This window comes from Enterococcus phoeniculicola ATCC BAA-412 (genome assembly GCF_000407505.1).
Taxonomy (GTDB): domain Bacteria; phylum Bacillota; class Bacilli; order Lactobacillales; family Enterococcaceae; genus Enterococcus_K; species Enterococcus_K phoeniculicola.
This window is the reverse complement of record NZ_ASWE01000002.1, coordinates 749,728-807,398: the sequence shown is the minus strand read 5'-3', so window position 1 is coordinate 807,398 and position 57,671 is coordinate 749,728. Positions and strand designations below refer to the sequence as shown.

46 protein-coding genes (2 of these 46 only partly in view) are annotated in these 57,671 nt (G+C 35.3%); 38 read left to right on the top strand and 8 right to left on the bottom strand.

Annotated elements, in window-relative coordinates:
- The 6 genes from sppA to yihA form a co-directional block, all read left to right on the top strand.
- Positions 1-675: the 3' portion of a signal peptide peptidase SppA gene (sppA, locus tag I589_RS10465; RefSeq protein ID WP_010767465.1), read on the top strand. Its footprint begins 354 nt before the window's first position; only the last 675 of its 1,029 coding nucleotides appear in the window; the start codon falls outside the window, past its left edge; its stop codon occupies positions 673-675.
- A 1-nt stretch (position 676) separates the two neighbouring features.
- On the top strand, positions 677-1,399 hold the full coding sequence (locus I589_RS10460; RefSeq protein WP_010767466.1) for an RDD family protein: 723 nt from the start codon (positions 677-679) through the stop codon (positions 1,397-1,399).
- 22 nt (positions 1,400-1,421) lie between these two features.
- Entirely contained in the window at positions 1,422-2,387 is a 966-nt protein-coding gene (locus I589_RS10455) for a hypothetical protein (protein ID WP_010767467.1), read from the top strand.
- A gap of 137 nt (positions 2,388-2,524) precedes the next feature.
- Positions 2,525-3,808 (top strand): trigger factor, encoded by a 1,284-nt coding sequence (gene tig / locus I589_RS10450; RefSeq protein ID WP_010767468.1) that lies wholly within the window; start codon positions 2,525-2,527, stop codon positions 3,806-3,808.
- A 234-nt stretch (positions 3,809-4,042) separates the two neighbouring features.
- Complete coding sequence (gene clpX / locus I589_RS10445; RefSeq protein ID WP_010767469.1) at positions 4,043-5,290, top strand: ATP-dependent Clp protease ATP-binding subunit ClpX; 1,248 nt, start codon at positions 4,043-4,045, stop codon at positions 5,288-5,290.
- 78 nt (positions 5,291-5,368) lie between these two features.
- Complete coding sequence (gene yihA / locus I589_RS10440; RefSeq protein WP_010767470.1) at positions 5,369-5,956, top strand: ribosome biogenesis GTP-binding protein YihA/YsxC; 588 nt, start codon at positions 5,369-5,371, stop codon at positions 5,954-5,956.
- Positions 5,957-6,120: 164 nt separating this feature from the next.
- Here the strand turns inward: yihA and I589_RS18490 are convergent, their stop codons facing one another.
- Complete coding sequence (locus tag I589_RS18490; RefSeq protein WP_010767471.1) at positions 6,121-6,276, bottom strand: SPJ_0845 family protein; 156 nt, start codon at positions 6,274-6,276, stop codon at positions 6,121-6,123.
- Positions 6,277-6,410: 134 nt separating this feature from the next.
- Between I589_RS18490 and I589_RS10435 the strand changes: the two genes are divergently transcribed.
- Positions 6,411-7,745, top strand: a complete 1,335-nt coding sequence (locus I589_RS10435; RefSeq protein ID WP_010767472.1) for a hypothetical protein — start codon at positions 6,411-6,413, stop codon at positions 7,743-7,745.
- A 349-nt stretch (positions 7,746-8,094) separates the two neighbouring features.
- Here I589_RS10435 and I589_RS10430 read toward each other — a convergent pair whose 3' ends face one another.
- The 3 genes from I589_RS10430 to I589_RS10420 are packed head-to-tail and all read right to left on the bottom strand — an operon-like array spanning position 8,095 to position 11,705.
- Positions 8,095-10,023: a PTS fructose transporter subunit IIABC gene (locus I589_RS10430; RefSeq protein ID WP_010767473.1), complete on the bottom strand. Its 1,929-nt coding sequence runs from the start codon at positions 10,021-10,023 to the stop codon at positions 8,095-8,097.
- Positions 10,024-10,034: 11 nt separating this feature from the next.
- Positions 10,035-10,955, bottom strand: coding sequence for a 1-phosphofructokinase (gene pfkB / locus I589_RS10425; protein WP_010767474.1), 921 nt, complete (start codon positions 10,953-10,955; stop codon positions 10,035-10,037).
- Positions 10,956-11,705 carry a DeoR/GlpR family DNA-binding transcription regulator gene (locus I589_RS10420; protein WP_010767475.1) on the bottom strand — a complete coding sequence of 250 codons (750 nt, stop codon included), beginning with the start codon at positions 11,703-11,705 and terminating at the stop codon, positions 10,956-10,958.
- A 286-nt stretch (positions 11,706-11,991) separates the two neighbouring features.
- Here I589_RS10420 and pcrA point away from each other — a divergent pair, with 286 nt between their 5' ends.
- The 8 genes from pcrA (at position 11,992) to I589_RS18705 (ending at position 22,632) form a co-directional block, all read left to right on the top strand.
- Positions 11,992-14,232: a DNA helicase PcrA gene (pcrA, locus tag I589_RS10415; RefSeq protein WP_010767476.1), complete on the top strand. Its 2,241-nt coding sequence runs from the start codon at positions 11,992-11,994 to the stop codon at positions 14,230-14,232.
- Positions 14,233-14,247: 15 nt separating this feature from the next.
- On the top strand, positions 14,248-16,278 hold the full coding sequence (gene ligA / locus I589_RS10410) for an NAD-dependent DNA ligase LigA (RefSeq protein WP_010767477.1): 2,031 nt from the start codon (positions 14,248-14,250) through the stop codon (positions 16,276-16,278).
- A gap of 144 nt (positions 16,279-16,422) precedes the next feature.
- Entirely contained in the window at positions 16,423-16,728 is a 306-nt protein-coding gene (gene gatC, locus I589_RS10405; protein WP_010767478.1) for an Asp-tRNA(Asn)/Glu-tRNA(Gln) amidotransferase subunit GatC, read from the top strand.
- Positions 16,728-18,197, top strand: coding sequence for an Asp-tRNA(Asn)/Glu-tRNA(Gln) amidotransferase subunit GatA (gene gatA / locus I589_RS10400; RefSeq protein WP_010767479.1), 1,470 nt, complete (start codon positions 16,728-16,730; stop codon positions 18,195-18,197). Before gatC ends, gatA begins: the two co-directional genes overlap by 1 nt.
- A complete protein-coding gene (gene gatB, locus I589_RS10395; RefSeq protein WP_010767480.1) occupies positions 18,197-19,627 on the top strand; it encodes an Asp-tRNA(Asn)/Glu-tRNA(Gln) amidotransferase subunit GatB in 1,431 nt (476 codons plus the stop codon). Before gatA ends, gatB begins: the two co-directional genes overlap by 1 nt.
- A gap of 11 nt (positions 19,628-19,638) precedes the next feature.
- On the top strand, positions 19,639-20,673 hold the full coding sequence (locus tag I589_RS10390; protein WP_010767481.1) for a diacylglycerol kinase: 1,035 nt from the start codon (positions 19,639-19,641) through the stop codon (positions 20,671-20,673).
- 165 nt (positions 20,674-20,838) lie between these two features.
- Positions 20,839-22,215: a 23S rRNA (uracil(1939)-C(5))-methyltransferase RlmD gene (gene rlmD / locus I589_RS10385; RefSeq protein ID WP_010767482.1), complete on the top strand. Its 1,377-nt coding sequence runs from the start codon at positions 20,839-20,841 to the stop codon at positions 22,213-22,215.
- Positions 22,216-22,503: 288 nt separating this feature from the next.
- Positions 22,504-22,632, top strand: a complete 129-nt coding sequence (locus tag I589_RS18705; RefSeq protein ID WP_010767483.1) for a hypothetical protein — start codon at positions 22,504-22,506, stop codon at positions 22,630-22,632.
- 147 nt (positions 22,633-22,779) lie between these two features.
- Here the strand turns inward: I589_RS18705 and I589_RS10375 are convergent, their stop codons facing one another.
- From I589_RS10375 to I589_RS10365, 3 genes are read right to left on the bottom strand one after another with little or no spacing between them, the layout of a single operon-like run.
- Positions 22,780-24,306, bottom strand: a complete 1,527-nt coding sequence (locus tag I589_RS10375) for a response regulator (protein ID WP_010767484.1) — start codon at positions 24,304-24,306, stop codon at positions 22,780-22,782.
- A 14-nt stretch (positions 24,307-24,320) separates the two neighbouring features.
- On the bottom strand, positions 24,321-26,051 hold the full coding sequence (locus I589_RS17880) for a sensor histidine kinase (protein ID WP_010767485.1): 1,731 nt from the start codon (positions 26,049-26,051) through the stop codon (positions 24,321-24,323).
- A gap of 19 nt (positions 26,052-26,070) precedes the next feature.
- Complete coding sequence (locus I589_RS10365) at positions 26,071-26,739, bottom strand: DUF624 domain-containing protein (RefSeq protein ID WP_010767486.1); 669 nt, start codon at positions 26,737-26,739, stop codon at positions 26,071-26,073.
- Between the two features lie 187 nt (positions 26,740-26,926).
- On the opposite strand from I589_RS10365, the gene I589_RS10360 reads away from it, so the two are divergent.
- The 12 genes from I589_RS10360 to I589_RS10305 all read left to right on the top strand — a co-directional run bounded on the left by I589_RS10360 (position 26,927) and on the right by I589_RS10305 (position 45,648).
- Positions 26,927-27,898, top strand: coding sequence for an ABC transporter permease (locus I589_RS10360; RefSeq protein WP_010767487.1), 972 nt, complete (start codon positions 26,927-26,929; stop codon positions 27,896-27,898).
- Positions 27,899-27,915: 17 nt separating this feature from the next.
- The gene (locus I589_RS10355) at positions 27,916-28,839 is read left to right on the top strand and encodes a carbohydrate ABC transporter permease (protein ID WP_010767488.1); all 924 of its coding nucleotides are present in this window, start codon (positions 27,916-27,918) and stop codon (positions 28,837-28,839) included.
- A 57-nt stretch (positions 28,840-28,896) separates the two neighbouring features.
- Positions 28,897-30,333, top strand: a complete 1,437-nt coding sequence (locus I589_RS10350) for an ABC transporter substrate-binding protein (RefSeq protein ID WP_010767489.1) — start codon at positions 28,897-28,899, stop codon at positions 30,331-30,333.
- A gap of 92 nt (positions 30,334-30,425) precedes the next feature.
- The gene (locus tag I589_RS10345; protein WP_010767490.1) at positions 30,426-31,766 is read left to right on the top strand and encodes an alpha-L-fucosidase; all 1,341 of its coding nucleotides are present in this window, start codon (positions 30,426-30,428) and stop codon (positions 31,764-31,766) included.
- Positions 31,767-31,785: 19 nt separating this feature from the next.
- Complete coding sequence (locus I589_RS10340) at positions 31,786-33,090, top strand: family 20 glycosylhydrolase (protein WP_010767491.1); 1,305 nt, start codon at positions 31,786-31,788, stop codon at positions 33,088-33,090.
- A gap of 5 nt (positions 33,091-33,095) precedes the next feature.
- On the top strand, positions 33,096-36,173 hold the full coding sequence (locus I589_RS10335) for an alpha-mannosidase (protein WP_010767492.1): 3,078 nt from the start codon (positions 33,096-33,098) through the stop codon (positions 36,171-36,173).
- Positions 36,174-36,192: 19 nt separating this feature from the next.
- Positions 36,193-38,415, top strand: coding sequence for a glycoside hydrolase family 3 N-terminal domain-containing protein (locus I589_RS10330; RefSeq protein WP_010767493.1), 2,223 nt, complete (start codon positions 36,193-36,195; stop codon positions 38,413-38,415).
- A 304-nt stretch (positions 38,416-38,719) separates the two neighbouring features.
- Entirely contained in the window at positions 38,720-41,290 is a 2,571-nt protein-coding gene (locus I589_RS17875) for a hypothetical protein (RefSeq protein WP_016250108.1), read from the top strand.
- A 341-nt stretch (positions 41,291-41,631) separates the two neighbouring features.
- On the top strand, positions 41,632-43,110 hold the full coding sequence (locus I589_RS17870) for an adhesive domain-containing protein (protein WP_010767496.1): 1,479 nt from the start codon (positions 41,632-41,634) through the stop codon (positions 43,108-43,110).
- A 16-nt stretch (positions 43,111-43,126) separates the two neighbouring features.
- Positions 43,127-43,447 carry an LPXTG cell wall anchor domain-containing protein gene (locus tag I589_RS10315; RefSeq protein WP_034684974.1) on the top strand — a complete coding sequence of 107 codons (321 nt, stop codon included), beginning with the start codon at positions 43,127-43,129 and terminating at the stop codon, positions 43,445-43,447.
- Complete coding sequence (locus tag I589_RS10310; RefSeq protein WP_010767497.1) at positions 43,444-44,046, top strand: WxL domain-containing protein; 603 nt, start codon at positions 43,444-43,446, stop codon at positions 44,044-44,046. Before I589_RS10315 ends, I589_RS10310 begins: the two co-directional genes overlap by 4 nt.
- A gap of 597 nt (positions 44,047-44,643) precedes the next feature.
- Entirely contained in the window at positions 44,644-45,648 is a 1,005-nt protein-coding gene (locus tag I589_RS10305) for a WxLIP family cell surface protein (protein WP_010767498.1), read from the top strand.
- 186 nt (positions 45,649-45,834) lie between these two features.
- Here the strand turns inward: I589_RS10305 and I589_RS10300 are convergent, their stop codons facing one another.
- Positions 45,835-47,607: an oleate hydratase gene (locus I589_RS10300; protein WP_010767499.1), complete on the bottom strand. Its 1,773-nt coding sequence runs from the start codon at positions 47,605-47,607 to the stop codon at positions 45,835-45,837.
- 198 nt (positions 47,608-47,805) lie between these two features.
- Here I589_RS10300 and I589_RS10295 point away from each other — a divergent pair, with 198 nt between their 5' ends.
- The 11 genes from I589_RS10295 to I589_RS10245 form a co-directional block, all read left to right on the top strand.
- Positions 47,806-49,422 (top strand): glycoside hydrolase family 13 protein, encoded by a 1,617-nt coding sequence (locus I589_RS10295; RefSeq protein WP_010767500.1) that lies wholly within the window; start codon positions 47,806-47,808, stop codon positions 49,420-49,422.
- Positions 49,423-49,494: 72 nt separating this feature from the next.
- Positions 49,495-50,148, top strand: a complete 654-nt coding sequence (locus tag I589_RS10290; protein ID WP_010767501.1) for an LCP family protein — start codon at positions 49,495-49,497, stop codon at positions 50,146-50,148.
- 40 nt (positions 50,149-50,188) lie between these two features.
- Positions 50,189-50,620 carry a zinc ribbon domain-containing protein gene (locus tag I589_RS10285; protein WP_010767502.1) on the top strand — a complete coding sequence of 144 codons (432 nt, stop codon included), beginning with the start codon at positions 50,189-50,191 and terminating at the stop codon, positions 50,618-50,620.
- 526 nt (positions 50,621-51,146) lie between these two features.
- Positions 51,147-51,971 carry a hypothetical protein gene (locus I589_RS10280; protein WP_010767503.1) on the top strand — a complete coding sequence of 275 codons (825 nt, stop codon included), beginning with the start codon at positions 51,147-51,149 and terminating at the stop codon, positions 51,969-51,971.
- Between the two features lie 15 nt (positions 51,972-51,986).
- On the top strand, positions 51,987-52,505 hold the full coding sequence (locus tag I589_RS10275) for a hypothetical protein (RefSeq protein WP_010767504.1): 519 nt from the start codon (positions 51,987-51,989) through the stop codon (positions 52,503-52,505).
- Positions 52,506-52,522: 17 nt separating this feature from the next.
- Positions 52,523-53,125 (top strand): ATP-binding cassette domain-containing protein, encoded by a 603-nt coding sequence (locus tag I589_RS10270; RefSeq protein WP_010767505.1) that lies wholly within the window; start codon positions 52,523-52,525, stop codon positions 53,123-53,125.
- A gap of 581 nt (positions 53,126-53,706) precedes the next feature.
- Entirely contained in the window at positions 53,707-53,976 is a 270-nt protein-coding gene (locus I589_RS10265; protein ID WP_010767506.1) for an ACT domain-containing protein, read from the top strand.
- Positions 53,977-53,991: 15 nt separating this feature from the next.
- Positions 53,992-55,335: a PFL family protein gene (locus I589_RS10260; protein WP_010767507.1), complete on the top strand. Its 1,344-nt coding sequence runs from the start codon at positions 53,992-53,994 to the stop codon at positions 55,333-55,335.
- A gap of 10 nt (positions 55,336-55,345) precedes the next feature.
- Positions 55,346-55,960: an HAD-IA family hydrolase gene (locus I589_RS10255; RefSeq protein WP_010767508.1), complete on the top strand. Its 615-nt coding sequence runs from the start codon at positions 55,346-55,348 to the stop codon at positions 55,958-55,960.
- Positions 55,961-56,202: 242 nt separating this feature from the next.
- A complete protein-coding gene (locus I589_RS10250) occupies positions 56,203-56,592 on the top strand; it encodes a DUF1149 family protein (RefSeq protein ID WP_010767509.1) in 390 nt (129 codons plus the stop codon).
- Between the two features lie 372 nt (positions 56,593-56,964).
- Positions 56,965-57,671, top strand: partial view of an L-cystine transporter gene (locus tag I589_RS10245; RefSeq protein ID WP_010767510.1) — the 5' portion only. Its footprint extends 685 nt past the window's final position; the window shows 707 of its 1,392 coding nt (coding positions 1-707); it begins with the start codon at positions 56,965-56,967; its stop codon lies beyond the right edge, outside the window.

The following is a 57,671-nucleotide window of genomic DNA, read 5'->3' as shown; positions in this document are numbered from 1 at the left end:
GAAAGTGCCGAATTAGCACGTGCTTTGCAAGAGCTACAGCAGGACAATAAAATTCCTATCTACGTCAGTATGAAGAATATGGCTGCCAGTGGCGGTTATTATATTTCAGCACACGCAGATAAAATTTTTGCAACGCAAGAGACTGTAACAGGATCAATCGGTGTAATTATGTCTAGCTTGAATTATTCTGGTCTGCTTGAAAAATTAGGTGTCGAGGATGCAACGGTGAAAAGTGGCGCATTAAAAGATATGGGCTCTGGAACAAGACCTGAAACAAAAGAAGAAGAAGAAGTACTTCAAGCCTACATTGATAGTGCATATAATCGTTTTGTAGGTGTTGTTTCAGAAGGCAGAAAAATGAGCGAAGAGGAAGTAAAAAAAATTGCTGATGGTCGAATTTATGACGGACAACAAGCATTAGATGCAGGGCTTATTGATGAAATCGGCTTTCCTGATGAAGCGCTTAAAGCGTTAAGAAAAGATTATGGATTAGAAGATGCTCAATATGTACAATACAGCGTGAAGAGCTCTGGGTTTGCCAGCACGTGGTTAGGTGCAAAGCTTGCTCAAATTCAAGGACTGCAGCCTTCTGAAAGTAGTCAGGTTCAAGCGTTACTTAAAAGTATAGGTACCTCTGAGGCACCGAAAGCTATGTACTATTACGGAGGTGAATAAGATGAGTGATGAAAATCAAAAAGAGCCGTCTGTTCAACTAACCTCAACTGATGAGAAAAACAATACACTAACTGGTACAACAAAAAAAGAAACGACTCCACAAGCTGAGAAACCGTTAGAGCCTCAAGTCGGTCCAAATCAAGCGTTCTATAATCAGCTTATTGAAGAGCGAAATAAAACAACTTATTCAGAAGAAGAAGTGAAGCAAAAGCAAGAAGCTTGGCACTCATTTGAAGAAGAAAAGAGGATACCTAAGGTTCATGATTTCCCCGCTTACTTTTTTGCAGGATTTTGGATTAGAGGATTTGCTTTTATCATCGATATTTTGTGCATTCAGGCGATTACTTCTATTTCAATAGGTTCCATTTTTTCAGTTGCCGGATGGACAAAAGATAGCTACTTTTGGAGTATCTATGCATTAGTGAGTTTACTGATTTATCTAGCCTATTTTATTTTAGTTACAAAATTAACTAATGGACAGACTATCGGAAAAATGATTTTTGGCATTCAAGTCATTAGTTTTGACGAAGAGAAGCTTAGTTGGCAAACGGTGCTCATTCGCGAGGGAGCCTGCAGATTTATATTGAAATATCCATTGTTAATGATAGGCTACCTACCCACTATTTTTAGTGGGAAAAAGCAACATATTGGTGATTTTCTTTCAAACACGAGTGTTGTAACCATTAATACTGTCTTAGCCTTTAACAAACAAGTGAAAGGATAGTCTATTAAGAAAGAGGACGAACATGAATCAAATAGAATTTCCAAAAGAATTTCAACGCCTTGTCCGACTGGGAAAACATGCTTTAGATGAAGGAGAACTGCTTAAGGCAACTGAATATTTTTCTTCTGCTTATGATTTAGAGCAGGATTTTTCTGTGAATCTTTTATTAGTTTCAACTTTATTGGAATTAGGAGAGGCAGATAAAGCGTTTGAGTACGCTAAAGAAATGTGGCATGATTATTTCAAGTCTATTGATTACTTAGGCTTATATTTACAAGTCTTACTTCAAAAGCGTTTGTTCATACAGGCAACGAGTTTAATCGGATCAAAGAGAGAAACGGCCAACACGGATGAGCAACATTTATTAGATGACTATCAGGAACAAATTACGCAAACTGAGCACGCTTACCAGCAATTGGAATATAGAAAGGTGAAGGAAGGAATAAAAAACCTTCAATCCCTTTCAACAGCCGATTATCTTACTCAGATGGGTGAAATAAAAAAAATTGAAACCCTTCCTACAGAAGTCTTTGAATCTCTGGCAGCAACATTTTTAAAGGATGAGCTTCTACATCAGCTTGTTCGATCAAAAGTGTTAGAAGAGCTCGTAAAAATACAAAGTGAACAAACGTATGATTTTCTTTGGTTGGATGAAAAACTGTATACAGTAGTCCCTAAAAACCTCTTGTTGCCTGCATCAGCAAAGACCTACCAACAGGTTTCTAATCTGCTAGAAGAAAAGCTGGTAAATGATAATCCTTCTTTATTATTGAATATGATGAATGAAGTTCGTTTACATTTTGCTCTTCTTTTTCCATATGCAGACGAAAAAATAAAGAATCCATATTTGTGGGCAGTTAGCTATCTTGTTGATTACGCTGAATATAATCTTCAAGCAGATGCCCGACTGGAGGAAAATGAGTGGGAAGCAATCCAGCAGTTGAAAGAACAATTACAAGAACAAATACAAAAACTGTATTTTCAGTAGGGAATAATGAAAAATAGGTAAAAAAATTATTTGTTGCTATGCTAAATGTTTACAATTTACAAGGGTTAGTGTACTATTTAAAAGTATGCATAACACAAAATCGTGTATAAATTTTTTATTTATTCGGAGGGAAACAAATGACTGCAAAATGGGAAAAAAAAGGCACTAATGATGGTGTATTAACATTTACAATCGAACAAGAGGTAATCCAAAAAGGATTAACAACTGCGTTCAACAAAGTAAAAGGAAACCTAAACGTTCCTGGATTCCGTAAAGGAAAAGTATCTCGTCAAATGTTTAACAGCATGTACGGTGAAGAAGCCTTATATGAAGACGCACTTAACGCTGTATTACCAGAAGCTTATGAAGCTGCTGTAAAAGAAGCCGGAATTGACCCAGTATCACAACCAAAAATTGATGTTGAAAGCATGAATAAAGGCGAAGACTGGACAATTACTGCTGAAGTAACAGTAAAACCTGAAGTAAAATTAGGTGAATATAAAAACTTAACAGTTGAAAAACAAGATCGCGAAGTAACTGATGAAGACGTAGATGCACGCATCAAACGCGAACAAGAAGCTCAAGCTGAATTAGTAATCAAAGAAGATGAAGCAGCAGCTGATGGCGACACAACAGTAATTGACTTTGAAGGATTCGTCGGCGAAGAAGCCTTTGAAGGTGGAAAAGGAGAAAACTATTCTCTAGAATTAGGTTCTGGTTCATTTATCCCTGGATTCGAAGAGCAAGTAGTTGGTCATAAAGCTGGCGAAAGCTTTGATGTGACAGTTACTTTCCCAGAAGACTACCAAGCAGAAGAACTAGCTGGAAAAGAAGCAGTCTTTAAAGTAACTCTTCATGAAGTCAAAGCAAAAGAATTGCCTGAATTAGATGATGAATTTGCAAAAGATGTTGATGAAGAAGTTGAAACGTTAGCTGAATTGAAAGAAAAATATCGTAAAGAATTAACAGAAACGAAAGAAAAAGCAGCTGATGAAGCAAAAGATGAAGCAGCTATTCGCCAAGCAGTAGAAAATGCTGAAATTCTTGACTTACCACACGTTATGGTTCACGATGAAGTTCACCGTTCAATGGATGAATTCTTAAACAATATGCAGCGTCAAGGAATTGCTCCAGAGATGTACTATCAATTAACTGGTACAACAGAAGCAGACTTGCATACGCAATTTGAAGGCGAAGCAGAAATTCGCACAAAAACAAATCTTGTGATTGAAGCAATTGCTGCAGCTGAAAATATTGATGCGACAGAAGAAGAAATTGCCGCTGAAATCAAAGAATTATCTGAAACATACAACATGCCTGAAGATCAAATTAAAAATGTTCTTACTGAAGACATGTTAAAACATGATATTGCAATGAAAAAAGCAGTAGAAACAATTACTTCAACTGCTACTGAAAAATAATCTGTTATATAGGGCTTTTGAAAATGAGGAAACTCATTTTCAAAAGCTTTTTTCTATGCAACTTCATCTCTGTGTTAAAGAAAAGTTAAGAACTATTTAGTTGAGGGTCGTAACTACTTTTTCTTTCTAGGAAACTATGATATGATAGTGAAAGGCTGTAATAGGATAAACGAGAAATAACTCTTTTCCTAGTCTGTCAAGAATGAGAACGGATAGAATCAAGGGGTGAAAACCATGTACGATAATACAAATGGAAATGAAGCGGTTCGTTGTTCTTTTTGTGGGAAAACACAAGAAGAAGTGAAAAAAATCGTTGCCGGACCAGGTGTCTATATTTGTAACGAATGCATCGATTTATGTAAAGAAATTATTGATGAAGAATTTTATGATGAAGCAGTTCGTGAATTCATGGAAATTCCTAAACCAAAAGAAATATTAGAAATATTAAATGAATATGTAATCGGCCAAGAACGCGCGAAGAAAACGTTAGCGGTAGCTGTTTATAATCACTACAAACGTGTAAACGAATCTGAAGGAACAAATGAAGAGGTTGAACTTCAAAAAAGTAATATTTGTTTAATTGGTCCTACGGGTTCAGGGAAAACTTTCTTAGCACAAACCTTAGCGAAGTCATTAAATGTACCGTTTGCTATTGCAGACGCAACAAGCCTAACCGAAGCTGGTTATGTTGGTGAAGATGTTGAAAATATTCTTTTGAAGCTGCTACAATCTGCTGATTATAACGTTGAACGTGCAGAAAAAGGGATTATTTATATTGACGAAATTGATAAAATTGCTCGCAAAAGCGAAAATGTCTCAATTACAAGAGATGTTTCAGGTGAAGGGGTTCAGCAAGCTTTATTAAAAATTCTTGAGGGCACTGTTGCAAGTGTTCCCCCTCAAGGTGGAAGAAAGCATCCCCAGCAAGAATTCATTCAAATTGATACAACTAACGTTTTATTCATTGTTGGTGGTGCATTTGATGGAATTGAAACAATTGCTAAGAACCGTTTGGGCGAAAAAACAATCGGATTTGGGACAAATAACACAAAATTTTCAGAAGATGAAAGTGTCATGAAACATATTATCCCTGAAGATTTATTGAAGTTTGGCTTAATTCCAGAATTTATCGGTCGTTTACCTGTAACTGCGGCACTTGATAAGTTAACAAATGATGATCTCGTTCAAATTTTAACAGAACCTAAAAATGCGTTAGTGAAACAATATAAAAAATTATTGTCACTAGACGATACAGAGCTAGAATTTCAACCAGGTGCTTTGAAAGCAATTGCTAACAAAGCAATTGAGCGAAATACTGGAGCCCGTGGGTTACGTTCGATTATTGAAGATATCATGATGAATATCATGTTTGAGATTCCATCAGATGAACGAATCAAAAAAGTTATCATCACACAAGAAGCTGCTGAAGGTGAAGGAGAACCTATCATCCTTTACAATGAAAAAGAACAAAAAGCAGGTTAGGAAACAATTTATAGAGAGGCTGGATCAAAACGAAGGGTTTTGTTCCAACCTCTTTTTTAAGGGAAGGAGAGGTATTTATTGAAAGTCAACCAAGCAGATATTGTCATTAGTGCAGTTGCACCTAAACAATATCCAGACACTGAGCTGCCTGAAATTGCATTAGCTGGGCGTTCAAACGTCGGAAAATCTTCATTTATCAATACTTTAATTGATAGAAAAAACTTAGCGCGCACATCAGGAAAGCCGGGAAAAACGCAAACATTAAATTTTTATCTGATCGAAAATGCATTACATTTCGTGGATGTACCAGGCTATGGGTATGCAAAAGTATCAAAAACAGAGCGAGTGAAGTGGGGGAAAATGATTGAGACATATCTAACCACCCGCCCACAACTAAAAGCGGTTGTTTCTCTTGTGGATTTGCGACATGCACCTAGCCAAGAAGATATTCAAATGTATCAGTTTTTGAAGTATTATGACATTCCAGTGATTGTGGTAGCAACAAAAGCGGATAAAATTCCTCGTGGAAAATGGAATAAGCATGAAAGTATCATCAAAAAAGCCTTAGATTTTGATCGGAATGACGATTTTATCCTTTTTTCTTCTGTCACAAAACAAGGAAAAGAAGAAGCCTGGGCTGCCATCGAAGAAGCAATGACTTTTTAAAAAGAATGAGAGTTGATTGATTTGAAGAGCACTGTGATTCTTAGTGGATGTTAAAAACATGTATTTATGTGAACGGTTATGTATCTGTTGACATGCTAAAGTCTTAATCAATAAAAGAGCTAGTGCCTGAATGGCTACTAGCTCTAACTTTGGAAATCCTAGTTTTAGGATTTCTTTTTTTTCTTTTTTTCAGGTTCTTTTATTTCGGGCTTTAAGAATCGGTTAATGTCTTCTTTTGGCGCTACTTTATTTTCAGGGTCAACGACAAAATCAGCAAACATTTTATCCAAATTGTCAGTACGTTCAAATTTTAATCCCATGAAAATCCACCTCCATGTGTATTTAGTTTACCACGTTTTTCAAAAAAATGTGAAACAAAGAATTTAAATAACGCTTATTTTTAGTGGAACATGAAACTATTCGGTATAATAGAAATAGAGAAGGGGTGAGGCAAATGATAGAGAAAAAACAAATGTACGGCATGCTGCGTGTAGATGCTGCAACATCTAAAGAAATTGTTCAAGCATCAGAAGACTGGCTGTCTCTTGTTAGAATTCTAATCCAACCTAGCTTTATTAGAATAGAAAATGAGCAGCCTCAGCCTTTTGATTTACATAAGATAAAAAATGCAATCAGTCTACTTGGTGAGGACTCGGAAGTCACCTGGCTAGTTGGCAATGAAATAGATGAATTCAGCTTTAGTCTTTTTAAAGGTCGTATATTAGAAAAATACTTAATTTCAGATAACCTCTTTTGGGGAAATCATGAACTCATAAAGGATTACTTACTAAATAAAATGACTTTTTATACTGGAATAATTTCCTATCTTCGATCTTATAGTGAGTATCAATATAGTAACGTAGCAAATATTAAGGAACGTCAAAATTTTGAAACAGAAGAAGAAATTAAGGAGCTTCCTAAATTAAAGACGATGTCTGGAGAGCAAAAAATAGATTGTAATCAATTTGCAGGATATGATATTTTTTTCAAAGGTCTATGTCTCACCTCTTGTTGGCACATTTATTTTGGAAGTGTCTATTATTCTATGATTCCAAAGCAAATCTTTAAAGAAATTCAACAAGTTGAGTTTGTAAAGGAACATGAAAATGAAGTTATAGAAATTCAATTATTTAAAAATCCTTATAATTGGAAGCATGAGCGAAATTTGGGCTTTCAGCGGTTGTTTAGAGACCAGTTAGGTATTGATCAACTGGTTTGGGACAACGGTACAGGCTTATTGAGAGAAGCGTATATTGAATATGTTTATCCAAAAAATTTTATTCATACTGTTCAATATCAAAATGACTCTCTTCAACCAACCAGAAAAAAAGAAGCCAGCCATTTTATTACACGAACTTATGATTTGGTTCATGAAACATATCAAGAAAAAAGGGTAAAAGGGGCATTGAATGCACAAGCTTTTTTTCCTTGGATAGATGAATCCCAGCTAAAAATGGTTGCCTACAAAGTGATTGATCCAGAGCTTACACTAGATAGCGGCTTGGAGGCTTACAGTTACTATATCAGAGATTATCTGGAAATCGATGTAATTGATGATAAATATCCAGAATACGAAGCAACTTTACGGTTTTATATTCCTCAGAATCAACTGACACAAATTCCTTTTGACCAGATTTTTGAACGATTTCCTGATGTGAAAATTGGACCTGTTAAACAAAAAAAAGATGCGATTTCAGTAGAATTAAAAAAAGAAAAAAATCACTTACGTGTGCTGTTTCTGGCATATGAGAAGTTAGAGGAGTTATTAGGGATTCAAGGAAGAGGATAGTAGTTCTCCTGTAAATTGAAGTGCTATCTGACCAGTGATAAAAAAGCTGGAAAAGCACGGATGAAGGTGAAAGACTAGTATACTTATTCATGGTAAAAAATGGGGTTGGGACAGACGTGCTCAGTTTATTTGCGGACTCTTCAACTCAAGGATGAAATTAGATTTGCATTAATAGCAGTAAATTTAAGGAAATGTAGGCGAGCTAGGAAAATAAAAAATATTCTCCCAATAATCTTAAAAATAGAAGACCGAAAATCGTAAAAAAATGATTTTCGGTCTTCTGTTTTAGAATTCTTTGGACTTATGCCCGAAGCTCCTCGTAATTATAGAGTTTACCTGTTTATTTAAATTATACTGCTTGCGGGGTGTTGATTGGCTTTTTCATTAAGCCAAAGATGACACCTGAAATAATTGATCCGACAGCAATAAATAATAGATAAAGCAGTGGATGACTTAGTAAAAAGACAACAAAGATTCCACCATGTGGCGCTAATAGCTTGATACCAAATCCGCCAACTAATGCGCCGGTAAAAGCAGAGCCTATAACGAAGCTTGGAATCGCGCGCAATGGATCAGCTGCGGCAAATGGAATTGAACCTTCTGTAACAAATGAGAGGCCCATAACGATATTCGTTAAACCAGCATCTTGTTGTTCTTGTGTAAATTTGTTTTTAAATAAACGAGTGGCAACAAAAATTGCTAATGGCGGCACCATACCACCCGCCATTACAGAGGCCATTACAACGCTTCCGCCATCTGCAACAGTGGTTGCTAAAGTTGCTGTACCAAATACATAAGCCGCTTTATTGATTGGTCCACCCAAATCAACAGCCATCATTCCAGCTAACAAGGCACCTAAAAGAGCCGCGTTTGTTCCATCTAAGCTATCTAAAAATCCATTAAGTGAAACATTAATAAATGCCATGGGAATATTTAAAAGTAGCATCAGCATTCCTGTAATCAATAATCCAAAAACTGGATAGAAAAGGATTGTTTTAATTCCTTCGAGTGATTTAGGAAGACCCCTAAATATTTTTTTCAAGAAAATCATGACATATCCGGCCATAAATCCACCAAGTAGTGCACCGAGGAATCCTGCATTTCCAGCTAAGGCAAGAGAACCAGCTGCAAAACCAGCGATTAGTCCAGGACGATCTGCAATACTTGAAGCAATGAAGCCCGCCAATACAGGTAGCATAAAACCGAATGCAGCATCACCAATCTGTTTAAACCAGCTAGCGACTTCGTTATAGCTCCCTAATTGATTTAATGCATCTTGAGGGACGCCAATAAATTGGTCAATCATAAAGGACAAGGCAATCGCAATCCCTCCACCAATAACGAAAGGAAGCATATGGGAAATTCCGTTCATTAAATCTTTATAGACTCTTGACAGAACCGTTCCGTCAGCTGAGTCATCAGAAGATGAGGAAGCTGATGTATCTCCATGAAAGACTGGCGCTTTACCGCTTAATGCAAATTGAATCAATTCATTTGTTTTACGAATACCATCACTTACTGGACGATTCACTAATTTTTTTCCGTCAAATCGGTCCATTTCAACCTTTTTATCGGCTGCAACGATAACTGCATCTGCACGTGCAATATCTTCTGCGGTTAATTTATTTTTAACACCTTCAGAGCCGTTAGTTTCAACTTTCATTTCAATTCCAAGCTCTTTTGCTTTTTTCTTTAAAGCATCCTCAGCCATATACGTGTGTGCAATTCCTGTTGGACAGGCTGTTACTGCAACGATAAATGGTTTTTCTGTATTTACTTGACTGTTTTCAGAAGTTTTCTCTGCTTTTTCCTCTGCTTCTTTTGCTTCTTCAGCTGTTTGAAATAGAGTTTGCACTTCGTCTGGTGTAGAGGTTTTCTTTAATTCACCAACAAATTCAGGATTAATGAGTAAACGAGATAAAGCAGCAAGCGCTTGAAGATGTGTATCATTTGCACCTTCTGGAGCAGCAATCATAAAGAAAAGATAAGTAGGTTGTCCGTCTAAGGATTCATAATCAACACCTTGTGTACTTTTTGCAAATAACACAGTGGCTTCTTTTACTGCGCTGTTTTTTGCATGGGGCATGGCAATTCCGTCACCTAAACCAGTGGATGTTTGTGCTTCTCGAGCAAGAATCCCAGATTTGTAGGTGTCTATATCCGTAATCCGCCCAGTATCGTACATTTTTTGTACCATTTCATCAATCGCACTTTTTTTATCTGTTGCTTTAAGATCCATTATCATGGCTTCTTTAATTAATAAGTCTTTAATATTCATCATAAAACCTCCTAAAATGATTGTAGTTGGGTAATTGTGACTTCCGACAGCAATTCATCAATTCGTTCTTTTGAAGCTAAATCATCTGAAAAAGCAGTAGCACTTCCACATGCAACCCCCCATTTAAACGCTTCAATAGGATTTTTAGTCTCTTCGTATATACCGATAAATCCTGCAATCATGGAATCACCAGCACCAACAGAATTTTTCAAGGGACGTTTTAACACATTGGATTGATAAACACCCTGAGGAGTGAACAAGAGGGCACCATCGCCAGCCATTGAAATAATTGCATGTTGTGCACCTGACTCAAGAAGCTTTCTGCCATATGGAATAATTTCTTCAATTGAAGAAAATTTCGTATGATAGAGTTCTGCTAACTCATGGTTATTTGGTTTTACTAAAAGTGGATGATGACAGAGGGCATGAAGTAAATCCTCTCCGGTTGTATCTATCACAAATTCTGCCTCTTTGACGTCAATTTGATGAATCAGCTCTTGATAAAATCCTTTAGGTAAACTAGCGGGCGTGCTTCCTGAAAGAATTACGATGTCTCCTTTTTTTATTTCAGAAAGAGTCGCTTTTAATGAAGCAATTTCTTCTTCGGAAATAACTGGACCTAACCCGTTGATTTCAGTTTCTGTGTCTGACTTTAACTTGATGTTAATTCGTGTATCACCGTTTGTTTGTGTAAATTGACTCCGTATTTCTTCATTGCTTAACCAGTTAGAAATATAGGTACCAGTAAAACCGCCTAGAAAACCAAGTGCCACTGATTGTTTGTCGATTCGTTTTAATATGCGAGACACATTAATTCCTTTTCCGCCAGGTAACTTTAAATCCTCATCCATTCGATTTAACGCCCCAAGTGTTAAATCTGTTACACGGACAATATAATCAATAGAGGGGTTTAACGTCATTGTATAAATCATTTATAATGCCTCCTTCACTGTTGTGATTGATTGAAAATCTTCTAAATAAGCTGCATCACAGTTATCTGTAATAATTGTTGCCTCTTTAAGTGAAGCAACTTTAGTAAATGTCACTTTATTAAATTTTGTATGGTCAATTAGAACGAATGCTTCTTCTGCATTCGCAATAGCTAGTTTCTTTAGCGCTGCTTCTTCAAGGTCAGGAGTGGAGTAGCCAAATTCTAAGTGAGCGCCATTCATTCCCATAAATACCTTATTAAACCTAAGCTGAGAGAGCTGTTGAATACTTGTTGAACCTAAAACTGCTTCTGTTGCTAATTTAATTGCACCCCCTAAAATAACTGTAGGGAGTTGAAGCTCTACAAGTTTTGATGCGTGTTGAACAGAATTGGTGACAACGGTAATTGATTTATTTTTTAAAAGGGGAATCATTTCAAGAGTAGTAGAACCTGCATCTAAATAAATAATATCTCCGTCATCAATTTCATTGACGGCTAATGTGGCAATTTGTTTTTTCTCTTGAATGTTTTTGAATGTTTTTTCGCTCATTGTTTGTTCATATGAAAGTTTTTGACTTTTTTTTGCACCGCCGTGAATTCTTTCAAGTAACCCTTCATCCTCTAATTCCTGTAAATCTCTTCGGATTGTTGATTCAGAAACATCGAATGAGAGCATTAATTCTTGAGACTTAACAATTGAATGTTGCTCTAAAAGTTGTAATATTCGTTGTTTTCGTTCGTCTGTAAGCATTTTCTACGCCTCCTCACAAGAATAGTAGCATAGTCTGAATTTCTACGCAATCAAAAACATCCAAAAACGTTCATAAATGAATATAAAACGTCAAATACATTCAAAAAGTAAGAATTGAGTAAATAATTGAAAGAAAATTCTCCTCACAAAAAATAAGGAAGAATATTTCTACTGTGAGAAAAAAATTGAGAAAAAGTATTTTAAAAAGTTTTAAAGGATAGTAGTTTTATGCCTCTGCCTAAAATGGTATAATTGAACAGATTGATTGAAAGAAAGGATGTTGTTGATGTCATCCAGAGATGATTTACTAAAAGGGATGAATCCTCGTCAAAAAGAGGCTGTCCTCCATACAGAAGGCCCGTTGTTATTAATGGCTGGAGCAGGAAGTGGAAAAACACGTGTATTGACTCATAGAATTGCTTATTTAATAGAAGAAAAAGAGGTCAATCCGTGGAATATTCTTGCCATTACATTTACCAATAAAGCCGCTAGAGAAATGAAGGAGCGTGTAACCAATATCCTTGGAATTGGCGGACAAGATGTCTGGGTTTCAACATTTCACTCAATGTGTGTGAGAATTTTACGAAGAGATGTGGATTTCATTGGCTATAACAAGAATTTTACTATTTTAGATTCTTCAGAGCAGCTTTCTTTAATGAAGAGAGTTTTGAAAGAATTAAATTTAGATCCAAAGAAATATGATCCTAGAGGCATGTTGAGTATTGTCTCTCAAGCAAAGAATAATTTGCAAACACCAAAGCAATATGCACAGCTTCAAGGTAATTATTTTGAAGAGGTTGCTGGAAAATGTTACGACCTTTATCAAAAAGAGCTTCGAAGAAATCAGTGTATGGACTTTGATGATTTAATCATGAATACAATTCGTCTGTTTGAAGAACATCCGGATTCATTAACCTATTATCAAAATAAGTTCCACTACATTCATGTAGATGAATATCAAGATACGAACCATGCACAATATACACTTGTTAATTTACTGGCAGAACGCTTCAAAAATCTTTGTGTTGTCGGAGATGCTGATCAAAGTATTTACGGTTGGCGTGGGGCTGACATGCAAAATATTCTCGACTTTGAAAAAGATTACCCAGATGCTGCAGTAATCTTGCTTGAGCAAAATTATCGTTCGACAAAAAATATTCTTTCTGCAGCGAATCAAGTGATCGAAAACAATGGTAATCGTCGAAAGAAAAAACTTTGGACGGATAATGAGGAGGGTGAAAAAATCACCTATTTTCGTGCGGATAATGAACGAGGGGAAACAAATTTTGTTGTTTCAGAAATGCAAAAATTAATTCAAGAAGAGAAGTTGAAATATGGTGATTTTGCTGTTCTCTACAGAACTAATGCTCAATCTCGTGTAATGGAAGATACCTTACTAAAATCCAACATTCCTTATAAAATGATTGGCGGTCACAAGTTCTATGACCGAAAAGAAATTAAAGATATTTTGGCGTATTTAAATGTGATAGCTAATCCTAGCGACTCCATCAGTTTTGAGCGTGTTATTAATTCACCAAAGAGAGGGATTGGACCTGGTTCTGTTGAGAAGCTTAGAAACTTTTCTCAAATGCATGACTGGTCTCTTTTAGAAGCTTCACAAAATATTGAACTAGCAAATATTTCTGGAAAAGCAGGAAAAGAAATTGGAAACTTTGGGGTGATGATTGATCAATTAAGTCAGATGGTGCCTTATCTTACAATCACAGAATTAACAAAAGAGCTGATTGATAAAAGCGGGTATGAAGATGACTTGAAAGTTCAGAACACCTTAGAATCCCAAGCAAGATTAGAAAACTTAGAAGAATTTTTGACGGTGACGCAAGAATTTGATAAGCGCTATGCAAAACAGACTGAGGATGAAGCAGATGCACCGGAAGAAAAACTGACCGTCTTTCTAAACGATTTAGCTTTGGTATCTGACATTGATAATCTAGAAGAAGATGCTTCACAGGTGACCTTGATGACCCTTCATGCTGCAAAAGGATTAGAGTTTCCAGTCGTTTTCCTCATCGGTCTGGAAGAAGGCGTGTTCCCTCTGTCTAGAGCGTTGATGGAAGAAAATGAATTAGAGGAAGAACGTCGCTTAGCTTATGTAGGAATTACAAGGGCAGAACAAATTCTTTATCTGTCTAATGCATTTTCCCGTACTCTTTATGGTCGAACACAGTATAATCGACCTTCTCGATTTGTGGAAGAAATTCAAGAAAACTTACTTGAAACAAGAGGGATGGCAGCACCACAAAAGAAACCTACGCAGACCTTTGATCCAAAGGTGTTCAAGCCAGCCTATAAGCAGCCTTCTGTAAAATCTGTTTCCAGTAAGGTTTCTACTGGTGGAGAAACTGGTGGCTGGCAAGCAGGAGATAAAGTGAAGCATAAAAAATGGGGAACGGGAACCGTTGTTCGTGTAGGTGGTACCGCTCAAGATATGGAGTTAGATATTGCGTTTCCTGAACAAGGAGTGAAACGTTTATTAGCTGCGTTTGCGCCGATTGAGAAACTATAACTAGGAGGAAATCAAATGAGTCATTTATTGACACAAGAAGAAGCAACTGCTCGAGCACAAGAGCTTAGAAAAACGCTAAACCGTTATGCTTTTGAATATTATGTCAAAGATCAGCCTTCTGTAGAAGATTATATATATGACAAACTTTATACAGAGCTTGTCCAAATTGAAGAACAATACCCTGAGTTAATTATGAGCGATTCTCCTACCCAGCGTGTGGGTGGAAAAGTTATCGAAGGATTTGAAAAAGCCGTACATGATATTCCTTTATATAGTTTAAATGATGTTTTTAGTAAAGAAGAGTTGATTCAATTTGACCAGCGTGTTCAAAAAACGGTTGGACATCCAGTTAGTTACTGTTGTGAATTGAAAATTGACGGTTTATCTATTTCTTTACGATATGAAAATGGTTTGTTTGTTAGAGGAGCAACACGTGGAGATGGAAGTGTTGGAGAAAATATTACGGAAAATCTAAAAACAGTTAATTCGATTCCCTTACGTTTAAATGAAGATATTTCTGTAGAAGTTCGTGGGGAATGCTATATGCCAAAAGCTTCATTCGTAAAACTCAATCAAGAGCGGGAAGAAGCTGGCCAGGATGTATTTGCAAACCCAAGAAATGCAGCTGCTGGTAGTTTACGACAGCTAGATACAAAAGTAACTGCACAACGAAAATTAGATACGTTTTTATATACTGTAGCCGATTTTGGTCCAATGACCTCAAAAACGCAGTATGATGCTTTAAACGAGTTATCAGAAATTGGCTTTCGAACAAATCCTGAAAAACGATTATGTAACACTGTTGATGAGGTTTGGGCATTTATCCAAGAGTATCATGATAAACGTGCAGAACTTCCTTACGAAATTGATGGAATTGTTATCAAAGTGAACGATTTTGATATTCAGGAGTCACTAGGATTCACGGTAAAAGCGCCTCGATGGGCTGCTGCCTATAAGTTTCCTCCTGAAGAAGCACAGACTGTGATAGAGGATATTGAGTGGACAATTGGTCGAACAGGGGTGATTACCCCCACTGCAGTAATGACCCCTGTGAGAGTTGCAGGAACAACTGTTAGTCGAGCAAGTCTTCACAATGCAGATTATATTCGCATGAAAGACATTCGTTTGAATGACACAGTGACTATTTATAAAGCAGGAGACATTATTCCAGAGGTTGCACAGGTTATTTTAGAGAAGCGGGCAAAAGAAAGCGAAGCTTATCAGATGCCAACCCACTGTCCTGTTTGCGACAGTGAACTTGTTCATTTAGATGAAGAAGTTGCTCTGCGATGCATTAATCCAAAATGTCCTGCGCAGATAAAAGAAGGGCTGAACCATTTTGTTTCTAGAAATGCTATGAATATTGATGGTCTTGGACCACGTGTACTTGCTCAAATGTATGATAAACACTTGGTTAGCGATGTAGCAGATTTATATAAGCTGACTGAAGAGCAGCTGTTGACACTAGACAAAATTAAAGAAAAAGCTGCAGGCAATATATTGACAGCTATTTCTGCCAGTAAAGATAATTCAGTCGAACGTTTGATCTTCGGCTTGGGCATTCGTCATGTAGGAGCAAAAGCTGCAAAAATTTTAGCAGAGCATTTTGGGGATTTATATGCAATAAGTCAAGCTGATTTTGAAACAATTGTCTCTTTGGATACGCTTGGTGATATTATTGCTAATAGTGTAGTGACCTATTTTGAGAATGAAGAAGTTCATCAGCTGATGGCAGAGTTACAATCAGCTGGGGTAAATCTTACTTATAAAGGCGTGCGGACTTCTGATTTGGAAAAAATTGATTCACCATTTAAAGATAAAACAATTGTACTTACTGGTAAACTTACTCAGTTTAATCGTGAAGAAGCCAAAGAAACGATCGAGTCTCTAGGCGGAAAAGTTACAGGAAGTGTCTCTAAAAAAACTGATATTGTTGTTGCAGGAGAAGAAGCGGGAAGTAAATTAACAAAAGCACAATCTCTTGGTATTACGATTTGGAACGAACAGCAAATGGCTGATGCATTAAAAGACAGTCATAAAAATTAAAGCAAAAAAGAAGGAATCATCCATATGTTTGCTGTTTTTGTCTATTTTTATGAGAAGTTTCATGAAAGTATTTTAAAATTTATCTGAACCTATGGTAAAATAAGAACAAAATGTCTATTAAGTGAGAAGAAAGAAGGGGTATGAATGGCGATTAGTGAAGAAGAAGTAAAGCACGTTGCCAAGCTATCAAAGCTTGATTTTAAACAAGAAGAGCTTGAAAGCTTTACAGATCAATTAGGAAAAATTATTGATATGGTTGAATTATTAGAGGAAGTTGATACTGAAGGTGTTGATTTCACTTCAAATGTGATAGAAACAATTAATGTGATGCGCCAAGATCGTGCACAACCAGGATGGAATCGCGATGAGCTGATGCGAAATGTTCCTGAAACAGAAGACGGCTTTATCAAAGTGCCTGCAATTATCGATGAAGGAGAGGCTGGTGCATAATGGAAAAATTATATGATAAATCACTTGTTGACTTGCATGATTTACTTGTTTCAAAAGAAATCACAGCACAAGATTTAACTCGTTCTACCTTTGAACGCATTAAAGAAACTGAGCCAAAAGTTGATGCATTTTTACAACTAAACGAAGAAAAAGCAATGAGCTTAGCAAAAGCAATTGATGAAAAAGGAATCACAGAAGAAAATGTTTTAGCTGGAATTCCAATTGGGATTAAAGACAACATTGTGACCAAAGATTTACGGACGACTGCTGCATCAAAAATTTTATATAATTTTGATCCTATTTATGATGCAACCGTTATGGACAAGGTTTATCAGTCAGATTTAATTCCTGTTGGAAAGCTAAACATGGATGAATTTGCAATGGGTGGAAGTACTGAGAACTCTGCATTTAAAAAGACCAAAAATGCTTGGGATCATACCAAAGTTCCTGGAGGATCGTCTGGAGGGTCAGCAGCAGCTGTTGCCGCAGGACAAGTGCCTGTTTCTTTGGGAAGCGATACAGGCGGAAGTATCCGTCAGCCGGCTTCATTTAATGGAATCGTTGGAATGAAGCCAACTTATGGTCGTGTTTCACGATTTGGCTTGATTGCATTTGCCTCTTCATTAGATCAAATTGGTCCAATGACAAGAACGGTAAAAGACAATGCTTTAGCTCTAACAGCTATCAGCGGCTATGACGAAAAAGATGGTACTTCAGCAGGTGTTTCTGTTCCTAATTTTGCAGAAGGACTTACAGGAGACATCAAAGGGATGAAAATTGCTTTGCCAAAAGAATATTTAGGTGAAGGAATTGCTCCAGGTGTACAAGAAGCTATCCTTAAAGCAGCAGAAATATTCCGTGCATTAGGTGCAACGGTAGAGGAAGTCAGCTTACCACATTCAAAATATGGTGTAGCTGTTTATTACATTATTGCCTCTTCAGAAGCAAGTTCAAACTTGCAGCGATTTGATGGTATTCGTTACGGCTATCGTTCAGAAAATGCCAAAAATTTAGATGATATTTATGTTCAATCAAGAACAGAAGGATTTGGTATGGAAGTAAAACGCCGAATCATGTTAGGAACATTTTCTCTAAGTTCAGGCTACTATGATGCGTATTTCAAAAAAGCTGGTCAAGTTCGTACGTTAATTAAACAAGACTTTGACAAAGTATTTAATCAGTATGATTTAATCATAGGTCCATCTTCACCAACAGTTGCTTTTGGAATCGGTGAAAATATTAATGATCCAATTACTATGTACAAGAGTGATATTCTGACGATTCCTGTGAATTTAGCAGGGCTTCCAGGTATGTCTATTCCTGGCGGATTTTCAGAAGGGTTACCGGTAGGCTTGCAGCTAATTGGAAATCATTTTGATGAATCAACAATGTACAAAGCCGCTTATGCATTTGAACAAGCGACAGATTTCCACGAGAAAAAACCAGTGATTTTAGGAGGGAATGCCTAATGAACTTCGAAACAGTAATCGGACTTGAAGTCCACGTGGAGTTAAAGACAAACTCAAAAATCTTTTCTCCTGCGCCGGCTCATTTTGGTGCAGAGCCCAATAGTAATACAAACATCATCGACTGGGGCTATCCGGGTGTATTACCTGTCATGAATAAGACTGCGTTAGAATTTGGAATGAAGGCAGCACTTGCTTTGAATTGCGAAATCTCTAAAGACACACATTTTGACAGAAAAAACTATTTTTATCCGGATAATCCAAAAGCTTATCAAATCTCTCAATTTGATCAACCCATTGGACATGATGGCTGGATTGAAATTGAAGTAGAAGGTAAAAAGAAGAAAATTAGAATCGAACGCGTTCATTTAGAAGAAGATGCAGGAAAAAATATGCATGGGATTGGCGGCTATTCTTACGTGGATTTAAACCGTCAAGGGACACCTTTAATTGAAATTGTTTCTGAGGCAGACATGCGTTCACCAGAAGAAGCGTATGCTTATCTAGAAGCGTTACGTTCAATTATCCAATTTACTGAAGTCAGCGATGTTAAAATGGAAGAAGGCTCTATGCGTTGTGATGCCAATATTTCATTACGTCCTTATGGTCAAGAAGAATTTGGAACAAAAGCAGAACTGAAAAATCTTAACTCAATGAGCTTTGTAAAAAAAGGATTAGCGTATGAAGAAAAACGTCAAGCGAAAGTTCTTCTTTCTGGTGGAGAAATTCAACAAGAAACACGTCGATTTGACGAAACAACTAATCAAACATTGTTAATGCGTGTAAAAGAAGGCTCAAGTGATTATCGTTATTTCCCAGAGCCTGATATTCCAAAATTTGTAATTGATGATGAATGGATTGAAAAAATCCGTGAAACATTGCCGGAAATGCCAAAATCTCGTCGTGAACGTTATGTAAAAGAATTTGGCTTACCTGAATATGATGCAATGGTACTAACGCTAACTAAAGAAATGTCTGATTTCTTTGAAGAGACCCTTGAAAATGATGCTGATCCCAAACAAGTATCTAACTGGTTGATGGGTGAGGTTTCAGCTTATCTAAACAGTGAAAAACTTGAACTTGGAGAAACGAAGCTTACTCCAAGCAATCTGTCAGGGATGATTCATTTAATTGCTGATGGAACGATTAGTTCAAAAATTGCGAAAAAAGTTTTCCGTGAATTAATCATTAATGGTGGAGATGCTAAACAAGTAGTAGAAGAAAAAGGACTTGTTCAATTATCTGATCCAGCGCAATTATTGCCAATCATTAATGAAGTGTTGGATAACAATCAGCAATCTGTTGACGACTTCAAGAATGGGAAAGATCGTGCGGTAGGATTTTTGGTAGGACAACTCATGAAAGCGACAAAAGGGCAAGCGAATCCTGGTGTTGTGAATAAACTGTTGCAAGAAGAATTGGCAAAACGTTAAGAGGGCATAACATGAAAAAAGCACGTGTCATATATAATCCTACTTCAGGAAAAGAAGTAGTCAAAAAAAGCTTAGCAGATATACTTTCTGTTTTAGAAGAAGCTGGTTATGAAACGAGTACCTACGCTACGACACCAGAACCAAACTCTGCACGAAACGAAGCAAGACGTGTGGGAGAATTAGGATTTGATTTAGTTGTTGCCGCGGGTGGTGATGGAACGATTAATGAGGTGGTTAATGGAATTGCTTCATTAGAAAAACGACCAAAGATGGCTATTATCCCCGCAGGGACAACAAATGATTATGCTCGGGCATTAAAAATTCCTAGAGATAATATTAAAGCCGCCGCTGAAGTAATCAAAAAAAATCAGTCAGTAAAAATGGATATTGGTAAAACTGGTGAAAATTATTTTATCAATATTGCTGCAGGTGGTTATTTAACTGAATTAACTTATGATGTTCCTTCAGAATTAAAAAGTATTTTTGGTTACTTGGCTTATTTAGCTAAGGGAGCAGAGATGCTGCCTCGAGTTAAACCAATTAAAATGCATTTGAAATATGATGATGGAGAATATGATGGCAATGCCTCTATGTTTTTCCTTGGGTTAACCAACTCTGTTGGAGGCTTTGAACAAATTGTTCCTGATGCAAAACTTGATGATGGAAAATTTTCATTAATTATTGTAAAAACAGCAAACTTGTTTGAAATCCTGCATATTGCTGCATTAATGTTAAATGGGGGCAAACATATTGACGATCCTCGATTAATTTATACAAAAACGAGCAAGCTTTATGCTGAAACAACAGATAGTGATAAACGAATGATGATTAATCTTGATGGGGAATATGGTGGTGATGCACCAATGACTTTTGAGAATCTTCATCAGCATATTGAATTTTTTGCAAACACAGATAAAATTCCTGATGATGCAATTACTGGTGAAACAGAAGAAGAAGTGGAATTAGAATATGTTGGGAAAGAATTTGTCAAACAAGTGGAGAAACTAACCGACCAAGATATTAATGGTGATGGTGAAAATGGCTAGTTTTTCCAATTAGTATAAGATAGAGAGAATCTGAGCGTAGAATTAGGAGAACACGTATAGAGGGATCCTACGGGCGTTCAGATTTTCTTTTTCATGAGTTTTCCTTGCTTTTTAAGGAAACATTCATTAGAATAATGAGAGCAAATTTGCTTAAAGGAGTACAAAATGAAAGATTATCCAGTAAAAAAGAATCAGCGCATTATCGTTTCAATTATTGATTTAACTCATGAAGGAATGGGTGTAGCAAAAGTAGATGGGTACCCATTATTTATTGAAAACAGTCTTCCTGGCGAAGAAGTAGAGGTCTTAGTGGTGAAAGTTGGCAATAAATTTGGCTTTGCTAAAGTTGAAAAATGGTTAACAGAAAGTCCTGACCGCCAGCCAATCGAACATATTGATTTATTACGTACAGGAATCGCGCCATTAAGTCATCTAAGTTATGAAAAACAATTAGAGTTTAAGCAAGAGCAAGTTCAAAATGTCATGAAGAAAATTGCAAAGATGCCAGAGGTTCCTGTTTATGAGACACTAGGAATGGATGAACCCTCAGGCTATAGAAATAAAGCGCAAATTCCTGTTAGACGAGTCGCTGGAGAATTGACTACTGGATTTTATCGTAAAAACAGTCATCAAATTATTCCTATTGAAGACTTCTATATTCAAGACCCTGACATTGATAAAGCGATTGTGACTATCCGAAATATTTTACGTCGATTTGATGTTCGTGCGTATGATGAAGAAAGCCATAAGGGAATGCTCAGACATATCATCGTTCGTAGAGGACACTATACTCATGAAATAATGGTTATTCTAGTGACTAGAAAAGAAAAGTTCTTTAAAGGAGAACTAATCGCAGAAACTATCAATAAAGAAATTCCAGAGGTTGTTTCTGTTATCCAAAATATCAATGAAGAAAAAACTAATGTGATTCTCGGCAAGGAAAATCGAGTGCTCTTTGGTAAAGATCACATGGTTGATCAACTTCTAGGACATACATTTAGAATTTCTCCTCAATCATTCTACCAAGTAAATACGCCTCAAGCAGAAGTTCTTTATCAAACTGCGATTGATTTTGCAGATTTAAAGAAATCAGATGTTGTTATTGATGCCTACTCTGGGATTGGAACCATTGGTATTTCATTAGCAGATAAGGTGAAGGATGTATACGGTGTTGAAGTAACTCCTGAAGCGATTATCGATGCCCAAATTAATGCAGAAAAAAATCATGTTGAAAATGCTCATTATCAAACAGGCAAAGCGGAAGTAGTCATGAAAAAATGGCATGAACGTGGGATAAAACCAACTGTTATTATTGTTGACCCTCCACGTAAGGGATTGGCAGAAAGCTTTATACAATCAGCAGCGGAAATGTCTCCTGAGAAAGTCGTTTATATTTCTTGTAACCCAGCTACTCTTGCCCGCGATGTAAAACTGTTTCAAGAGTTAGGGTACAAAACTGAGAAGGTTCAGCCAGTCGATTTGTTCCCACAAAGCTATCATGTTGAGACCGTAACATTGTTGACAAAAATAGAAAATAACTAATATAGCTGAACTATTTGAAGATTTTTCGGGCCAAAATGCTGAGAGGTCTTTAATCAAAAAATGACGGTGCTATCGATTGTCTTATTGGGAATTAGCAATTAGATAATTCTTCATCCATACTATGACAAGCAAATTTGGTTCGTCTACTTATTCGCTTTACCCTAGAACAATTTATGTGAAAAATAATGCTGTCTTTTTGACCATAAAAAGTATGGCAAAATGAACAGTCGCATTTCCTTAGTGCTTACAGATTCTGGTGTGAGATTAATGGGGAGTAAAGGAGAACAAATGAATTCAAAAGAAAAAATGTTAGAAATTATTAAGAAAAAACAAGGTGGCGGAAGAGTCAAACAAATGGAAACACCTAAAAATGACCGCAAAAATATGAGAAAAGGTCCTAAAATTTATATAAAATAGTGAGCAGGAGATGAGTTTCCCCTCACTCAACACGTAGTGTAGATGGGTTACTTCTGTTCCAACCTTTATCAAGAGTTTACGAGGGTGGGGTATAACTTAATTAGTTATATCCCCCTTCATTTTTTTTGCCAATTAATATAAAAAATTTCAGTTTTTATAGATAAATTTATTGGAACGAATTTTATTAGGAGTTATGCCATAATCTTTTTTATAGAGACGATAAAAATAACTAACATCATCATAACCAAAAGATTTTGCAATATCACTAATTTTATTTGTTGAATGGATAATCAATTCATTCGCTTGTTTCATTCGTTGGTGATGGCAATATTGGTTGAATCCCATGCCAATCTCTTTTTGAAATAATTGTCCTAGATATGCCGAGTTCATATTGAATTTATCTGCTAAAATTTTTAGTGAATGATGAATACTCAAATCACTATTTACTAATTTTAGAATTTGCTGAATAACAGGAGAATAATTTTGTTCATTATTTTTTAGTTTATCCATTAGCTCTTGTATACGTTCGTATAAAAAAGTAAAGATTCGACTAGTTGTCTTTTGTTCTGTTATACAGGTCATCAGATAGCGAAGAGCACTAATCTCATCTGTATCTGCTAATCCAAACTCTGCAGAGATTCGATGTATCATTAAACCAATTCCTATGGTAATATTTTGAATCGCTAATGGTTCCAGAGAAGCCTCCATGAGTTCATTTTGTAGATGCTGAAATTTTTCATAGATCGTTTGATTATCTCCTTCTATAATTAGTTTTGATAAAGTGTCTTGAGTAATCATTTCTTCAGAAAAAATATGATTTTTATTCACATCAGCTTCACTGATACACTGACCAAAGCCAAATACAAGGCTATAGGACTGCAATGTTTTTGCTTGTAAGAACGAAGTATGAATTTCTTCTATCTTATGAACAGTATGGCCGAAAGTAACAAATAAATCTGAAAAATAAATAAAGCTGTGTAGTTGTTGTTTAATTTCATCTTCAGAAATACATGAGGAATCATAAATTAAGACAATCTCATCAGCGGTTAACTTGATTAATTCAAACGCAGAAAATTTAAAGTTTAATTGACGAATAAGCGCATTTTTTTCTTCAATAGTTGGCGGATCACTGAATGTTAAATAAACAACGGACACTTGATTCCAAGACTGATAGGGTAAGAGTAATTCTCCCCATTTTTGATAATCATCAGAGGATAAATTTTGTAGTAATAATCTGCGCAAAAAATTATCTTTAAATATTTCACGTTCATTTTCAGTCCATAATTGATTTTTCGTTCTTTCATTTTTAATCTTAGAAATCGTTACTAAAACAGTCTCTACTAATTCATTTCGACTAATAGGTTTTATCAAATAATTTTCGATGCCTAATAAAATTCCTTCTTTGGCATACTCAAAATCATCATAACTACTTATAATAATGGATTTAAATGGAATATTTGTTTCCTTTAACTTTCCAATTAGCTCTAAACCACTCACTTCAGGCATACGAATATCAGAAAGAACAATAGAAGGACGTAAATCATAAAATAGACGAGTTGCTTCTTTTGCAGAGGTAGCCGTCACAATCGACTCTATTTCTTTTATTTCCTGCAACAGAATCTGTTTTATTCCTTTAAGAATTAATTTTTCATCATCTACAATTAATATATCCACTTAATTTTCCCCCTTTATTTTTTTGGAATTCTTAGAAAGACAGTTACTCCACCCCAGTCATTTCTACTTATTTCTACTCCATACTCCTCTCCAAAAAGTTCCTTAATTCGATAATTAACATTCAATAGGCCCATTGAATCACTTGATTCAATCGCGTTATTCATTAATTGTTGTTGAATAAAAACGAGCTGCTTTTTGGGAATTCCTTTCCCATTATCTTTAATTGAAATAAGGATGTCATCATTTTTTTGTTCGCAGGTGATTTCTATAAAATTATTGTCTGAAGTCGAATCAATTCCATGAACCACATAGTTTTCGATTAAAGGTTGGATGGAAAGTTTTTCAATCATAGCTTCTTCCAAGCCTTCTTCAATCGAAATATCGTAAAAAAGAGTATCTTCAAAACGTAGCTCGAAAAGACGCAGATAAGAGTCGCAAAAGCTTAATTCCTCACTCAATGAAATCAGCTCTTTTCCTTTAATCATATTTTTGTATAAACGAGAAGTATTGTAGAGCATTTCTGCTACAGAATCATCGCCATTAATAATTGCCTTCATACGAATCGACTCAAGAGTGTTATAGAGAAAGTGAGGATTTATTTGCGAGCGCAATGTTTTCATTTGATAGTTTTTTTGTTTAATTTCACTTACATATACATCGTCTATGTATCGTTTCAACTGATTGGCCATCTCATCTAATCCATTTTGAATTAACCCAAATTCATCTGTTCTGTTAGGCTCATTTTCTTTAGCTGTAAAAGAAAAGTTTCCTTGTTGAATCGCCGTCATTTTTTGTGAAATCAAAAAAATTTTTCCTTCTAAATTTCTCAAGTGGTGAACAATTACTGGAAAAGAAACAAGAATAATTAAAATAGCGATAAGCATGAAATAAAAATAGAGGTGAATAATAGACCTCCAGATTTTTTTTGCATTATATTTACTTGTTACTTGATAAGTTGAGGAGAGATTCTCATGTTGTACTTCAGTTAACGATGTTTTTGCGTGCTGAAAATCGTTTAATGTGTGATATAGAGGATGATTCTCTTCAGTTAAGAAAAGCTCTCCAGCAGAATCTACATTTTTTTTCGTTAGTTCATCATAGATAGGTTGATTATCGAAAACATAATATATATCTGCCACATTATCTAGTGTTGTAGGATTATTCAGTGTTTTATGAAAAGATAACAATGCATCTTCATTTTTCTGTAAAACCAGTGAAGTAATTTCTTTTGTAGTTAAAATTTTATCTGGAAGTTTCTTTTCATATCGTGTTAGAAAATCAGAACCTTTATTTGAGAAAATAGTGAGTGTCTCAGTCTTTTTATCATAGAGTATAATATCAGAAAAATTAGGATAGGAATAAAATATTTTTTTTATAAAGCTAAGCGTTCCAAAGTAATTAGAAGACTCACTATTCATGTAGCGATCCGTTTTATATTCAAAGTACTCTGTATAATTTAGCTTAAGAAAATTGTTTAAATCATCTAAATCTGGTTGTTGAATAAAAAGTTCATTCGTAAGTGTATCTACAATATTTTGTTCTTTTATTATCTCTGTTTTGAGAGTTACATAATTATTTGCTAAAATATTCTTTTTTTCTTGTTTGATATTTAAGACATAAGAATGGAAAACAAAAAAAAGAATGGTGACAACACCGATAATAATGAATAAATATTGCTGGAAAATTCGTCGAAATGCATTAATTTTAAAAATATTTAATTTCTCAAGAGTTTGTTGAAACGTCATTTTTGTCAGTCCTTCACGGTCATTTGCTCTTTGCTATTCTATCAGTTAATGCCGAATAATTAAAACTACTATACAAATAAGCAAACAAGCTAAATGAAAAGAATACAAGAGAAGCGGGCAGCTCATTTAGCATAAGTAGCATAAATAAAAAATAACCAATTGTTAAGAGAATTAACAGCGGTTTTGAAAAATAAAGAATGAAGCCATTTTGAACAACCGCACGAATTGGGTTTTTAAATAAAGAAATCTCCATACAAAAAATGGGATACAGCCCCATCCCAACAAATCGAATAATAAAATAAAAGGGGGAAAGAAGACTCAATTTTGGAAATAGAGCATAAATCGTCGTATCAAAGCTTAGTAAGAAAAAAAGACTGTGAATAAAAAATAAAGGAATCAGCTCCTTAGAATAAGCTTGTTTGTAAGAATGAAGAAACAGCTTGTATACAGATTCTTCAGGCGTATCAATAAGTGAAAATGTACAGCGAAATAAAGCAACTGAAGCAGGAGCAACAGGCAAGCTAAATAAAAAAAATAATAGAGAATAAGAATGGATCCGTTCAATCCCCGCAAATAAAAGGAGGCAGACTACTGGGAAACTTGCCAGTAAAAAAATGACATTTAAAAGAATTAAACGAATAATTAATTGAGTCACTGAATGGAAACTAGTAGGAACTATTTTTTTCATTGTATAGAAATCCTTTCTTTTAGATAGCGCTTACTTACAATATAAATGACTTCAAATTAATTGTCTATGCATTCCATACAGAAGACGAATGTAACTATAATTCATACAATAAATGTGAAATTTTACCAATTGAGGAAGCGTTTTCTATTCTGTATGCTTATTACATGAAGACGAGGAGGCAGAGATTATGGAGATAAGTTCTGAAGAAAAAAAAGGAAGAAATGAAGGGAAAATAAAAAGGAAATGGCGCCGCTTTCTTAAAAACAAAGAGCTGTTTATTTTATCAGCCCCGGGAATTATTTGGTTTGCACTATTCTCTTATTTGCCTATGTTTGCAATTTTTGTTGCATTTAAACGATTCCGCTTACATGGAAATTTTTTTGAAAGCTTTATGCAGAGCGAATGGGTTGGATTAGATAATTTTAATTTTTTATTTAAAAGTGGAGATGCTTCGTTAATCATTCGAAACACAGTGGGTTATAATGTGATTTTTATTTTAATGGGTATTATTATTCCTCTGGCAATGGCTCTTATGTTAAATGAAATATTCAGCAAGCAATTATCCAAACTTTATCAAAGTGTATTATTTATTCCCTATTTTTTATCAATGGTTGTAGTCAGCTATATTGTTTTTGCTTTCTTAGATCCGACAGGTGGGTATGTAAATGGACTATTAAAAACGATTGGAGTAAAACCTATCCAATTTTACATGGAGCCAAAATATTGGCCGTTTATTTTAACATTAGTCTCAATCTGGAAAACAATGGGATACAATATGATTATTTATTTAGCAGCTATTTGCGGATTTGACAAGTCGTATTATGAAGCTGCAATGTTGGATGGTGCATCAAAATGGCAGCAAATTAAGCACATTACTTTACCAATGCTGCGACCTGTTATCGTGATTCTTTTAATTTTAGCAGTGGGGGGCATTTTCCGATCAGATTTTGGACTTTTTTATCAAGTGCCAAAAGATTCTGGTGCTCTTATTCCTGTTACTCAAACGGTTGACACGTATATTTATCGAGGACTAGCAACGATGGGAGATATCGGGTTATCTGCAGCAGGAGGGCTACTTCAGTCTGTTGTCGGGTTTATCCTAGTACTCATTACAAATGGTATCGTGAAGAAGATTGATAAAGGGCAAAGTCTATTTTAGATAGGAGGAATGTTATTTTGGAAGAAAAAAAACAAGTCACATTAGGTGAATCATTAAATAGATTTGGTCGAGTAAGCAAGGGCTCAAATGTATTTTTAACGATTTTGTTAGGGATTGTTGCTTTATTAAGTGTCATTCCTTTTATCTTAGTCATCATTATTTCGTTTACAGATTCAGAAACAATTCAAAAAACTGGATATCAATTTATTCCAGATAAGTGGAGCCTGGATGCTTACAAAATGATTTTTGAAGATGGGGCAGTCTTTAAATCTTTTGGGACAACGATTTTCGTTACTGTTGTCGGGACAATTATCGGTGTTTTTCTAATGTCTACATTTGCCTATACGCTTTCACGTAAAAAATATGCTTACCGTGGATTTTTGTCCAAGTATTCTATTATTCCAATGCTTTTTAGCGGTGGGATAATAGGAAACTATATTGTTATTGTAAATATACTTGGACTTAGAAACTCCGTATGGTCGCTAATTTTACCTCTATGTATGAGTACTTTTTCCATTATGATTCTTCGAACATTTTATCAGATGTCAGTTCCAGAAGCATTAATTGAATCTGCTTACATGGATGGGGCAAGTGAATGGACAATCTATTTCAAAATTATCCTTCCATTGTCGCTACCAGGGCTTGCGACTATTGCCTTGTTCTTAACATTAGGATACTGGAATGACTGGTTTAGCGCACTTTTATATATCGATAGTAATAAAATTGTTCCTTTGCAGTATCTTCTTATGAAAATGGAAACAAATATCGAATTTATTGCAAATAATGCTGGAAAAATGGGGATGACTGCGAATAATTCTCTTCCGACAGAAACCATAAAAATGGCAGTAGTTGTCTTATCTACTGCACCTATCCTTATTGCTTATCCTTTTTTCCAAAAATATTTTATTGGTGGATTAACGATTGGCGCAGTAAAAGAATAGTTTAGGGTAAAATAGATGAGAAAAACTCATCTAATAAAAATATAGGAGGATTTATTTATGTTTAAAGGTAAAAAAATGTTAGGAATTGCCATTCTTGCTTTATTAACTATTTTTGTTTCAGGATGTGGAAATAAAAAAGAGGACACGAAAGATTCTGACACAGTTAATTTGACCTGGTATATGACCGGGATCCCTCAAAAAGATATTGAAAAAGTGAATGATGCAGTGAATGAGTATACAAAGGAGAAATATGGACTTACAGTAACGCTGAATCAAATTGATTGGGGAGAGTACGATCAAAAGATGAGCGCCCTTGTAAATGCAGGTGAATCTTTTGACCTAGCCTTTACAGCATCATGGCTAGGTGGCTTTAACTACCTGACAAATGCAAGAAAAGGTGGATTTTTAGACATTACAGAATATTTAAATGGTGACAATAAAAGCTTAAAAAGCTCCTTAGATGAGAAATTTTGGCAAGGTGCAGAAATAGATGGAAAGATTTATGTTGTTCCAACGCAAAAAGAAATTGCCGCAACCGAATTTTTTGTATTTAATAAAGAATTAGTCGATAAATATAAGGTACCGTATGAAGACATAAAAACGTATGATGATTTAGAACCTTGGTTGAAAAAAATCAAAGAGGAAGAAGGAATCTTCCCTTGGTATATGTCAGAAGGCTATAAAAATCCTTATGAATTTGATGAATTAAACACGTCTGTTGGTATAAATTTAGAGGGAGATCAAGACAAGATTACCGACTATTATTTTGAAAAACCTTATGAAGAACGAGTTACTAAAGTACGTGAATTCATGAAAGAGGGCTATATCAATGAAAATGCCGCTTTAGCAAAACAAACTGATATCGTTGGAAAAGATTGGTTCGTTACGTCAACAGTAATGGGGCCATTGGATACAGCGACCGTAAAAGACCAAGTGAAAAAAGAGGTTGTTGTCACTCAAATGACTGATTCTATCGTAACAAATGCTTCTGCTGTCGGATCTGGAACCGTTGTTGGTGCAAATTCTAAACATCCAAAAGAAGCAATGAAGCTTCTGGAAGCAGTAAATACAGATCCAGTCTTGATGAATCTATTAGCCTACGGGATTGAAGGAACTCATTATGAAAAAACTGGCGATGACACAATTAAATGGTTGGATGCTCACAGTAATTACACGACACCTTATTATATGTTTGGAAGCTACTTCAATCTTTACCACGCAGAGGGTGCACCAACTGATGAATGGGAAACATTGAAAGAATACAATGCTTCTGCGACTCCTTCCCCAGCATTAGGATTTAATTTTGATACAACTAGCGTATCTACACAAATTGCGGCATTAAATAATGTTCAGGAAGAATTTAAGAATTTAATTAATACAGGTTCGGTTGATCCAGAAGAAAATCTTGCAAAAATGAAGAAAAAAATGGAAGCAGCCGGTCTTGATGAAGTGATAAACGAAATGCAAACACAGTATGATGAGTGGAAAAAATAAAATAAATGGATGAATTTTGTGAGAAATCTGAAATAATGCTGAGTAATTAAGCAGCTCAGATTTCTCACTTTTTTTATAAAAAGGAGAAACTAATGACAATTCGTGGCGATATTGAAACAAATAAAGGATTTGATGAGGATACAACCATTGGAATAACCGAAGGCTTGAGAAAAAAATTAGAAGCATTTCAAGATATGAAATTAGGGGTTATTTTCCATTGGGGACTTTATGCAGAAGCAGGGATTGTCGAATCATGGCAGCTATCAGCAGAAGATGATTGGGCAAGAAAGAAACCATGGAGAAAAGACCTAAATACATTGAGAAAGGACTATTGGAATCTGTGTTATTCATTTAATCCAGTGAAGTTCCAGCCAGATGACTGGGCAAAAAAGTGCAAAGATGCTGGATTCAAATATATGTTATTTACAACAAAGCATCATGATGGCTTTTCTATGTATGACACTCAACTATCAGATTATAAAATTACATCTAAACGTTTTCCATTCCATGAAAATTCAAAAAGCGATGTACTAAAAGAAACGTTTGAAGCCTTCAGAAAAGAAGGAATGGCAGTGGGTGCTTATTATTCAAAAGCAGATTGGCATTCTCCTTATTATTGGGTTCCCGGTCAAGTTCCTGTGGGTAGGTATACAAGCTACGATCCGCAAGAAGACCCAATTATGTGGCAACGCTTTGTTCATTTTGTTCACGGACAATTGACAGAAATTATGTCGAACTATGGAGAAGTTGATATTTTATGGCTAGATGCTGGATGGGTTGGACCACAAACTGGAGAAGATCTCAAAATGGCAGAGCTTGCTGAAAAGCTAAGACGTCTTCAGAAGGATTTAATCATGGTGGATCGAACAATTGGTGGTGCATATGAAAATTATGTTACGCCAGAACGTGCAGTTCCTGAGACTCCACCAAAAAAAGTTTGGGAAAGTAATATTCCTCTAGCAAACAACTGGGGATATGTTCCAAATGACCACTATAAGTCTCTAAAAGAAATTATTCATTTGCTCGTTAATGTGGTAACAAAAGGAGGGAACTTAATTCTTGGTGTGGGTCCTAAACCAGATGGTACTTTACCAGCAGAAGCAGAGTCTTTGTTATCGGGATTAGGTAGTTGGCTAGATAGTTACGGAGAGGGAATCTATGGAACGCGCCCGATAATTAATGCTGTAAATAAAAAATGGAAGCTCACAAAAAAAGACCAAACTGTTTTTGCGTATCATTTATTAGAGGAGGATACATCTTCTATTTTTCTCGATGTAACTACACTTGGTCTTAATATGGATAGAATTGAAGAAATTTCAGTATTATCTTGCCAAGATACTCTCACTTCTTTTGAAAATGACTTATATAAAATTGAAACCACTGAAAAAGATGCGATTGGGATTCGAATCAATTTAGCAAAAGAAAATAAGTGAAATAATAGGAGAATAAAAAATGAAAAGCAAAAACAATCAAAAAGAACATTCGTTTACTTTTAATACTTGGTTAATAAATGAAAAATCAAGAGATGAAGCACTCATTTCCAGTTGGCTTGACGAATTTGACTATCAATCTTCCATGGTGTTTACCCTTATAAATAATGAACAACAGAGCACAGCAGATTTTGAAATTCTGTACGAAGAACGACTTGCAGAAATTCGGTCTTCATCAATGGAAGGATTATTTTATGGGTTTGAAGAATATAAGAATCAGAAAGATCTCTCTAGACAAAAAATAACTTATAAATCATTGATGAATGAACGTGCTTTATTATTGGATATTGGCAGAAAACATTATTCTAAGGAATGGATTTTCTCTTTGATTGATTTGATGAGTAAGCTGAAATTAAATACACTGCAACTACATTTTTCAGATAATGAAGGATTTCGTATTGAATCATCTTCTTATCCATCCATCGTTTCAGAAGAATATTTGACGAAATCAGAAGTTAAAGAAATTATTTCTTACGCAAAAAAGCACTATATACAAATTATTCCAGAATTAGACACTCCTGGACATTTAAAAAAATTCTTAACTAATTATCCTCAATGGCGTCTGAATCGAGTAGGGGAGCCGAATGAGTTTTTGGATCATCGAGCATTAGATATCACTAATCCAGAAGCAGTGTCAGCTGTTTATGAACTACTTTTTGAGTATTTTGATTTATTTAAAGAGAGTACGTATTTTCACCTTGGAGCAGATGAATTTATAGATTTTGATTCGTTTCATGAATATCCCCTTCTCCAAGCAGTAGCTAAAAAAAGATTTGGCAGTGAGGCAACGGGAATTGAACTATATGTTGATTACACGAATCGACTAATTGAAGAGACAAAAAAAGCAGGCTTTATTCCCCGCGTGTGGAGTGATGGTTTTTATCGGAAAAATCAGTCTTCTATTCAGACACTCTCTAAAGATGTCCAGATAACTTATTGGACACGCTGGAATAAACATATGGCAAGTATAGACAGTTACCTTGAAAAAGGCTATGAGGTAATTAATTTTAATGATAACTATTTTTACTTTGTTTTGGGAGAAGCAGCTGGCTACAGTTATCCTGACGCAGAGAAAATTAAAAACGAATGGTCTATCAACGTCTTTGCAGGAAATCAGCAGATTACACAAGCTCAGCTTTCTAATATCATTGGTGCATCTTTTTCTATTTGGAGTGATCAACCTGATGCATTATCTGAAGAAGAAGTCATGAAGAAACTTCTTGATCCGATGAAAGCTTATGCAGAAAAATTATGGGAAAGTGAGTAGCAGTTATGTTAACAAGAGAAAGAATTCAGCGACTAAATCAAGAACTAAAAAAGCGAGAAATCAAAAGAAAAATCCCGCTAAAAGAATTAACGCTTAAGGATGGCGATAGCTATATTGACTATCAATCGGGTCAATATTTTGGAAAAAAGAATCAGTATTATACAATCAGCGGAGAATTTACCATACCTGATGATTGGATAGAAGAGGAACTTAGCTTAGGAATTTATTCTTCCGAAACAGAATGGGACAATGCAACAAACCCGCAGATTAGCTTTTATCTTGATGATGAGTTAATTCAAGCTTTGGACGTTAATCATAGGGAGGTACTTTTACCAAAAGGAATTCATGGTGAAACACACTCTTTACGATTAGAAATTTTTAGTGGAAGAGAAGAGAAACAATTCCCATTGTTTATATATTTACAACAAGTCGATAGACCGACTCGAAACTGTTACTATGATTTCTTGGTTGCTCTAGAGAGTTGGCGTTCAATTCTGGGAAATACGGAGCATGAATTAATTTATAAACAAGTGTTGAAAGAAGCAGCTCAATTTCTTGATTTTCGAACAGACTATTCTGATAATTACTATTTTGGAGTAAAAAAAGCAAGTAATTACTTGCAAAAACATCTCTATCAGAGAGAAGATTTTCATCAAACGGCCACTGTCTTGGCTGTTGGTCATACACATATCGATATTGCATGGCTTTGGACGGTTCAACAAGCAATTGAAAAAGGACAGCGTAGCTTTTCAACAGTTCTTAAACTAATGCAGGAATATCCTGACTACACATTTATTCAAAGTCAGCCACAAATGTATCAGTTTATAAAAGAAAAATACCCTGAGCTATACAAGGAAATCAAAAAAAAGATAACTGAAAATAGGTGGGAACCAGAAGGCGCTATGTGGGTGGAAGCCGATTGTAATTTAACCTCCGGTGAGTCTTTAGTACGGCAAATCATTCATGGAAAGCAATTTTTTAAAGACGAGTTCGATAAAGAAAGTCAGGTATTGTGGTTACCTGATGTATTTGGTTATTCGGGAGCATTGCCACAAATATTAAAAAAAACAAATACACCTTACTTTATGACGACAAAACTTTCGTGGAATCAATTTAATCAAATTCCTTTTGACACGTTTTATTGGCAGGGAATAGATGGCAGTGAAGTATTAACACATTTTATTACGACAGTTAGTGAGGGATATAGTCCGACTCCGTACTATACAACCTATAATGGACTATTAGACCCCTATTCTGTAAAAGGAAGCTGGGATCGCTATCAACAAAAGACAATAAATGATGAGGTGCTTGTTGCGTATGGCTATGGAGATGGAGGAGGAGGCCCCACCCGAGAGATGTTGGAAACCGCTTCTCGTTTAAAAAATGGACTTCCAGGAATTCCAAAAGTTCAATCTGGATTTCCTCAAGACTATTTTCAACGGCTAGATAACCGGTTAAAAAATAAAAAGGTTCCACGTTGGAGAGGTGAACTTTATTTTGAATATCATAGAGGTACCTATACTTCGATGGCAAAAAATAAAAAGAACAATCGTCAAACAGAGACAATGCTTCAATCAATTGAAAAGATTTTTGCGCAGTATAATCTTGCGGACTATCCTAAAAATCAATTAGATAAAATGTGGAAATTAACTTTATTAAATCAATTTCATGACACGCTTCCCGGCAGCTCAATAAAAGAGGTCTATGATCAAACTGACTTGGAATACAAAGAGACAGCGGAATTAGGAAAAGCACTGATTAAAGAGCTGTTTGTCGACAAGGAACATTCGTCCACTGCTGTGTTAATCTACAATCCTCTTGGAAAGACTAGAAACATGTTAGCTAAGGTTCCACTGCACCCTAACGAACGGCTAACGCTTGATGGTAAGGATGTATGTCAGCAAACGACCTCAACCGGTGAGGTACTGGTTTATCTCCCTGAATTTCCAGCACTAAGTTCTAAACTTTTAGAGAAAAAGCGCTGTGCTGATGCTGTCAAAACTGGTGAACAAGATTATACGGAACAAAAAAAGACTCTGACAAACTATTTTGAGACAACCTATTATAAAGTTCGATTTAATGACTCATTTGAAATTGTTTCTTTGTTTGATAAACAACGAGAAAGAGAAATTGTTCCTCCTGGGCAAGTACTAAATCAACTTGTTGCGTATGAGGATTTGCCTCTTAATTTTGATGCATGGGATATTGATATCTATTATCAGGAAAAATCATGGCCGGTTCACTCTGTTTGTTCAGCTAAGTTAATAGAAGATGGGCATATTCGTCAAACGATTCTTATAGAAAGAGTTTTTGAAGACTCTTTTATTCAGCAATTCATTCATTTCTATAAATATAGTGAAAGAATTGATTTTGAAACAACTGTAGATTGGCATCAACAGCATGTTTTATTAAAAGCTCTATTTCCAATTGAAGTGAACACACTTAAGGCAACCTTTGATATTCAATTTGGAAATGTTGAACGTCCAATTCATACAAACACATCATGGGATCAGGCAAGATTTGAAGTCTGTGGTCAAAAATGGGTCGACTTATCTGAAGGAAACTATGGAGTAAGTATCATGAGTGACAGTAAATATGGGTTCAATGTTGACTATAAACAAATAGGTATTACGTTAATTAAATCTGCTACAGACCCAAATCCAGAAGCTGATCAAGGGAAGCATCAGTTTATCTATGCTATGTTCCCTCATCAGGGCGGCTGGAAAGATGGAAATACAGTAGAAGAGGCATTAGATTTAAACACGCCAGCAATTGTTAGTGACGTGTCAGATGATTTATTACCGGAAATCTCCAAAAAAGAAAGTTGGTGTATCTGTAATGAAAAAAATATTTTAATTGATACGATAAAATTATCCGAAAAAGGAAACCAGGTGATTGTTAGAATGTACGAGTTTCATAATAATGATATGTTAGCACCTGTTTTTCTTAATAAAAAAGTATCCCGTGTGTTTTTGTGTGATTTGTTGGAAAACGAGTTAGAGGAGCTAACTATCGAGCATAATCAAACCCTTGTTCATTTCCATCCATTTGAAATTCAAACCATTAAACTGTATACAGTGTAGCTAGGAGAGAAAAATAGAAATGAATATGATAAAACTGCTACAAAAAATGACGCTGAAAGAAAAGGTTGGACAGCTAAATCAAAGACTTTACGGATGGGAAATATATGAAAAAAAAGCAGGCAGTATTTTCTTAACTGAAAAATTCAAAAAAGAGGTTCAACGCTGGGGCTCAATTGGCTGTATTTATGGTGTATTTCGCTCTGATCCGTGGTCAGGAAAAAATCAAGAGACAGGCTTGTCAATTGGAGAGGCGAAACAAGTAAGTTCCCTTGTTCAAGACTACCTAAAGAAGAATACACGACTTGGGATTCCAACTTTTCTTTCAGAAGAGTGCCCACATGGACATCAAGCGCTTGATTCTTTGACCACACCAACAAATAGTACTGTTGGAATGAGCTGGAATCCATTATTATATCAAAAGCTACAACAAATAGTTGCTCGTGAACTGAGAATAAAGGGAGCTCATTTAGGATTAATCTCTACCTTGGATGTTTCAAGAGACCCAAGGTGGGGACGTACAGAAGAATGTTATGGCGAAGATCCTTTTTTAACAAGCCAATTTACGATTGCTGCTGTTGAAGGTTTACAAGGGAAACCAAACCAGAAAATAGACAATCAACACGTTTTAGCTGTATTGAAACATTTTGCCGCCCAAGGCTCTGGAATGGGAGGACATAACTCTGGTCCAGTAGGAATTGGACAAAGAGAATTTAGAGAAATTCATTTGCCTCCAATGATACAGGGGATAAAACAAGGTGCTCAGATGACCATGGCTGCCTATAATGATATCGATGGTATCCCCTGTCATGGGAATGGGCAATTATTAAATGAGCTATTAAGAGATGAACTAGGTTTTACAGGTGCTGTAATGGCAGATGGTTGTGCTTTAGACAGGTTGGTTGAAATCACAGAAGATCCGATACAGGCAGCCGTTTGGGCAATTAAAAGCGGCGTCGATATCAGTCTATGGGATGAAGTGTTTCCTCATTTGGAAACAGCCATAGAACAGGGAGCACTTTCAGAAAAAATTTTGGATACTGCGGTATTGAGAGTTCTCAATTTAAAAAATAAAATGGGCTTATTTGAAGATATCATGGCTCCTACCGAAGACGTTCCACTTTTAGAAAAGAAATTAACTGCTACACAAATGGCGAAAGAATCGATTGTACTATTAAAAAATGAACGACAAGTGCTACCTCTAAGTCAATCGCAACTAAATTCTTTAGCTGTCATCGGTCCTAACGCACATAGTCTCTACAATCAGTTAGGTGATTACACACCATTCAAAAATGAGCGTGAGTGTAGCACAGTATTAGAGGGGCTTCAACAAAAATGTAAGGAAAATCATATTGATATCGTCTACCATCAAGGCTCGAATATTGTTTCTAAATTACCTGATGGAATTTCACAAGCAGTGAGAGTGAGTAAAGAAGCAGATAAAATTATTGTCGTTCTTGGCGGTTCTAGTGCCCGTGATTTTACAACTCAATTTGATGCAAATGGCGCTGCTTTATCAGGATCGAATGAAATGACAAGTGGTGAAAATATTGACCTAGCTGATTTACGAATTCCAAAGGCTCAAGTGGAATTAGTGAAGGAGTTGAGTAACCTAGGAAAACCAATGATTGGTGTATTTATTCAAGGTCGTCCCCATATACTATCTGAAGTAGAACCCTATTTAGATGCAATCCTTGTTGCAGGTTATCCAGGTGAACATGGTGGGGAGGCAATCGCTTCTATATTATTTGAAGAGTCTCCTTCAGGCAAATTAACAATGTCAATTCCAAGACATAACGGACAACTACCTGTATACTACAATTATCGAGAGATCGCTTTCAAGAAAGATTATGCAGATAATCCTGGAAAGCCAGATTTTCCTTTTGGGTATGGTCTATCCTATACAACGTTTAGCTTAAATGAATTATTAATTGCTAGAAATGATTCAAATGCACTCATAATCAGTGGAACTATCACAAACACTGGTAGTTACGCTGGAGCCGAGGTGATTCAGATTTATATCAAGAGCCACCAGAAAAAAGTAGTTACTCGAGTGAAAGAATTAAAAGGATTTAAAAAAATACAACTTGAAGCAAAAGAAACAAAAAATTTTGAGATTTCATTAGATTCCGAGGATTTGATGGAATTAAATGAACGACTAGAAACTAAAAAAATGCAAGATATCACATTAATTATTGAATGTACTGAGAATTATTTCGAGCAAAGAATTGACTTGATTAAGTAATACCAAGAGTCTGAAATATATCTCACTGAGTTATGTTTTGGACTCTTTAAAGCTTGGTAGAAAATGGGGAAAAGTCATACCCATAGTCTCGATTCTAATGACAAAATGTCACATCTTGTTTCATTTATGTCACCCAAGAGTGTAAATGCTCAAATCAGTAATCTGTTTACATCATCTACTATCTGTAGAGTTTCCTTGTGTAATTACCTTTGATAAGTAGAAATATCAAATATACAAACAATTAAATAACTGATATAATTACTTAAATATGATAGAAAAAGTGTTGATAAATAGGGGGATTTAAATGAAAAAATTTGTTAAGTTGGGGATTGTTTTATCATTATTATCTAGTTCATTTTCACCTGTGTTTGCTCAAGCTGCAGATCAAGCGAATCATACATATGAAACAGCTAACCTTAATGAAGGTTTACTGGATGAATCAACGGTTTCTAATGACGAAGGCAAGGAAATAGTTGAGGAAAATACTGAAGAAGTAACAGTACCTGATGACTCGGCTACAAATGAAACGAATACACCAGCTGACTCGTCTACTGTGGAGTCAACTATAGAAACGGTGTCCAAAGATGAAGCTATCGAATCTACTACTCAAAGTAGTGAAGTAGAAAGTCAAGAGTCACCTAGTGCTCTCGAAGAAGAAAAAGAAACTGAAGCTCAAGGAACGCCAGTTGAGATAGACTCATATGTAACTATTACAAGTGAACAATTTGATATTTGGAAAGACTTTGATTGGATACCTATTGATAACAAAGAACAGTTTTTCCAAAAAACATTTCATGTAAAAGAATATTATATAAACGAAAATGGGAAAAAATATTTTTCACTGTACAGTAACAAAGATCTTCTGATTGGCTATATCGAAGAAAGTCAAGTAACGGTGGGGGAAGGACCTCAAGGAATAAATATTAGAGAAAATAAGTATGTCTCATTGTTAAACGAAAATTATCAGTTATGGCAATCTTTTGATTTTAAAACTCAGTCTTCTGAAAAGAATTTATTAAACAGAACATTTAAAGTAAAAGAAAGTTTCAATCATTATAACGAACATACCTACTACTCTTTATATGATAATAAAGATAAATGGTATGGATATATTGATGAGAAGCAGGTAAGTGAAGTAAATGGACAGCAAGGAGCTGCTATTGCAAAGCCTAAATATGTTACTGTAACGAGTGGTGGCTATAGTGTTTGGAGTAACTTTAGCTGGAAGGAAAAGGCAAGTTCCAAGAGTATTCAGAATAAAACATTTAAAGCGAAAGTAGAGTACCATCACTTTAATGGAAGTATCTACTATTCTTTATATGATAAAAATAATAAATGGATGGGCTATATTAATGCTTCTGCAACAAAAGTAGCAAGCGGGCAGCAAGGAACTGCCATTGCAAAGCCTAAATATGTTACTGTAACGAGTGGTGGCTATAGTGTTTGGAGTAACTTTAGCTGGAAGGAAAAAGCAAGTTCCAAGAGTATTCAGAATAAGACATTTAAAGCGAAAGTAGAGTACCATCACTTTAATGGAAGTATCTACTATTCTTTATATGATAAAAATAATAAATGGATGGGCTATATTAATGCTTCTGCCACAAAAGTAGCAAGCGGACAGCAAGGAACTGCCATTGCAAAACCTAAATATGTTACTGTAACGAGCGGTGGCTATAGTGTTTGGAGTAACTTTAGCTGGAAGAAAAAGGTAAGTTCCAAGAGTATTCAGAATAAAACATTTAAAGCGAAAGTAGAGTATCATCACTTCAATGGGAGTATCTACTATTCTTTATATGATAAAAATAATAAATGGATGGGTTATATTAATGCTTCTGCTGCAAAAGTAGCAAGCGGACAGCAAGGAACTGCCATTGCAAAGCCTAAATATGTTACTGTAACGAGTGGTGGCTATAGTGTTTGGAGTAACTTTAGCTGGAAGGAAAAAGCAAGTTCCAAGAGTATTCAGAATAAGACATTTAAAGCGAAAGTAGAGTACCATCACTTTAATGGAAGTATCTACTATTCTTTATATGATAAAAATAATAAATGGATGGGTTATATTAATGCTTCTGCAGCTAAAGTAGGTAGCGGGGCACAAGGGGCTGTTATTAATAAATCAACTTACGTAACTGTTACAAAAGGAAACTATTCAGTTTGGAAGGATTTCAAATGGAATAAAAAACAATCAACTAAATCAATGGTCAATAAAAATTATCAAGCTAAACGATTCTATAACCATTTTAACGGTAGTAAATATTATTCTCTTTATGACACTAATGGAAAATGGATAGGTTATATTAATGCAAGTGCAACAAAAGAAAAGAAAACTGCCGCTTCTTACATGGGGACTTCCCGTGCCAAAATAGTGAATGAATTAAGCCGTCATCAAAATGATAATTTCTACCTAGGTACGCCATATAAAGGTCTGGGTGCAGGTGGTTACTCAAATGCAGAGCGATTCATGGTGCCTAGAGGTGCACCTAATGGCTATGGTGTAGGTATGAATTGTACAGGTTTTGTTGCCTACGTTGTTAAGAAAACCGGTGCGAAAATGGGAAGTATTACGAATGTTGCGAATGCCTATGGAGGATTAGCGAATGCTTATAATTGGCGAGATGCACTTCTCAAGAATACAATGAGCTATTCATTTAATTCTGTTGATGAATTATTAAAAAGTGGAAAAGCAAAAAAAGGTGACATTATCTATTTTGAAGCAGATTTTACAAAGCCAAACTATGACTGTCATATCGCTTTTTTCTGGGGGAATACTCCTTCTGAAAATAAAACATGGCATCAGGTAGGTCGTGGAAATATGATTTCAAATATATTTTCAGGTACACCGTATTCAAAAGTTTACTTAATTCCACTTGACTAAATAAACTTTTGAAACTAGAAAAATTCGATAAGCATAACATTATTAGCTGTAAGGCCTAAAAGGTTAGTTTATCATATAGTTCCTCATAACTTGGATACTTGTTCAAGTTATGGGGAACTATATTTTTGTTTTCTTTATGAGTACATAGCGTAACAATATAATTATTGGTTCTTTTTTATATACTTTTTATTGCAGGCTACTCTATAAATACACATGCTATTTATTCTCCATATATAAATTCATTAAATAGAAAAAATAAAAGTGCATTATAGTTTAGAGTTTATCTTTCATATCCTATAATAGCTTTGAAGAAAGGGATTTCAAAAGTTAGGAGGGAGATTGTGAAAAAGTTTGTTCTGGATCGAGAAAAAAAGCATCCTCTCTTTAAGATACGTATATTACAGCAATTATTTTTTATTTTCATCTGCTTATTTCCTATCTTTTTCATGTCAACACAAAGAGTGTACAGTGCGATTTTAGATGTTGAAATACTATCAAATCTGAAAGTAACAAATACTAGTGGAACGACAACAAGTAATCGTTGGGCTCAGCAAGCAAGTAATCAACCCGTTACTTTTGAAATTACAGGCAACTCACTTGTCAGCACTAACGTGTTAACCGGAGAGAAAACGGCAGTATTGTTAATTCCAGAAGAGCTTGTCGGGCGTGTTCTACCAAATGGAAATGCAGCCCTTCAAACCAACGTAACTGTTGACTTAAGTAAAGTTGCTTTATTAGCAAATGTTCTCACTTTAGTTGGTGACTTAACTAATCTGATTGCTCGAATTAGTTCTGGTGCATTAGGAAGCTTGTCTGGTGTAACAATTAATCTAGCCGAAGTAAATACTCAGCTAGCACTACTTAAAAGTTTTGAAAACTTTGGACAAGCATCATTTAATCAACCACAAGTTCTTTCTTCAGATAAACGATTGATTACAACCTCAGTAGATAAAGGGTTAGGCCCTGTTCTAGGAAGTAACTTAGCAGTCATATTAACAAATTTATTAAATGCAGTGAAGAATCTAAAAGCAACGGGTAGCGATATTGCTTCAAATCTAGTTGCAGTAGCTATCAACTCAGCAATTGATTTAGTGAGAACGCCACTAGTAGCTGCCTTAAATACAGTGATTCCAACACTTACAGGAACCGGTCCAATTATTCAACAGCTTGCTGATGCTTCTACATTAGGTAATACAGATGTGAAAATGCCCACACTTGTATCAGGACCTACTACCACCTATACAACCAATTTAGATACTAAATTTATTGGGACAGTTGTCAAAAGTTCTGCGATTACAGTGTCTTTAATTAGCGGATCTAGTAGTCAAACATTTATCTATTTCCAGGGAGAATACCTGTCTCTTCAAGAAAATCTTTTACCAACCAATTTAGATTTTGGCACGCATAAAATACAAACGGTTGCTGATGAACGATTTACCGCACAGTCAAATAGTCAAAATGTAACGGCCACTATCTCCATTACGGATACACGTACTAAAACAAAAAATTGGCAAATGAAAGTCATGCAAACAACCTCTTGGCAAAATGGCGCAAGTCAATTGAATACCGGCACATTAAAAATACTTGCAGGTGGTGTAACGGGAAACTTTCCATCAAGTGATTTTTCTAGTGTGGCGAACACGACAGTTGATTTAGCATTAAATACACAAAAAGAACTTATATCGGTGAAAAATTCAGCAGCGAAAGGGGGGATTTCCTTAGCAATCAATCAATTTGACTTGTTCGTTCCCAAAAACACGCGAAAAATGACAGGAACCTACCAGACAACATTGGTTTGGACTTTAACAGACGGTCCGTAAATTGTGGGGTGAAAAGATGCGTAAATTTTTTATTTATCTGTCTGTCGCAGTAAGTCTTCTTTTTTGTTTTTCAACTACTGGTTTTTCTCAGGTAACAAATGGCAATGTCACTTATTATCACTCGTCAACTGACTCAAGTACTTCAGAGTCTTCATATTTAGAATCTAGTCAGTTAAAAGAAAATAGCTCAACTCAGAAAATGAATAATCAAATAATAGAGAAATCGTTACCAAAAACAAATGAAAAAAAATATTTATCCATGTCTGTCACAGGTTTTGTTCTTATCTCTTTAGTTTTAGGTACATCAATTATTACTTATAGGAGGAGAAACAAATGAAAAAAAGTGCCGTTTTATTTACTGGAAGTTTATTGGTAGGAGCGTTTGCTGTATATACGCCACTAGCAAGTGCCGCTCAAACTAATGCCGTTGTTAATTATTCAGCAGGAACTGTCGTTTTTGATCCTGCAGCGACTCTGCCGAAAGATTTGAATTTTGGTTCACATGAAATTCAATCAAAAACAGATGAAACGTGGACAGCTACAAGCGATGGGGCGCAAGCATCTCCTGCTACAACTGGCAGCGTATCCGTTAGTGATAATCGAGGTGGAAATGCTCAAGGCTGGAATATCAAGTTAGTTCAAACCACTCAATTTACTGCAGGAAGCAACACCTTAACTGGAGCTGCATTATCTATTACCGCTGGAGCAATCACCAATAACGTGGGCAATCCACCTGTTGGACCTAACATTACGAATACGGTTAAACAATTAACTGTAGGAACCACTGAAAATGTAATGACAGCCAATGCTTCTGAGGGAGCGGGGGAAACTTCATTAGCCTTGCAAAAATTTACACTGTTTGTGCCAAAAGATCATAGTAAAAAAGCAGCAAACTATCAAACGACTCTGAATTGGACGTTTTCTTCAACTCCGTAAATCAAGGCTGTTGAACAAAAAATTACTATTTAAATACTAAGAGGCATCTAAAAAAGAATTTTTTGCAAGAAGTAAAAGAGGATAGAAAAGAAGGAATCCATTCCGAGATTCGCAGTGATGAGAAGGTATTCACAAAAATGATAGGAAACAGAAAAGATTGTCTTTGGATGTGACTGATTCCCAGTGCTACACAATTTTTATGCCAAAGTTAGTTCCGAAGGTGGGACATAACTAATTAAGTTATACCCCACCTTTGTAAAACCTTAATAAACGGCTGGAACAGAAGTAACTCATCTCCACTGCGTTTCGCTCTCAACAACTTCTACGCATGGAACATGCTAGAGTTGAAGGCTTCGAAAATAAGCTGAAATTCCCAAAGATTTGAGGAACAATCTTCGTGAATTCCTTCTTATTTCTCGGAGCTGAACACTTCTGTCCCAATCTCGAGAATCTCAACTTATTTCCAAAATTCTCAACTCAAAAAGTCTTATATTTAGGAGATGAGTGCCCTTTATCAACCTTTATTAAAAGTTTTAGGAGATCTGGACGTAACTTTTATAGTTATGTTCCAGAATCTTTTAAAAAGGAGTGATCTTTATGCAGCAATCTTTACGACGTACCCCATTGATAGTCATTATTTTTGGTTTATTATTTCTTTTTCCCTTATCTGTTGCGGTAGCAGATTCTCTTGATTCTTTTGAAGCGCAAATTCAACTGCCGGAAAATCAGAAAAATAAAGAAATTTCTTATTTTGATTTGACGTTAAAGCCAAAAGAAAAACAGACAGTGTTTATTACTCTAAAAAATACAAGTAAACAAACAATTGAGCTTTCTGTTGGATTTCATCGAGCAATTACCAATCATTCTGGGGTGATTGAATACTCAGGTATTAATAAAGATACGACAAAAAGTATGCCCTACAACATTGAAGAACTCGTCAATGTAAACAAAGAATCAATTACGCTATCTCCTGATGAAGAAAAAGAGCTACCTGTTGAAATAAAAATGCCCGAAAAATCATTTGATGGAGTATTGGCAGGGGGAATTTACTTTGAAGAGATTTCAACTGAAAAAGTAGACGGGAATATAAAAAATATCTTTTCCAGAGAAATTGCCTTGTTACTACACAATCATTCCAAAGTGATTCAGCCAGAAGTACTTATCAGTGATGCAAAAGCAACTCAGGAAAATTATCGCAATATTGTTGCAGTTACGATGGAAAATACGAAACCAACGTATATTAAGGATGTACAAGTTGATTATCAGTTACTGTTAGATGGAAAAGAAGTAACAAAGGGTAGTCAAGAACAAATGAGTATGGCACCCAACTCTGGATTTATCTACCATATTCCATTAGAGGGAGAAACCTTTAAAGCAGGGAATTATGAGGTAGTATTCAACGTGAAATCAAAAGAAAAAAAATGGAGTGCTCGTCCAACCTTTACCATTGAAGCAAAAAAAGCCGAATCATTAAATAAGCAGGACGTAACCGTCGAATCAAAGAGCATTCCTTGGTACATAATTGCTCTTGTTGGCCTGTTAATTGTTCAAGCGGTTGTCGTTTTTCTTCTTGTTAGAAGAAATAAGCGATTGAAATCCTAAAACTGATATAAGAAGAGGAATATATTTCTTAAAGAAAGCTAATTTTGCTCACTAGATAAAAAATCAAATCATTTCAACAAAAAAAGAACGATTTCAGTGATGTCTTCTCAATGAGTGACGCCTTGAGTAGCCTAACCACTAGAAAATCGTTCTTTTCTATTTTTTCATTTAAATATTTTTAACGAGTTAAATCAAGCCAGATTCTTTCAACAATTCATAAATCATCGTGCCTTTTGATTTTTCAATTCCTTTCTTTTCAAGATGTTTGACAAGAAAAGGAACTTTGACATCTGTAATTTTTCGTCCATCCAACAAACGTGCAGAAGAGCTCATCAATGTTCGAATATCATAGGCAGAAGCAAAGACTTCAGGAACTCCTCGGTCTACATTTAATAATGTATAAACTGCTTCCATTGCTGTTCGAACAGAATATTCTGTTGTAAATACTGTATCTCTTGGTGTTTCCGCAAAATTTCCAATAAATGCTAAATTTTTTGATCCTTCTGGAACGACAAGTGGTCGATCACCTAATGCTCTTGGCATAAAGTACGAGGTGATATAAGGGAGGTAACAAGGAATTGTATTACATGAATGAGTGGCTAAATCAGGAATTTGGTCCACTGGTACACCGATATGATAAAGCCATTCTTGTGCAATTTCACTTCCGGAGCATTCAGTAATACTTTTTTTGATAAAATCGCCGGGTTTATTGGAAAGTAATCCATAAATCCATACGACCAACTGATCTTTTGGCTGATTTTTAAAATGTGGCTGACGGTTTAGGGTGTAGCTCATTAGCCAGCTTGAATCTTTAGCTGTCACAATTCCTCCGCTAACTACTTTTCCTGCATACGGATCACGTTGGCTTATTTTTTCAATGTAAGGAGCCACTTTGTCATCTAAGGTCGTTAATGTAGCAGAGACAAACCAGCTTTCTTCAGGTAAATTTTCACAGAATTTTTCAGGTTTCCCAAATGAAGCATCTTGATTAGCAAGATTTTTCCATAACTGCCAGCTGCCGCCCAAGTCTTTTGTTGGTTGTGCTGGATGATTATTATCACCATATGTGGTACTTTCAGTGATACTGCCATTCGTTACAAAAACTAACTCATTTTCAGTTAAATCAATCGTTTTCTTTTCACCATTTTGATTTAAGACAAGTGTATGAGCAATTTTACTATCTCCATTCGTGTCAACGAGAACATTTTCAACGACTGTATTGTAAACAAAATCAACGTTATGCTCTTTTAAATAATTTACTAAAGGTAAAACAAGAGATTCATATTGATTGTATTTTGTAAATTTTAAAGCAGATAAATCCGGAAGACCGCCGATGTGATGAATAAATCGCATAATATAGCGGCGCATTTCTAAAGCAGAATGCCATTTTTCAAATGCAAACATTGTACACCAATAGAGCCAAAAATTTGATTCAAAGAAGTCTTCTGAAAAGACATCGGTAATTTTTTTATCTTGTAATTCTTCTTCTGAAGTCAAAAATAGTTTGACCATTTCTTCAGATGCTTTATCGGTTAATGTGAATTTATTTTCTGTATGAGCATTTTGTCCTTGTTTTTCTATCACTCTACATTTTGAATAGTTTGGATCTTCTTTGTTTAACCAATAAAATTCATCTAATACAGAAGCATTTTCTACTTCAAGAGAAGGAATTGAGCGAAAAATATCCCAAAGACATTCAAAATGGTTTTCCATTTCACGACCGCCGCGAATGATAAACCCGCGACTTGGATTTAAAATACCATCTAAGCTTCCACCTGCTAAATCAAGTTCTTCTAAAATATGAATATTTTCGCCTTTCATTTGACCATCACGTATCAAAAAAGCAGCAGCTGTTAATGAGGCCAATCCAGAACCGACTAAGTACGCTGACTTATAATCGACACCTTCTGGTTTTTTCGGACGAGCAAATGCTTCGTAATTCCCATTGCTGTAATACATTGAAATTCCTCCTTCATATAAAATGATTGATTACTTCATCAGTATGTACTACAAATAAATAACGGTCAAAGGATACACTACTTTATTTAGACACTCAGACAGATTTGACTAATTTTCAGCAAATTCTGTTACCGTTAACAAAAGAAAGCGTTCCATTTTCTATGATAAAATAAAATTGAGAAGAAGGAGAGGAACATAATGAAGAAAAAATGGTGGCATCAAGCGGTGATGTATCAAATTTATCCAAGAAGCTTTCAAGATAGCAATCAAGATGGAATCGGAGATATTAATGGCATCATTCAACGTTTGGATTATTTACAAAATTTAGGAATTGATGGTATCTGGTTATCTCCAGTTTATGAGTCTCCTAATGATGATAATGGCTATGATATCAGTAATTATGAAGAGATTATGGCAGAGTTCGGTACAATGGAAGAAATGGAGCAGCTTATTGAAGAAGCTCAGAAAAGAAATATTAAAATCGTGATGGATTTGGTAGTTAATCATACTTCCGATGAACATGCATGGTTTATTGAAGCAAAAAAATCAAAAGATAGTGTTTATCGGGACTATTATATATGGCGTGAAGCAGTAAATAATCAAGCTCCTAATGAGTTGCGTTCAACATTTAGTGGCAGTGCATGGACATTAGATGAAGAAACAGGGCAGTATTATCTTCACTTATTTGGAAAAAAACAACCAGATCTTAATTGGGAAAACCAAGCCGTTCGAAAAGAAATTTATAAAATGATGAATTTCTGGCTTGATAAAGGTATCGGTGGTTTCCGTATGGATGTGATTGATTTAATTGGGAAACAACCAGACCAACTCGTAACAGGAAATGGTCCTAAGCTTCATGACTATTTAAAAGAGATGAACCAAGCAACATTTGGAAATAAAGATGTCATGACAGTTGGTGAAACATGGGGGGCAACACCTGAAATAGCGAAACTTTATTCCAATCCTTCTAGAAATGAATTATCAATGGTTTTCCAATTTGAACATATAGGATTAGATGAGCAGCCTGGAAAAGAAAAGTGGGATTTGCGACCACTAGAAATCAGTGCACTAAAAGAGGTTTTTACAAAATGGCAGACAAGTTTGGGCGATGAAGGCTGGAACAGTTTATTTTGGAATAACCATGATTTACCAAGAATTATTTCTCGCTGGGGAAATGATTCAATCTACAGAGAACGAAGTGGTAAACTCTTTGCAATTTTATTGCATTTAATGAAAGGAACCCCTTATATCTATCAGGGAGAAGAAATCGGCATGACTAATCATCCTGTTTCTTCTATTGAAGAAGTAAATGATATTGAAAGCAAAAATATGTATTGGGAGCGTCTAGAAAAGGGAATTGCCAAAGAAGAGATACTTCATTCTATTAACACAAAAGGTCGAGATAATGCTCGTACACCTATGCAATGGGATGACTCCCCACAAGCAGGTTTTACGACAGGGACCCCCTGGCTACCTGTTCATTCAAACTATAAACAAATCAATGTGAAACGTGCACTGGAAGATAAACAGTCTATCTTTTATACGTATCAAAAGCTTATTCAACTTCGACATCAACAGGAAGTGGTGGTTTGGGGTGACTTTCAACTTATAGAAACAGTCGAAAATGTTTTTGCCTATAAGAGAATATACAAAGATGAAGTTTGGTTAATTGTAACCAACATATCTGAAGAAAAACAATCATTTACAAGTGAGGATAAAATAGATACATGGATAATTGGGAATTTATTACCCAGAACAACGCTATATCAATGTGAATTGGAGCCCTATGAAGCTTTTGCAGTAAAAATTTCCTAAAAAGAAGAAAAAATAGCACATTCTATTGCAGAATGTGTTATTTTTAATACATCATGAAAGGAGTCGGTCAGGATGGAAATTCTTGTTATAATTGAAGAAGAAATACGTGCGCGCAGTAGCTTTTTATACAGTAAGATTGATTCAAAGAAGACCTTGGTTCAATTTTCTCCTGAGTTTGTCACAGAGCACTCATCACTGGGTACGATTTATGAAACACAAGGTGTATCAGGGATTCGGACGTTTTTTGAGGAAGAATTCCAGTGGCACTTAGATGGATATATCCGATTTAAATTGGAAGATCTAACTTGGGCTGTTGAAAAAATTATCCCTGAAGGAATCCAATTTAACGGAGAAATCTTATCGCCAACAGAACTCCAAGAAAAAATGAGCTACCGAGTGGATGAAAATGGAGAGTTTTCTGTTTTTCATCGCCAAAGAGCGCTCTTGAAGTCTATTGTAAAAACAGTTGGAAAAAAGCAAAATATCTTCAAGGTACCGCAATACTTAAATTTATTATCAAAAGTAAGTGAAACTAATTTAAATAACAGCCAGTTTTTCGCCTTGCTTAAAAATTATTCAAGTCTTCAAGAGGCACCCTCAACAAAATTAGTTATCCCTTTACCAGATACTTATGAAGTTCAAACACAAAATGGAAAAGAAAAAGTACTCATGACCGATAGTGTACTAAATAAGGAGTTACTAAAAAACCTTGCAAAAGATTCATAGATACCTGCTATACTAAAGAAAAGAAGAAAGGAATTCACGAATGAAAACAGTTTGGCTTCAACGACTACTAAAATGGTACGCATCCATTCAAAATTTTATGCGCGGGCGATACGGACGGTTTGACCAGTTAAATAAAACTTTGTTGGTCATTGCATTAATCGGGATACTGCTAAATCCGTGGCTTCCATTTCAATTAGGAAGAATACTTGCTTTATTCCTGTTTTTATTACTTTACGGACGGTTTTTCTCGAAAAAAATCTATCCCAGAAGTAATGAAAATCAAACATATATAAGAAATATAGAAAAAATGAAACATTTCTTTAGCAGAAAGAAACAGACAACTTCTAATCAGCAAACCTATATTTTTTTCAGTTGTCCAAATTGTCAACAAAAACTCCGTGCGCCAAAAGGAAAAGGAACTATTCGAGTGACCTGCTCTAAGTGTCATCAGAAATTTGAACAAAAAGTGTAAGCCACTCGTATTAATTAGGCTGGCTAAGCAGTGTAAAAAGAAGAACGGGGTAGGAGCTGTTAGCTCTAAAAACTAGGAAGGTATAAAATCCTCGATTTTTACTTAGCGATTGATGAGAGTGAAAGAAAGGGGAGATTACTCCTCTTCAACACGTAGTGAAGAGGAGTTGCTTCTGTTCCTAACCTTTATTAATATCTTACGAGGGCGGACATAACTTAGACAGTTATGTCCGCCCTCATCTTTTTCTTTTACCCCCAAAACAGATTATCATCCTTTTTTAATAAAAAAATAAAGAAAATAAAAACTATTGTGATAATGACTTTAAAAAAAATAAAGAACACATCTGGATTAATATAAATAAAAATGTCTATAAATTGAATAGCACATTCACAAAAAAGAATAATTTATTTTATCAAAAAAATATCAAATTAAATATTTTTAATTAATCAATTCCCTTAAACTGCAATTGATATAATTCAACTGTAAATGGTTGCTATCACTTGTTTCTTTCATGGAGGTTGATTTTATGATTCTATTCTCAAAGCCAAAACTAATTCTTATGTGGTTACTAGGTGGAATTCTTTGTTTAATAGAAAGTTATTTCTTAATTCGCTATGCTGCACCTGTTGCATCAGGTGGCGAAGGGGGGCTTTCTTTATTTTATGAAGCAAATAATGGGGCGTCATTTACGATTATTGGGACGATTTGCTATTTTTTGTGGTTTTTATTAACCCCTCTTGTCTATTCAAGCCAAGCAATTAAAGCACGAGTGAATCATTTTGATTATCAACTAATTACCCGGTCTGGTGGACTCAAAGTATACTGGTTTCGGGTGTTAAAGACGAATGCAGGAATTGTTTTTATCTATTTTTTATCTGTTCAACTCTTAAGAATAGTCTTAATCACTCTTTTTTATGCACCGTTTCATTTCACTAAAGTTAGTTTTTTTCTAACGAATCAGCACTATTATATTTTTAAGGATGGTTTTTGGAATCTTGCTGCATTTCTCATTCTTTCTTGTCTAGGACAAACTATTTTTTCCTCGCTTGTTTTAATTGTGGGAATGTTTCTAAAAAATTATGTTGCTTATTTGCCGTCAGGTCTTGTGGTAGGACTAACCGCCATCCTGATTTCCGGTATTTTTTTGCCCTTTTCTCCTAATAGCAGTAGCTTTCTTGCACATGTTGTCTCCTTAAATGCCATTATTACCCCGGGACTCCAGCCAATAGGTGCCTATGCGCCTACATTCAATGGAGGAGTTGTCTTCATTCTTTCTTTTTTCTTGTACGGTATTCTATGTGCAGGTCTTTTTTCACTTCGAATGTACTTAGATAAAAGAAATGGGCACTAGGAGGGGAGGAAGAAAATGAGTTATATTCTTAAAAGTAAAGAAAATCTTCATTTCTATTTCTACTCTATTTTATCTGGAATGAGCTTTATTGTCAGTGGTCATGTTGAAAAAGATGTCATCTATCAAGTGTTGTATGCAAATATTACAACTTATTTATCTGCGGTTTCTTTTCTGATTATTTGTTCTTTAAAAATTTCTCGAAATCTACACATTCGAGATGATTTAATCATACGATTAGGGTATACAAAATTTATATTCACTCAATATGCAACGACTTTAATCATGGGAATCCTTTATTTAACCTCGCAACTATTCATTGCTTTTTCTTTTGGGGAGATTCTTATAAAAGAAAAATTCTCCATCGCAGTTTGGGCAATTATCTTCTATTGCTGTGTCATCTTTTTTTTACTTTTTATTCTCAATTTAGCCAATTGGCACATCAAATCAATTTACACAGTTTTATGCAGTATTTTTCTTATTTTTATATTTCATTATGGCTATTGTTTAGCTATTTTAACTACGTATTATTTATGAATGGAGGAAGAAGTCCTATGAATATACAGCTATCATCTATTAGCAAAACATTTAATCAACGACTTATTTTAAACCAAATAGATTTTCAAGCAGAATCAGGAAAGTTGATTCACATTGTAGGTGGAAATGGCTCCGGAAAATCTACTATTTTCAAGATTATTTGTCAGATTATTGAACCAGACTCGGGAACTGTTTTTCTCTCTGACGATGTAAATTTAGGCGCATTAATAGAGAATCCTAGTTTTATTGAAGATCGCTCAATAAAAGCGAATCTCTCATTTCTTGGTAAAATAAAAAAACAATTCAATGAAGAAAGAGTAATCAATTTAGTTTCACGTTTAGGTCTTGATTACGATAATAAGCTTAAACTAAGTAAATATTCGTTAGGGATGCGCCAAAAAGTCGGAATTATTCAAGCAATTATGGAAAATCAAAATGTGATTTTATTAGATGAGCCTACTCGCGGATTAGACAAAGAAGCGTTAGCTGAATTCAATAAAATAATTGGTGAATTGATTGAAGAGTCAAAAACAATTATCATCGCATCACATGATAATTTAGCAGATTTACAGTTTGACGAATACTATTCTTTAGAAGAAGGTCGATTACAATCAAGCTAGAAAAATTAACTAATTGCACCCTATATTTGGTTTTGTACGCTTTATTAGCACTCACTCATCGTGATGCTTCTGAGCTGCTTTGGAAGGAGCGATATACCTTTGCAACCGGATTTCCATTAGTCATCCTCGTCAGTGTCTTGTTGTCCATCGTTGAAATTCTTATCATTATTAGTTTTTTAAAACCTTTATGGGATATATATTTATTTTTAAGTATACGAAAGCCTAAGAATGATTTTTTCTTTTATGCCCTAAAATTTTCGTTTCAGTCTATTCTTTTTTTACTAGTGATAAATGTATTTTTTGATTTATTTACAGAAGAAATTCATTTTATCGGATACATTCGCCTTCTTCTAACTTACGGGATCATTCTTTTAGTCGACCATTTTTTTGAAAATAAATCAATTGTCGTATTTAATTCCATTCTGTTAAGTATCTGCATACGCTTCATTTTTTCATTTTTGCAAATGTTTTTATTTTAAAAAACGAACATTCAACTATTTTCCTCTCTATTTGTTCACTATTTTTTCAAAGGTGAACTTTTTTTGTGCTATAATGAGAAAAACATTAGAGGAGGAAGATAGATGCGTGGCATATTAACTGTGGTAGGAAAAGATAAGGTAGGAATCATTGCTGGTGTAAGTCAAGAACTAGCCGCTCTTAATCTAAATATTTTAGATGTTTCCCAAACAATTATGGATAACTATTTTACAATGATGATGGTTCTCTCATTAGAAAAATCAACGGTTTCATTTGAAGAAATTCGTGAAAAATTGAATGTACTAGGGCAGTCTCTAGGTGTAACTATCCATATTCAAAATGAAGAAATTTTCAATACGATGCACAAATTATAATTCGGAGGGAAAATCATGGAAACCAATCAAATCTTAGAAACCATTCGAATGATTGAAGAAGAGCATCTGGACATTCGAACAATTACGATGGGTATTTCACTTTTAGACTGTATTGACAGTAATAGCGAAGTCGCTTGTCAAAAAATTTATGACAAAATTACACGTTTAGCAAAAAATTTAGTTACCGTCGGGGAACAAATTGAAGCGGAATATGGGATTCCTATTATTAATAAACGAATCTCAGTAACGCCTATTTCTCTAATAGCTGCAGCAAGTGGAGAAACAGATTATGTCATGTATGCAAAAACTTTGGATAAGGCTGCACAAACTGTAGGAGTCAACTTTATTGGCGGATTTAGTGCATTAGTGGAGAAGGGCTATCAGCACGGTGATGAAATTCTGATTAATTCTATTCCCCGTGCATTAGCTGAAACAAATTTCGTTTGTTCATCAGTGAATATCGGTTCCACTCGTTCAGGAATTAATATGGATGCAGTCGGACATATGGGGAAAATAATTAAAGAAACTGCAGAACATTCAGACATGGGCTGTGCAAAGCTCGTCGTTTTTGCAAATGCAGTGGAAGATAATCCTTTCATGGCTGGTGCTTTTCACGGCGTAGGAGAAGCAGATTGCGTGATTAATGTGGGAGTGAGTGGACCAGGTGTGGTCAAGCGTGCCTTAGAAAAAGTAAAGGGCGAACCTTTTGATGTTGTCTCAGAGGTAGTGAAGCAGACTGCTTTTAAAATTACGCGAATGGGACAAATGGTTGGTAGAATTGCCTCTGAACGATTAAATGTCCCTTTTGGAATTGTTGACTTATCATTGGCACCTACGCCGGCAGTAGGAGACAGTGTTGCCTATATTTTAGAAGAAATGGGACTAGAATCTGTTGGTACACATGGAACAACTGCCGCGCTCGCTTTGTTAAATGATGCGGTAAAAAAAGGCGGAGTCATGGCATGTAATCACGTAGGCGGATTATCTGGTGCCTTTATCCCAGTCTCCGAAGATGCAGGAATGATTGAAGCTGTGAACAACGGCGCACTAAACTTAGAAAAATTAGAAGCGATGACTGCGATTTGTTCTGTTGGACTAGATATGATTGCAATCCCAGGTGAAACCCCCGCCGAAACCATTGCAGCAATGATTGCTGATGAAGCAGCTATTGGCGTGATTAACCATAAAACAACTGCAGTGAGAATTATTCCAGCTAAAGACACAAAGGTAGGAGATATGATAGAATTTGGAGGGCTCCTTGGTCGTGCACCTGTAATGAAGGTCAACGACTATGGATCTAAAGAATTTATTTTACGAGGAGGTCGGATACCCGCACCTATACACTCGTTTAAAAATTAGGGGGCATTTTGTGTTAAAGGCATTTATTTGGGATTTTGACGGAACGCTGTATGATACTTATCCGGTAATGGTGGATGCAGTGGAACGTACCTTATCAGGGTATGGAATTACAGCTGATAAGAAAATGATTTATAGAGTCATGAAACAACGTTCAACAAAAGAATTAAGAGAAACCTACTCTCTTACCGACGAACAATTTTCACCAAAATTTCATTCCTATGAAGATTCGGATAGCCGTACTTCTCCACCTTTTAAAGAGGCCAAGGAAGTATTGGAAGCTATCGTGAAATCTGGTGGAAAAAATTATATTCTTACCCATCGAAGAACAAACTCTACATGGGCACTATTGAAACAAGATAACTTGGATACGTTTATCGAAGAAGTGGTAGGTTTAGATATGGATTTCCCGAGAAAACCTAATCCAACTTCATTGAATTATTTAATAAACAAACATCAGCTGAAACATGAAGAAACCCTTATGATCGGTGATCGTAAATTGGATATTGATGCGGGAAGCAATGCAAGAGTTGCTACGTGTCTGTTTGACATTGACCACTTTTTAGGCGAGATAGATTCCACCTATGTAGTGCATAATTTGCGGGATATTTTGCCATTAATTAAATAACTAAACAATTTGTCTATAGAATAAACTGTAGAAAACGTCCTTTTACGGATACTGTCTACAGTTTTTTTAGGTCGAGACTACTTGATGCGCCAAAAAGTCCGAGAATAATTCTTTTCTGTTAGCCTTATTAAGCTTGTTTGAGAAGAAAACTCTTAATTTATTTTTATAGATGAAAATACGCGAAAAAGTAATTGTTTCTAAAATAATTGTGCTATAATTTTTTAAGAAGGAGTGTGATTTTTGTGGAATTAAAACGACACAAAGAAATAGTCGAAGCTTTTCACTATGACAAACGAGAGCCTGAGGTAGAAGCTGAAACAGAATTAAAGGTTGGATTTGCCCCTTTAACAACGAGTGATCCTGAGTATCCAAAGGAAAACAGTATCATTGGTGTACGGTTAGAATTTAAAATTGTCTTTGAAGAATTTATTATTTCTGGTTCGGTTAGCCAGGTTAATCATTTTGTGAACCAAAAGATTGATAAACAAGAAGACTTAACACAAGAAGAAGTTGATGAACTAGTGAGTCCGCTATTTGATATCGTAAAACGAATGACCTATGAGGTGACCGAAATTGCTTTAGACCAGCCGGGTGTGGAGCTGAATTTCCAATCACAGAAAAATGCGGAATAAGTTGTTTTCACTAAAAAATTGAATAAGCGATTGAGAGAGGTTTAAAATAGTAGCGTTCGTTCTAACTTCTCATGATTCTAAGAGTCTGAAACACAGCGAAAGTAGCTGTATTTCAGACTTTTTTGTGTTGTTCTTCTAGGCAAAGATAAGCGGAAAGTTTTTGTGATAGTTTAAAACTATCACACTGGATAGATTCATATAATAGAGGTAGGCAAAAAGTTCCCCTATTTTACTTATTTAAAGTAAAATAGGGGAGTCATAAAGAATTCAAATGTGAATTTTTTAAGTGAACTGTTGAAGAATGGTCACTGAGGAACCTTTACTTCCTATGATGGACTTGTCATTCATAAAAATTTTAAAGGAGGAAATGAAATGACAACACTCATCACTGTTTTAGTGGTTCTGATTTTTGCGGTACTTGTTTACGGCTTTTATCAGCTACAAAAGCGTCATGCAAAATTCTCAACTCGAGTATTTTCTGCATTAGGCGTAGGTATTATTTTTGGATTATTAATCCAACTGATTTTAGGGGCACAAAGTAAGACCACTGTGCAAGCAATGGACTGGATTAGCGTCGTAGGAAATGGCTATGTTGCCTTCTTACAAATGTTAATTATGCCACTTGTTTTTGTTTCTATCGTAGGTGCCTTTACTAAAATGAAGGTTTCAGAAAAATTAGGAAAGATTAGTGCCTCTGTATTAGCAACCTTATTAGGCACAACGGCAGTTGCTGCTTTAATTGGTATAGGAACCACTTTATTGTTTGGTTTACAAGGAGCAAAATTCACTGAAGGTTCAGCTGAAACTGCACGTATTGCTGAATTAGCCACTCGACAAGAAACCGTAGAAAACTTATCCATTCCACAACAAATACTTTCATTTATTCCAAGAAATGTATTTGCTGATTTTGCTGGAACACGTGCAACAAGTACAATTGGTGTCGTAATTTTTGCAGCATTCGTTGGTGTAGCTTATTTAGGAATAAAAAGAAAAACACCAAAAGAAGCAGAATTTTTTGCAAATTTGATTGATAGCTTGTATAAACTTACAATGAGAATCGTGACGTTAGTCTTACGTTT

What these genes read in the sequence shown, in the direction of transcription:
- I589_RS10460 (WP_010767466.1), top strand. Translation starts at nt 677, where the DNA reads ATGAGTGATGAAAATCAAAAAGAGCCGTCTGTTCAACTAACCTCAACT.
- I589_RS10455 (WP_010767467.1), top strand. Translation starts at nt 1,422, where the DNA reads ATGAATCAAATAGAATTTCCAAAAGAATTTCAACGCCTTGTCCGACTG.
- tig (WP_010767468.1), top strand. Translation starts at nt 2,525, where the DNA reads ATGACTGCAAAATGGGAAAAAAAAGGCACTAATGATGGTGTATTAACA.
- clpX (WP_010767469.1), top strand. Translation starts at nt 4,043, where the DNA reads ATGTACGATAATACAAATGGAAATGAAGCGGTTCGTTGTTCTTTTTGT.
- I589_RS18490 (WP_010767471.1), bottom strand. Translation starts at nt 6,276, where the DNA reads ATGGGATTAAAATTTGAACGTACTGACAATTTGGATAAAATGTTTGCT.
- I589_RS10435 (WP_010767472.1), top strand. Translation starts at nt 6,411, where the DNA reads ATGATAGAGAAAAAACAAATGTACGGCATGCTGCGTGTAGATGCTGCA.
- I589_RS10430 (WP_010767473.1), bottom strand. Translation starts at nt 10,023, where the DNA reads ATGAATATTAAAGACTTATTAATTAAAGAAGCCATGATAATGGATCTT.
- pfkB (WP_010767474.1), bottom strand. Translation starts at nt 10,955, where the DNA reads ATGATTTATACAATGACGTTAAACCCCTCTATTGATTATATTGTCCGT.
- I589_RS10420 (WP_010767475.1), bottom strand. Translation starts at nt 11,705, where the DNA reads ATGCTTACAGACGAACGAAAACAACGAATATTACAACTTTTAGAGCAA.
- pcrA (WP_010767476.1), top strand. Translation starts at nt 11,992, where the DNA reads ATGTCATCCAGAGATGATTTACTAAAAGGGATGAATCCTCGTCAAAAA.
- ligA (WP_010767477.1), top strand. Translation starts at nt 14,248, where the DNA reads ATGAGTCATTTATTGACACAAGAAGAAGCAACTGCTCGAGCACAAGAG.
- gatC (WP_010767478.1), top strand. Translation starts at nt 16,423, where the DNA reads ATGGCGATTAGTGAAGAAGAAGTAAAGCACGTTGCCAAGCTATCAAAG.
- gatA (WP_010767479.1), top strand. Translation starts at nt 16,728, where the DNA reads ATGGAAAAATTATATGATAAATCACTTGTTGACTTGCATGATTTACTT.
- gatB (WP_010767480.1), top strand. Translation starts at nt 18,197, where the DNA reads ATGAACTTCGAAACAGTAATCGGACTTGAAGTCCACGTGGAGTTAAAG.
- I589_RS10390 (WP_010767481.1), top strand. Translation starts at nt 19,639, where the DNA reads ATGAAAAAAGCACGTGTCATATATAATCCTACTTCAGGAAAAGAAGTA.
- rlmD (WP_010767482.1), top strand. Translation starts at nt 20,839, where the DNA reads ATGAAAGATTATCCAGTAAAAAAGAATCAGCGCATTATCGTTTCAATT.
- I589_RS18705 (WP_010767483.1), top strand. Translation starts at nt 22,504, where the DNA reads ATGAATTCAAAAGAAAAAATGTTAGAAATTATTAAGAAAAAACAAGGT.
- I589_RS17880 (WP_010767485.1), bottom strand. Translation starts at nt 26,051, where the DNA reads ATGACGTTTCAACAAACTCTTGAGAAATTAAATATTTTTAAAATTAAT.
- I589_RS10365 (WP_010767486.1), bottom strand. Translation starts at nt 26,739, where the DNA reads ATGAAAAAAATAGTTCCTACTAGTTTCCATTCAGTGACTCAATTAATT.
- I589_RS10360 (WP_010767487.1), top strand. Translation starts at nt 26,927, where the DNA reads ATGGAGATAAGTTCTGAAGAAAAAAAAGGAAGAAATGAAGGGAAAATA.
- I589_RS10350 (WP_010767489.1), top strand. Translation starts at nt 28,897, where the DNA reads ATGTTTAAAGGTAAAAAAATGTTAGGAATTGCCATTCTTGCTTTATTA.
- I589_RS10345 (WP_010767490.1), top strand. Translation starts at nt 30,426, where the DNA reads ATGACAATTCGTGGCGATATTGAAACAAATAAAGGATTTGATGAGGAT.
- I589_RS10340 (WP_010767491.1), top strand. Translation starts at nt 31,786, where the DNA reads ATGAAAAGCAAAAACAATCAAAAAGAACATTCGTTTACTTTTAATACT.
- I589_RS10335 (WP_010767492.1), top strand. Translation starts at nt 33,096, where the DNA reads ATGTTAACAAGAGAAAGAATTCAGCGACTAAATCAAGAACTAAAAAAG.
- I589_RS10330 (WP_010767493.1), top strand. Translation starts at nt 36,193, where the DNA reads ATGAATATGATAAAACTGCTACAAAAAATGACGCTGAAAGAAAAGGTT.
- I589_RS17875 (WP_016250108.1), top strand. Translation starts at nt 38,720, where the DNA reads ATGAAAAAATTTGTTAAGTTGGGGATTGTTTTATCATTATTATCTAGT.
- I589_RS10315 (WP_034684974.1), top strand. Translation starts at nt 43,127, where the DNA reads ATGCGTAAATTTTTTATTTATCTGTCTGTCGCAGTAAGTCTTCTTTTT.
- I589_RS10310 (WP_010767497.1), top strand. Translation starts at nt 43,444, where the DNA reads ATGAAAAAAAGTGCCGTTTTATTTACTGGAAGTTTATTGGTAGGAGCG.
- I589_RS10305 (WP_010767498.1), top strand. Translation starts at nt 44,644, where the DNA reads ATGCAGCAATCTTTACGACGTACCCCATTGATAGTCATTATTTTTGGT.
- I589_RS10300 (WP_010767499.1), bottom strand. Translation starts at nt 47,607, where the DNA reads ATGTATTACAGCAATGGGAATTACGAAGCATTTGCTCGTCCGAAAAAA.
- I589_RS10295 (WP_010767500.1), top strand. Translation starts at nt 47,806, where the DNA reads ATGAAGAAAAAATGGTGGCATCAAGCGGTGATGTATCAAATTTATCCA.
- I589_RS10290 (WP_010767501.1), top strand. Translation starts at nt 49,495, where the DNA reads ATGGAAATTCTTGTTATAATTGAAGAAGAAATACGTGCGCGCAGTAGC.
- I589_RS10285 (WP_010767502.1), top strand. Translation starts at nt 50,189, where the DNA reads ATGAAAACAGTTTGGCTTCAACGACTACTAAAATGGTACGCATCCATT.
- I589_RS10280 (WP_010767503.1), top strand. Translation starts at nt 51,147, where the DNA reads ATGATTCTATTCTCAAAGCCAAAACTAATTCTTATGTGGTTACTAGGT.
- I589_RS10275 (WP_010767504.1), top strand. Translation starts at nt 51,987, where the DNA reads ATGAGTTATATTCTTAAAAGTAAAGAAAATCTTCATTTCTATTTCTAC.
- I589_RS10270 (WP_010767505.1), top strand. Translation starts at nt 52,523, where the DNA reads ATGAATATACAGCTATCATCTATTAGCAAAACATTTAATCAACGACTT.
- I589_RS10265 (WP_010767506.1), top strand. Translation starts at nt 53,707, where the DNA reads ATGCGTGGCATATTAACTGTGGTAGGAAAAGATAAGGTAGGAATCATT.
- I589_RS10260 (WP_010767507.1), top strand. Translation starts at nt 53,992, where the DNA reads ATGGAAACCAATCAAATCTTAGAAACCATTCGAATGATTGAAGAAGAG.